Raw genomic sequence first — 57,671 nt, forward strand, 5'->3', positions numbered from 1 at the left:
CCCCGAACCTAGGCAGTGTTGCGACCGCCGCTAGAAACCACCCGTTTCGATATCGAGCACACCTTCCGGCTGTTCAAGCAGACCCTCGGCTGGACGGCCCCGAGGGTCCGCACCCCCGAGGCGGCCGATCGCTGGACCTGGTTGATCCTCGCCGCCTAYACACAGTTGCGGCTGGCTCGACCCCTGGCCGCCGACCGACGTCGACCGTGGGAGAAACCCAGCCCACCCGACCGTTTGACACCTGCACGCGTCCGCCGCGATTTCCGGCACCTGCGCACGAAGACCCCTCTGTGTCAGTCTCGGGTGAGACACCTGCCCGGTGCGGGTTGGCTACAGGGGGCGTGATCGGAGACCCTCGTGTTCATGGAGCCAGAGCCGCAGGAGCGGGCGAGCACGTCGTCACCGCGGCCTGACCCTGCGCCACGTCCGTCGCGGCGGGTGTTCAGCACGGCGTACAAGCTGCGGATCGTCACCGAGTACGAAAACGCCCCGCACGGAGAGAAAGGCGCGGTTCTGCGCAGGGAAGGGTTGTTCTCCTCACATGTGGTGGAGTGGACCCGGGCCCGTGACGCGGGCGCGTTCGGAGGAGGAGCACGTGAGGTGGCGCAGGGTCGGGAGAAGAAGCCGGTGAAGTCGGCGGAGCAGATCGAGTTGGAGAAACTGCGTCGGGAGAACGAGGGGTTGAAAGCAAAGCTCGCGACGACGGAGACCGCGCTGGATATCATGGGAAAAGCGCGCGTGCTCTTGGCTTGAGATTTAACCATCACATGATCGACTTCGACGACTTTAGCGATCTGCCGGACAGGTGGGCCCTGTTCGCGTGATCGTGTCTCCTCGCTGAGGACAACCCGGGTCACGCGAAGGTCGTAGAGGTGAGTTTGCTGCACGAGAACGCCAATGTTGAATCGTTGTCTGYATTGGCCCGTTTCCGTGATGGGTTCTACGATTGTTTGGACTCTCGGGCGGACACGCTGTTCGAACTGGCGGACGCRGTGATCTGCACGGAAGGCCCGGTGACCTCTCTGGTCGAGTTGTCGCTGGCGTCGGTGTTCCGCCGTGGCCACGGAGCCCTCTATGACGCGTTGGCGCAGGGCGCGGTCGATGAGGAGCGGCTGCGGGACCTGCTCGCTGACCAGCTCCCACCCGACAGTCCGCTGATCTTCGGTGTGGACGTCACGACCTTCCCGCGGCCGAACGCCGAATGCTCACCGGACCGGGGCCTGCACTACGCGCCGTGCCGCTGCGACGGCGACCGCAAGGTCGTGCCGGGCTGGGAGTTCCAGTGGGTGTCCGCCCTGGAATGGGGCCGCTCCTCGTGGACGCTGCCGGTCGACGCCCGCCGCCTGCCGCAGGGCTCCTGTCCGGTGACCTCGACCGCCGAGCGGGTCTGTTGCATTGGGGGATGGCAGGGCATGGTTGACCCTGTCGATCGTGTGATCAGATGACGAGGGTGAGCTCGGTGAACGCGGCTGTCAGTCGTGTGTGCGGGTCGGTGTCGATCCCGAGTTCGTAGTGACCGCGGCGGATGTTCTGGACGAATGCATGCCCTGCGCTGATCGTCTGGGCGGAGCGCAGCCGTTTCAGTCCGCGCATGGGTCGGAGTCTGGCTTTCAGGCGGCTGTGGTCGGCTTCGATCCGGTTGTTCTCCCGTGCGGCGTCGACGTGGCAGGCCCCGGGAAGCAGCTCGTCGAGGACCCGCGGGTAGACAGGGGGGGTCTGTTGCATCCAGCCGAAACAGCCGATCTTGACCGCAAATCTTCCGGCCTGAAGACCTCTCAGCCTGCCGGCAGGATGCTCGATGGCGACCGCGGAGGCCGTCAGCGGGCCTGTTCGCGAGAAGATTTGCGGTCAAGATCGGTTGCCTTCGCTGGATGCAACAGACCCTTCGAGGTGGCGGCGGAACGCACGCTCGCGGTTGGCGGCGATGGTCTCGCTGTCGCGCGCGATGTCCGGCTCGGTGCGGGCGGCTTCCTGGTAGATGGCCGGCGAGGAGGGCCAGGTCAGCGCCTCCATCGGATCCACGCCGCGCTCGAGGGTGACGACCGAGCTGCCCGTCCACGGGATCGACAGCGATACCGAACGGCGCTCTAGTTCGCCGCCGAGAGTGTGATCACGAGTCTGTCCGCTTCACGGGTCAGTGGACCGGCCAAGTCCGGGTGATCGCCGAAGTGGCGGGTCATCCTCAGCAGTTCGACGCACAGGAACAGCCGGGCCAGGGCGCCGGACCGGCACGATAGGTCCTCGGCGAACAGGTCCGACACCCGCGCGGCGACGGCCGGGACCAGCAGCGAGAACGCCCACAAGGTCGCGCCGTCGAGCCCACGCGGCCCCAGGCCCCAGCCCTCCCAGTCCAACAGCACCATGCGTGGCGCGGTCAGGTTCGCCCAGTGCACATCGGCGTGCGCCGTCGACCATTCGTCCACGGTCGGGTCCACCGCCGTACCGGCGTACTCAGAGATCCTCCTGTCGATCAGGTCCTGCCGGACCGCGACGCGGGTCGTGGTCGCACCGGCCAACGCGGTGAGCGATCCGCGCAGGGTCTCCCACCATGCGGCAGACAGGCCCTGCGGTTCCTCTCGGAGTTCCGGAGTGGAGCTGACCGCAGGTGCCTCGACGCGGGTCGTTTCGTCGGCCCGCCACACCAGGTCCCGCGTGGGGTCGGCCCAGCGCACGGACCCCAGGAGCCGCGGTTTCGGCACGCCGGTGAGGACGGAGGCGCATTCCTCCCCGGTCCAGATCCGCTCGTTGATCCGCGACACTGGGCGGAACAGGATCTTGACCCAGGTTCCCCGGCTCGTCGCGAATCCCATCGATTTTCCGCCCCACCCGAAGGCCGGATTCGCAAGGTCCAGATCCACGCGGAGCGCTGCCGTGCAGTGGTCGAGCACGTCCGGGACAGGGGTTTCCCGCAGATCGAGCACCGTCATCCCTCAAGGCTCGTCTGAGATCGAAGCATGAACTCCACCGGGTTCGGTCAGGGCACGTAGCCGGCTGGTGCGGTCGGTGCCGCGACAGGCAGCCCCCACCGGGCCGGCGACCACTCGCCGCACCTGCGACGTGTCCGTTCCTCAGGGTCATGTCTGCGATCAAGACCTGGCCTGGGGCCGGACAACTTCGATGGGAGCTGGCGCGGGTTGCCCGGCGCGTCGCGTACTTCCCAAGGATCATGGTAGGTGGGAGGGGCGGCGGCGTCCCGCCACGGCGCGAAACCGCCGCCTGTCCTCCGTCCCGACCTTTGCTCTACCTATCGAAAATCGATAGATTCCCATCGTGATTCGATGGGAAGGATGGGTCATGGGAAAGCTGACAGTGGGGGCGTTGCGCGCCGTGCTCGTGGTGGTGCTGGCCGGCGCCGTGTTCGTACAGGCAGGGATGGTGTGGGCGTTGGTCAGCGGGAGCGACCCGGAGGACGGGTCGCTCCCGCTGACCCCACTGCGCGTGATCACGATCCTGGGCATGGTGTCGGTCCAGGTCGTCCTGCTCTGTATATGGCGGCTGGTGACGATGGTGCGCCGCGGAACCGTGTTCTCCCATGCCGCCTTCCGATACGTGGACGTCGTGATCGGCGCGATCGTGGCGGCTGCCCTCGTGTGGTTCGCGGTCACGGTCCTCAATGCGCCGGGCCAGCGGGACGACCCGGGCGTCACCGTCATCATGGGCGGTGTCGGCCTTGCCATCCTGGGGGTCGCGCTCCTCGTGCTCGTGCTGCGGATGCTGCTCGCCCAGGCCGTCGCACGCGACGTCGAAGCGTCGCAGCTGCAGGCCGAGCTGGACGAGGTGATCTGATGCCGATCGCCGTCGACATCGACGTGATGCTGGCCAGGCGGAAAATGTCCGTGGGCGAGCTCGCGGACCGTGTAGGGATCACTCCCGCCAACCTGGCGGTACTCAAGAACGGCCGCGCCAAGGCGGTGCGCTTCGCGACCCTCGCCGCGCTCTGCGAGGTGCTCAACTGCCAGCCGGGCGACCTGCTGCGTTGGGAGCCCGAGGACGCCGCGGGCGGATGACGTGCCCCCGGGCAGGCGTGAAACACCTGCCACCACCGGCCCGTGACGCGGCGCGTGAGCCGCATGGACGTGGATCACCGATCACTCGCAGCACCGTCCCGACCCCGATGGGCAGATTCCGGTCGTCCTGCACCGCACCGTCCTGGTCGACGATCCCGGCCTGTGAACGTGCCCTCCCCACAGCAGAAGGGCTGTTGCATCGGCGAAGTCCGCCATCACGAAGCTGCCGATCAGTCATGATCGAATGATGCGTCGACGTCGTGTCCGTCCACCGGCTCCGATCGGCACCGCCCTGGGGACAGGCGGTGCGTCGACGAGACCTATGTGAAGGTCACCGGCCGGTGGACCTACCTGTACCGGGCCGTTGACCAGCACGGCCAGGTCATCGACGTTTTGGCCAGCACCCGCCGTGACCAGGCCGCGGCACGCCGCTTCTTCGCCCGGGCGCTGTCCCATGGCCGCCGGCCGGTCGAGGTCACCACCGACAAGGCGCCGGTCTACCCGCGGATCCTCGACGAGCTGCTCCCTGGGGCCTGCCACGTCGACGCCGCCAGGGAGAACAACCGGATCGAAACCGACCACGGCCGGTTGAAAGCCCGGCTCCGCCCGATGCGCGGACTGAAACGGCTGCGCTCCGCCCAGACCGTCAGTGCCGGACACGCCCTCGTGCAGAACATCCGCCGCGGCCACTACGAACTTGCCGTCGACACCGATCCRCACCTTCGCCTTGCTACCGCGTTCACCGAGCTCGCCCGCGCCGTCTGACCGTGGTCGCCAAGGCCCCTGGCGTGCGTCGGATCCTCCGAATGCAACAGCGCCGATCCGGAGACTCGATGTCCGATGTTCCTGGTGTCCAACGGTTCATGTAGCGTCGCCAGTAATTGCGTGCTGCCGAGTATCCAGGCCTGCCCCACCACGACCGGATAGGCCAACCTTGGCGGGGTCCAGCGCTGGGGCGAAACGGAGGTCTATTGCATGACGTCTCACAGCGCGGGCCCAGTGACACCAGCCGGGACCCGAACCTGGAGAGTTCGTCGCGTCTGGTCCTGCGCCGGCCCTGAGCTGGTCGCACTGACCCACTTGATTCTCGTTGGCCTCGCCGCGAAGGGCACTCTCTACTCGCTCGCTCACGATGACATTGACGGACTGAACTACTTCTTTCAGTTTCCGCTTGCACTTCCATGGCTTTTTCTGGGGTTTCTACTTGACCTCGATGATGTGGAGTACGCCTATTTCCTCGCATGCTGTGGAGTGTTCAATGCGTTGCTGATCTACGCCTGGCTGGTACTGGGACGTGCGCAGAGCCGGGTGGCGGGCGGAACGGGACAGCCAGCGTCTACGGATGTAGGAGCGGCTCCCGTCAGCGGTCGCCAGGGTCATCGGTTCTCCCGGCACGATCTTGTCGGTACGCTGGCCGTCTTGGTGCCACTGGCCGCAGTAGCGATCACGCTGATCTGGCGCGAAGCCAATGAGGTTGACCCCGTCGCCACCATTGCTGCCCACGAGGGTTCCGCCGGGGCTGTAGCCTTCAGTTCTGATGGCCGTCTGCTCGCCAGCGCCGGCCACGACGGCGCGGTGCGGCTGTGGGCTGTTGACCAGGAGGCGGTGCATCCCCAGCTTCTGACGTCGGTCATCGCTGATGACTTCCTGAACTCGTATGACAAGGTCGCGTTCAGCGGGGATCATCGGATCCTGGTCGCCTCGCGCTATGACGGCAAGGTGACTATCTGGAACGTGGTCGACTCCGCCACCCTGACCGAGTCCGCGACTCTTCCCAGTAATGCCGGCCTTTTTACCGGGATGGACCTCAGGTCTGACGGAAAGGTCCTCGCCAAGGCTACCAACGACCATACGGTGCAACTATGGGGTCTAGCGGACCCGGCAAACCCTGTCCGACTCGCGACGTTTGACGCCAGGCGTGGCGGTAACATCACGGCGATCACTTTCGGTAGCAATGGTCGGACTCTGGCTATTGCATCGTCTGTGGCGGTCGAGCTGTGGAACGTCGCGGATCCGAGCCGGCCGACTCTCGCTGCCGTCGTCGCCGAATCAGTTGGCGGTGTGGACGACACCGTGTTCGGCTCTGATGACGCCCTCCTCGCGGTCACTCAGTTCGGCGACCACGCCGTGACGCTATGGGATGTGTCAGATCCCAGCCGTCCGCGGCTGGCCGCGACGCTTCCGACGGACGGCAGGGCTCTGGCGGTCGCGTTCAGCCCTGATCGCAGGACTCTCGCCATCGCCATCGACAAGGCTGTTCGGCTCTGGGATATCAGCGATCTCCAAAATCCCGCGGAAGGGGCCACCTTCAGTGGTCACGACGGGTGGGTCGGCGGCCTCGCATTCAGACCGACGGGTGCCATCCTGGCGAGCACTGGCGACAACGGAAAGATCCGTCTATGGAATGAAAGCTCCTTCTCTGCCCGATAGAAGCCTCTGACTGATAGGAAGTGTGCCGCGGTCCGGTTCTCCGCGTCGCATTTCCAGATCAGAAGGTCAGTGCTTCGAGGATCTCCGCAGCGCCGGTGGTCGCGACCTTGCGGCCGAAATAGCGGTCCTGGGTGATGCTGGGTGAGGAATGGCCGAGCTGGTCTGCCGCTGCGCGGGCTGTAAGGCCGCTGAAGTCCATCGCTGTCGCGACGGACTTCCGACCAACGACGTGGGACGTCGCCGATTCCATGCCGACTTTACGGAAGGCATCCCGCAGATCGGCCTGCGTGTTCGACGGATCCCGAAGCCCACCGAGTGGCGCTGGGAAGACAGGAGCGTCGGCGGACTGATCATCGTGGCGACGTCGCAGAGTGGTGAGCATCCAGGATGGCAGGATGAGACGCCGGTAGCCGCTCTTCGTCTTGGGCTTCGGCTTGTTGATGAGGCCCTGACCAGCGATGCGGACGACTGTTGAGCGGATCTCGATCCAGCCTTCGTCGAGGTTGACGGCACCCCAGGTGAGGCCAGCGGCCTCACCGATCCGGACACCGGTGCTCATCAGGAAGTCCACGAAGTCGGGGATGTCTCTGCGGATCGCCACGTGGTCGTAGGTGAGGAAGCAGCGAATCCGCCCGACTCCGTCCCAGACCCAGCATCACGGCGACATCCGACACGTCGATCAGGTCCAGCTCACACTCACCGCTCACAGACACGGGACAGTAAGTGCGTTCCCTTGTCCGGTCTCACTCGTCTCAGCCACCAGCGGTGGCAGTAGCGAGCTTCTGTTCAAGGTGCACGGACACGACGACGGTGAGGACGACCACGGCGGGGCCGGCACGTGCGCCGTGCGTGCGGGTCGCGTACCCAGGCTCGCAGCCGACAGCCCGTTCGTTGCGTTGCTGGACCCGGCGGAGGACGACCAGTCCGGCAACCCCGGTGCGGGCGAGTCCGTCGGCACCTGATCCACCGGGCTCATGCCGAGCCCTGTCCCGGAAGCGGCCCGACACCGTCACGGTGTCGGGCCGTTCGCCGTTCGCCGTTCCCGTCCCGCCTGCCTTGTCACCATGCACGGCTGGAGCTCAYGTGCTGCCGGCATCCTCGTTCTTGTCCGCGTTCGCCTGGTGGTGCCTACCGCTGCCTGCTCCCTCGCGCGCAGATCCGTGACAGTGACGGGTGTGCGGGTCCTGAGCAGTGTCTCGGCCGGTGCCGTTGCCCGTCATGGTGGGCGCGACCGGCGCGCGAGGATGGCGCCACGTCTCCCGGACGGCTGTACCTAGGTTTGCAAGGCCCATCGTGATCGTGATGGGCCAGTTGATGTGGCCATCGACCAGCAGCGTCGCGACRCCGACGATGGGGCTGATGACGAGAGAGACCCGGAGTGCGCTGATCATTTCCTGGGTGATGCCGCGGTCTCGCTGTCGCTGCACCGATCGGTGCAGGGCACCCGCCGCCGCGTAGTTCGCCGTCCGCTCCGCCCTTTTCCGGCGGGTGTGGCGGGCGGCAGCCTTCGCGACCCACCTCGCGTATAGCTGGCGTGTCTCCTCTGATTGCAGCCCCCATTGCTCCCGGGCATCGGCGGTAGCGTCGAGCGCATCGGCCAACTCGGTTGGTAGGCCGACAGGCGCGCCCGGGGCGGTCACAGCACCATTGTCACCTATTCCGTCCTGATGCCGCTGTCCGAGGTGCTGCACCAGTTTGGCGACCCGGATCTCGCGGTCGCGGCCGCTGACCAGGCGATTCGCGCTTTCCTGCGCAACTCGGCGGCCATCAACCGGACGCCGGCTCACGTGGCCCGTCACGTTCCCGCCTTCCGGAAAGCCGTGCTCATCTCGGCCGACATTCACGCCCGGTTCGGCCGCGACGACATCGCGGCAGCCGCCCAGGCGCTCTCCGCGGTGACCACGCTGTACGGCGCGACCCCAGACCAGTAGCCCTGCTCGGACCGGTGGCGGCTGGAGGCCTGGGCGCGGACCTTCAGGGTCTCCTGGATCATTCCGTTTCTGGGGAGGTCTTCCAGGCCGATGAGGTCAGCGGCGTCGCGGATGTGGACGCCGGCTCCGTGGGCCGGAACGCCTGGGGATGAGGCGTGGGCAGCACCAGGGAGAGGCGGTGCTCGACTTCGGTCGCGCAGCGTGATCGTCGGACATGCGCGCCATCTGCGGAGCAGGCATCGTGGGCGTACATGACTGAAGGAGGCCGGCCCTTGACAGATGGCGGCATCGACAGGCAGACGGACAGGAAGCCCCCGGCGGACAGCGCGCGTGGTGTGCGGGTCCAGCCCGTCACGGAGCGGACCTTCCGCACCCTGTTGGCGCTGGTGACAGCGCTGTTCGTACTGGCGGCGGCGGGCCAGCTGGTTCTCTCCGGGCAGCTGCGGCTGGTCGTCCAGGCGACGGCTCTGTTCGTCTGCGGCGTGGCGTCGACCGTGTTCGCGGTCATCGGGATCGTGCGCACTCGTGGCGTCGACCGCAGGTGGCGATTACTGGTCGCTGCCGGCCCGCTCTCCGCGCTGCCCGGCGCGTTCGAATGGACACGGCAATACTCGTCCGGCAATCCACTGCAACTTCAGTTGACGGCGAGCGAGAGCCTGTTTCTGATCGCTCCGCTCCTCACGATCGCGGGCCTGATCTGTGTTCCCGCCCGCGCCGACGACGTGCCGACGCGAGCGCCTCCACCTCCGACCGGCGGCTGGTGGCTGCGGTACTCCCACGCGGTCATCGCCCTGGACAGCCTGATGATCGTCCTGTCGATGATCATGATCGCATGGTTCGCCGCGCTGCGGGACATCACCCACAGCGGGATCAGCGGGACGTCGTTCGTCATCGCAGTCAGCTTCACGCTCACCTCGGCGCTGCTGGTGGTGGTTCTGGTGCTGGTGGCGACCTTTCGTCAGCCCAGAAACGGCCGTGCGGTCGCCCTGCTCGGCGCCGGCCTCGTCGTGCTCGCCGCGTCCGAAACGGTGCTGGTCCAGCTCAGCCTGCCTGATCCGGTCGGATTGGAGGGCAGCGGACCGACATGGCTCGGAGCGGCCTTGGCCCCGTTGCTGGTTGCCCTCGCCATGATCGCGCCCGAGCGAGGCGGCCGGCCACTCGTGCCTCCGGCCGTCCGCCCCGCAACCAGCCGATCCATCTGGTCGGGGCGGGCGGTCCGCAACTGGCTGCACGCCTATCTGCCCTATCTGCCGCTCGGCGTCGCCGCGGCGCTCGTTCTGGCGAGTGCCCTGCGCGACGGTGCGTTGCACGGGCCGCCCCTCTACCTTGCGACCTGCCTCGTCACGCTGGTCAGCCTCCGCCAGATAGTCATCATCGCGGAGAACCGCCGGCTGGTCAGCGATGTGCAGCGTGCGCACCAGCGGCTCGAGTACCAGGCGTATCACGACGGGCTGACCGGGCTGGCCAACCGTGTCCTGTTCACCCGTGAGCTCGAGAAGGCGGTGACCGCGCACAGCCAACACCGAACACCCGTGGTCGTGCTGTTCTGCGATATCGATCACTTCAAGACCGTCAATGACACGTATGGTCATTCCGCTGGCGACGAACTCCTCCGTACGGTCGCGGCCCGCCTCCGCACCGCGATACGTCACGACGACCTCGCCGCCCGCGTCGGCGGCGACGAGTTCGCCGTCCTCCTCGCCGGCACCAGTACCGAGGCCAGTCCCCATGTTGTCGGCGAACAGTGCGCGCAACGTATCGCGGTCGGCATGCTCCGGCCCGTCACTCTCGGCGGTCGCCCTCGGCAGATCCAGATCAGTATCGGTCTGGCGATTGCCGACGGGTGGCAGCCATCCACCTCCGCCGGACAGTTACTCCATCAGGCCGATACCGGCATGTACAGCGCGAAGCGTAGGCGGGCGAAAAACCGACAAGGTGCCTCGTCCGCCGGCAGGCGGTAAGGCGGGTGCGAGTGTGTGGCGGGTCTGCGGGGTAGGTGGTACTTCAGGCCGTGCGAGTTCCCCAGCCGTGGCCCTGAGCTGGAAACGAGTACCTGTGAGCCTGCTGGCCAGCCTGCTGCGTGAGTTCGGCGACGACGACCGTGACCACATGCTTACTCTGATTCGGACCAGCATCGCCGAGGACCTGGACGCGGTCGCTGGTGGTGCTGCTCCGGCCCGGCAGGTGGATGTCGGCACCCGCAGCCGCCGGACCCGGGCGACGACCGCCCTGGCCTGATCCGCTCCCGCCACCGTGGGCATGACGACAACTGCCGGCGGTGACAGCCGTCCCTTTCGATCGAGGAAAGTTCCGTAGGAATGCTGTCAGCCCGCCGCGGAGCGCTCCCGAGGACGAAGAAGACACGTTCTTCGTCATTGTCAGGACAACGGCACGGCGCGAATCGCGAGAAGGGCGATGTCGTCTTCTCCGTTGAGTGGTGCCATCCGTCTCAGGACGCCGTCGCAGAGACGGGCGAGATCCGTGCGCGCAAGGTCCGCCAGGACTGCGCGCAGGTCGTCGAGTCCTTCGTCGAACGATGCGTCGCGGCGTTCGACGAGGCCGTCGGTGTAGAGCAGCAGGGTGGCGCCGAGCGGTAGGGGCACGGCATGGTCGTGGCGGTCGGCGTGGGTGTCGAGGCCGAGGAGGCGGTCGGTCTTCTCCGTTTCGAGGACCTCCGTGATCCCACCGGGGTGGATCATGATCGGCGGGGGGTGYCCGGCGTTGCTCCAGCRCACCGTCCGTGCACTGGTGGAGGCGTCGACCTGGGCGAGGACAGCGGTGGCGAGGGTGTCGATGCCCAGGCCCTGGGCGGCGTGTTCGAGCGTGCCGAGGATGCCGGCGAGCGGACCGGGTGCGCGGTGTTCGTCCGCGGCGCCGGTGTGGGTGAGGTCGGCGGTGTGGGTGAGGTCGGCGGTGTAGGCCAGGGTGCGCAGGAGGCCGCGTAGCTGCCCCATCTGTGCGGCCGCGGTGCTGTCGTGCCCGGTGACGTCACCGATCACGAGGACTGTCGAGCCGTCGGGGTGTTCGAACGCGTCGTACCAGTCGCCGCCGATCTGGGCGACGTCCTGCGCGGTCTGGTAGCGCACCTCGATCTGGAGGCCGGCCGGGCGTGGCGGTGGGGTCAGCAGGGCCTGTTGCAGCGCCTCCGAGAGTTCCCGTACCTGCAGCGCGGTACGGCGTTCCTGTCGGATGGCGCGGACGCGGTGCAGGGTCTGCGCGCACTGGGCTGCGAAGCCGGCGAGGAGATCGATCTCGCTTGCGGTGGGGGCGTGTTCCTCGGCCCAGGAGGCGGCGAGGCTGCCCAGGACCTGCCCCTGGACGGTGAGGGGGAGGAAGGCCCACCCCTTGCGGGCGGTGTCGGCGTAGACGGCGGTCATCACCGGGTCGAACCGTAGCCCGGACGCCACGGTGGGCAGCAGGAGCCGTTGGCCGGTGCGGGCGGTCCAGCAGGCGGGCAGCGGGCTGTCGTGGGGGGCGGTGCCGTAGGTGAGCTGGACCTGCTCGCCGAGAGCGGCGTTGACGGTGATGCGCCAGTTGCCGGTCTCGTCGGGTGAGATCACGGCGCCGCCGTCGGCGCCCAGGGTGGCCAGCCCCCGGCCGACCACCACGGCTTCCAGGGCCTCGATGGTGTCGACGGAGGTCAGAGCGAGAGCGACCTCCGCCAGGCTCGCCGCCTGCCGCGCGGCGAGGTCGCGGGCCGCTGAGGCGACGAGGAGCGCCTGGGTGGTGAATCGTTCCCGCTCGATCGCCTTGTGGCGTTCCGTCACGTCAAAGAAGTAGGCCACGACTCCGCCGGCCTCGTCGGTGTCACCCGTGACGTGGATGTCGAGCCATCGGTTCAGCGGCTCAGGGTAGAAGATCTCGATGTTCTCCGGCACCCGGTGTGCCGCGACGCGGCGGTAGACGGTCTCGAAGTCGGTGCCGACGACCGCGGGGAAGACGTCCCACAACGATCTGCCGAGCAGGTCGCCGCGGGACTGCCCGCACAGACGCTCCCCCTCGGGGTTGACTCCGCTGCAACGCCAGTCGGCGTCCCAGGCAATGAACCCCACCGGCATCGAGCGCAACAGCTGCTCGGCCCGACGTTCAAGGGGCGTCAGCCCCTGCTCCGAGCCCGACGTCACCGCCTCCGCCTTGTCTTCCACGATCTGGGATCACCGGACGTTCAACCGCAGGCTCAGAGGAAAATACCCGGGGCACGCTGGCCGCACGCTGGTCAGTCACGGTCGGGTGTCTCAGGCGGCTCGGCGGGGAGCCCGACCCATCGCCCGTCTCGGTGGACGACTGCTGTCGCGCCGTCCACGGCGTGCCTGCGTGCGGCCTGTTCGGAGTCGCACAGGACAACCACAGCGCTGTCGTGGGGGCGGTAGCCCCACCGGGTGTCAGTCATGGCGGGTATCTCCTCGATGGTGGCGCGCCGCGTGGCCTGGGTCTCCGTCGCCCGAACGTCGCTCATCGCGGGTCGGGCCTCTGGACCATCCACCCGCGGATCTGGTCGATCGGGACAAGCATCTCTCCGGTCCTGTTCTCGAGGAGTGCTCGCAGGCACGGGACCACCTGCTCGCCGATCTCGACGTTTTCGAACCGGGGTTCGCGCAGGAGATGCCAGTGTCCGTCCGGGAGCAGGGCCTCATAGATCTCTGCGGGGTCGAGGGTGCGGGAGTAGGGCGTCGAGGGTGTGGCCATCACTGGTCTCCTTGACTGGTGGGCCCGGCGGCGACCACGACGGCCGCGCACACGCCGTGGCACGCCGATCGGGTGAAGGGCCTCGGCCAGGGTGGCGGGCCGCCAAAAATGCCCGGACCCGGCAGCGAGCGGTGCCGGATGGTCCCCCGGTTTGCTTTCGATATTCCCGAAGACTATAAGTGGGCTAACACTCGACAAGGTTGAGTGTCAACCTCCGGCGCGACGGGTGCCCGGGTCACAACCCGATCATCGTGTTCGTTGTGGGCCCCGCTGGCGGCCGGCACTCCTCCACACGGCTCAAGCCTGGGAGGAATCAGCTCGTGCCCCTGCGTTATGGCTTTCTCAGCACGTATCCGCCCACCCAGTGCGGTCTCGCGACCTTCACTGCCGCTCTGATCGATGAGCTGAACAGCCCGGCGCTCGGTGCGTCCAGTGGGGTGGTACGTCTCCTGGACGCCCCCGACCGGGCCGGTGCCACGGCCGGGCCAGCAGGGCCAGCAGGGCCAGCTGGGCTGACCGGGCTGGCCGCACCGCTGGCGCGCCCACCGGGTCGATCCGGGCCGGCGGGCCGGYCGGTTCTGGTCGGGGATCTCGTCGCCGGCACGCCGGGCGGTCCGCGGGCGGCGGCACGGCTCCTGAACGGTTTTGACGTCGTCGTGGTGCAGCACGAGTACGGCGTGTACGGAGGCCCGGACGGCGACGAGGTGCTCGCGGTRCTCGACGCCCTCGACGTGCCGGTGATCGTCGTCCTGCACACCGTCCTGGTGGAGCCGACGCCGCACCAGCGGCAGGTCCTGGAGTCCGTGGTCGCGTCGGCGGACGCGGTGGTCGTGATGACCGAGACCGCGAGGGTCCGGCTCGTCGAGGGTTTCCAGGTCCATCCACGACGGGTGGTGGTCATCCCGCACGGCGCGGCGGACAACCGCCGGGCGCCGGCGGAGCACAGCGGCGGGCCGACCGTCCTCACCTGGGGCCTGATCGGGCCGGGGAAGGGCATCGAGTGGGGCATCGCCGCGATGGCGGACCTTGCCGACCTCGATCCCGCACCGCACTACGTCATCGCGGGTCAGACCCATCCGAAGGTCCTTGCCCGGGAGGGCGAGGCATACCGGGAGGGGCTGGCCACTCAGATCCGTGACCTGGGCCTGACCGACTCGGTGAGCTTCGACGACCGCTACCTGGACCCGGTGTCCCTCGCGGAGCTCGTGCGCCGGGCCGATGTCGTCCTGCTGCCGTACGACTCGGTGGACCAGGTGACCTCCGGCGTCCTCATCGAGGCGGTCGCCGCGCTGCGGCCGATCGTCGCGACCCGGTTCCCGCATGCGGTCGAGCTTCTCGGCGACGGTAGCGGACTGCTCGTGCCGCACCGGGACCCTGCGGCCATCGCCGCCGCGGTGCGTCGCATAGCGACCGACAAGGCGGTGAGCGCCGGCCTGGCCAGTGCCGCGGCCGTCCAGGCACCCGACCTGCTGTGGCCGGCGGTCGCCGGCCGCTACCGGCAGCTGGCCGCCGGACTGGTCGCCCGCACCGGGAGCCGGCCGTCGACGGCGCCCGTGCCTGTGCTGCCTGCGCCCGCCCCCGCCCCCGCGCCGATGCCGGCGGCCCGGTGAGCTCCGCGGTCTCGTTCGACCATCTGTTCCGGCTCACCGACGACATCGGACTGTTCGAGCACGCCCTCGGTTCGGTGCCACGCCGGGAGCACGGCTACTGCGTGGACGACGTCGCGCGCGGGCTGGTCGTCCTCGCCCGCGAGCCGTCGCCCGGGGTGGACCTGGTGCGGCTGTTGGAGCGCTACCTCGCCTTCGTGCTGGCCGCGCAGGGGGCGGACGGCGCCGTCCGCAACCGGCGGGACAGCGACGGGCGGTGGCGGGATGATCCCGGCCTCGGTGACTGCTGGGGCCGGGCGCTGTGGGGGCTGGGCACCGCGGCCGCCTCCGCGCCGACGCGGCGGTTGCGGGCCTCGGCGCGGGCCGGTTTCCTCGCCAGCGCGGGGGGCCGCTCGCCCTGGCCGCGGGCCATGACGTTCGCGGCGCTCGGTGCCGGGGAGGTGCTGCTCGCCCATCCGGATGACGAGCCGGCGCACGCGCTGCTCACCGCCGCCGTCGAGGCGATCGGACCGGTCGGTGCCGACCCGGGCTGGCCGTGGCCGGAGCCCACCCTGCGCTACGCCAACGGGGCCGTCCCGGAGGCGCTGATCCTCGCCGGCATGTGCCTGCCCGACAAGGCGGTGCTCGCGGACGGTCTGCGGCTGTTGGCGTGGCTGCTCCAGGTGGAGACCCGGGACGGGAACCTGTCACCGACCCCGGTCGGCGGTCGCCGGCGGGGGGGAGATCCCGGGCCCGGTTTCGACCAGCAGCCCATCGAGGCCGCGGCGATCGCGGACGCCTGCGCCCGTGCCCACGCGGCGACCGGACGGAAAAGATGGCTGGCCGGCCTCGGCCGCGCCCACGGGTGGTTCCTCGGGGACAACGACAGTTCGACGGCGTTACTCAACCCCGATACCGGCGGCTGTTACGACGGGCTCGAGGCCGGCGGCCGCAACCTCAACCAGGGCGCCGAATCGACGCTTGCGCTGCTCTCCACGAGCCAGCACGCCCGCCGCCTCCTGGCATTGATGCCTTGATCGGGAACACCCGGGCCACAGCCACCGGGTCGGCCCAGAACGACCTGGTCACGCGGCATCCGCTGGGGCTCGCCCCGAGYAGCGACCGGGTTGTCGCGAAGCTCTTCCTCCCCGGTGAGGAGGGCAGCCAGCCGCACTCCCGGGCCGCCGGCATCGTGGCCCGCGCCCTCGCCCTGCCCGAGCGGGAGGTCGACAGCCTGGTCGCCGACCTCCTCGACCGGTTCGAACCGCGCCACCAGGACTACCGGGGCATCCTCGCGCGGCACGCCGCGGTGGTGGTGCCCCGGGTGCCGGTACCCGCGGAGCTCTCCCCTGCGCGCAGTCTGCTGCTCGGCGCGTGCTTCACCGCCGAGTACGCGGTGGAGGGCGCGGCCGTCACCAACCCCTCGGCGGTGAAGCACCCCGACCAGGCCGGGCTGCCGTCCGGCGCACTGCGCCTGGCGTTGAGCCTGCGCGCCGTCGGGGAGGGCCATCTCTCCTCGATCGGCTTCGCCGCCGCGGTGATCGGCCCGGGCCCGGCGGTGCGCCTGGAGCCGCGGACCGGCCCACTGACCACCGGCGTCGCCGTACCCGTCGAGTGGGAGGCCGCCCGGCTGCGCGCCGTGCTCACCGAGCACGGGCTCGACGACGAGGTCACCCGTGCGGTCCTGCAGAGCCTGGACCCACCCCGGCCCGGCAGCGAACCCGATCCCGATCTCTCCCGTGCCTTCGCCGCGGTTCCCCCCGACCTGCTCCGACGCCCCCAGGCGCCCGGGATCCTCGCCGGGATCCGCTCGATCGCCGGAGCCTTGCGGCGGGTCGAGTTCCCGTCCGACAGCGCCCTGCCGCAACGGGTGCTGTGGCCCACCGTCAGCAGCGAGAGCAACGGCATGGAGGACGCGCGATTCGTCCGGTTCACCGCACCGGACGGGACCGTGGACTACCGGGCCACCTACACCGCCTTCGACGGCACGGACATCTCCCCGCGCCTGCTCACCAGCCCCGACCTGCGGGTCTTCACCACCGCACCGCTCGCTGGCCCGGCCGCCCGGAACAAGGGCATGGCGCTGTTCCCACGGCTGGTGGGCGGCCGTCACCTTGCGCTCTGCCGCTCCGACGGCGAGTCGACCGGACTGACGGCCTCCGACGACGGGCAGGTCTGGGAGCCGGCGCGGCCGCTTCACGGGCCGCGGGCCGCCTTCGAGCTGCTCCAGGTGGGCAACTGCGGGTCCCCGATCGAGACGGCGGCCGGCTGGCTCACGCTCACCCACGGCGTCGGGCCGATGCGGACGTACACCATCGGCGCGATCCTGCTTGATCTCGACGACCCGGGAAGGGTGGTCGCGGCCCTGCCCGAACCGCTGCTCGCCCCGATCGGGCAGGAGACCGAGGGCTATGTCCCCAATGTCGTCTACTCCTGCGGAAGCCTGGTCCACCACGGTCTGCTGTGGCTGCCGTAYGGCATCGGCGACACCCGGATCGGGATGGCCAGCGTGCCCGTCGACCGGCTCCTCGCACGCATGGTTCCCGCCGTGTGACCGGCCCCCGCGGGAGCGACGGCGACATCAGGAGGCAGGACCGGCGAGAACGGTGGCGTAGACGGCGAGATAGTCGGCCACCATGCGCGCGGTGGAGAACCTCCGCTGCGCCATGGCCCGGCAGGAAGCGCGGTCAAGAGTCGCGGCGCGGTCCACCGCGGCCGCCGCGGCCACCGGCCCGTCCACCAGGAAGCCGGTCACCCCCTCGTCGACCACCTCCGGCATCGCTCCGCGTGGGTAGGTGATGACCGGCGTGYCGCAGGCCATGGCCTCGACGACGGCCAGCCCGAACGGCTCGTCGAACGAGATCGGATGCAGCAGCGCCGTGGCCGATCCCAGGACCTCGGCCCGCCGGGCCGGTCCCACCGAGCCGAGGTAGCGGACCCGGTCTCCGTCGACGTGCGGCAGGACCTGCTCGGCGAAGTACCGTTCGTCCTGGACGATTCCGCAGATCACCAGGCGCCGCCCCGCCCGGCGGGCGATGTCGACGGCGACCGCGGTGCCCTTGTCGGGGTGGACCCGGCCGAGCACGACCAGATCGTCACCACCCGCTGCCGAGAACGGAAGACCGTCCAGGTCGACGCCGTGGTGAACGGTCGCGGYGTAGTTCAGCACGGGGCTGCGATCGGCGTCCGAGATCGACACATAGGCCGAGGCCGCCCGCGCGTAGGCCGGGACGATCCGCGGATCGGAGAAACCGTGGATCGTCGTGACCATGGGAGCCTGGAAGCTCGGCGCGAACGCGAGGGGCAGCCAGTCGAGATGGTTGTGCACGAGGTCGAACTCGCTGGAGCGTGCCAGCGCGTGGGCCACGTGGAGCGCCTCCCACACCCGACCGTCGAGGGACGGGTCCTCGGCGTACCCGTGCGGGCACACGCCGTCCAGCTCGCCACCCGTCACCGAATCCAGCGTCGCGAACAACGTCACGTCCACCCCGTGCCCGAGGAGGCCCTCCGTGATGGTGCTGGCGACCTGCTCCCAGGGGCCGTAGTGCCGGGGCGGAGTTCGCCAGGCGACCGGCGCGAGCATCGCTATCCGCACGGTGCTCCGGAGGTGCCTTCATCAGAAGGCGTGAAATCGGCACGATCGAGGAAAAGAATCAGCTGGCCTGCTGCCATGATGGCCACCCAACCCCGGCGATGAAGACCGCCGGCCGGCCATGACCGGTGACGACATCGCTCAGGCAGCGACATTCGTCAATGACCGGTCTGGCCGGACCGTACCACGGCACCGCGGGTCTGCACATCTGATCGATGCACCCCACGACGACACCCCTGATCCCGCGCAGCCGGTCGACGCAGGAGCAGGTGGACTCCACTGCCGCGGGGAGACAGGACCAGAGTTGCCGCGCGGGTGCCGGCGGGGGTGCTGGAACCGCGCCAGCAGTTCCAGCCGCCTACCGGCAACCGATCATGCCGTCGACGCTCTCCGATCAGATCCGGTGTGCCTGGATCTTCTTGAAGGCCTCGAGCACCTCTGCCGGCGGTTTCGATCCCTGCCCACCGGCGATGTCGGCTCCGTTCGCCTTGAGAATTCTTTCGTCGTTCATGCGGCCAAGGCCGCCTACCTCGCGGACTCGTTCCTGGCGGGCCAGCTGGAACTGCGCGAACGCGGCCGGGATGTCCGGCGAATCCTGGAGGCAGCGGGCTATGGCCACTGAATCCTCCAGAGCCATCGACAGCCCCTGGCCTGCGTGTGGCGAAATTGCGTGTGCCGCATCTCCGGCCAGGCAGACTCGACCAGAATGCCATAGAGGAAGATCGTCGAGTTTGAAGTTCAAGAACCTGGAAACAGGTCCGCGGGTTGCCTCGAGGATCTGACTCATCAGTGGTGCGTCGGACTGGTGAAGTTCGACCTGCTGGGCCAACCACTCCTGGTCGGAGGTAGCGGCAACCTCGGCGCGGGGTGGTTCGCCCGGCCAGGCGCGTACGTCCCACCAGAGCACGTCGCCGTCCGAGTTGCGCAGATAGCCCATACTGGTGAACTGGCCATTTGCGATGTACAGGGCCTCGGGCGCTATCTGCTCGAAACCGCCGCCGGTGGAGAATCCCGAGGAGTGCACCAGGCCTATGTAGGTGGGTGCCGGAAAATCGGGAAACAGGCTGYGCCGGACGGCGGAGTGTATGCCGTCGCATGCGATTATCAGGTCGGCGGTTACAGTGCTGCCGTCGGCGAACTCGGCTACCGCGGTTTCTGCGTCCGTCCGGACTGCCGTGACAGCCTTGCCGAACTCGACCGGGATACCCAGCTTGGCGAGGTGCACGTGCAGCAAATCATGCAGGGYCGCCCGCTCGATCAGAATCCGCGGGTCCGGTATCGTGCCGCCCTCGTTTCCCTTCTGGTCAAGGAAGGTGATTCCGCTACAATACTCTCCGCGCGCAGCTGTCTCTTCCAGAAGACCCATCTCGGCCAGTACGTRCTGCCCGTTCGGAGCAAGAGTAAAGAATCCTCCGTCGGCGCGGGGCGCTGTCTCGGCCTCGTAGACGGTCGACTCGATACCGACATTCTTCAGTGCGATGGCGATCGCAGGTCCAGCTATACCACCGCCAATTACCGCGGCCCGTCGCTCGCTCGTCCCGCCGTCTGGCACAGGGTCCTCTTCTCCGGTAGCTATTGGATTCATGCAGATAATCCAGGTTGGATTTCTGGACTTATCGCACTTCTCGCAAGTATGGAGGAGACTGAATGGTGATGGCAGACTGACGAGGAAGATGGCAGCAACAGGACAAGGGGTTGCTCGCGAGGTACCGAGGTTCGCGCAGCAGGTATCTCGGCTGTAGCGGTAGCGGTACGTTATGTACATTCCGCGGATCTACGCCAGCGATCCGGCGCGCCCTGTCACGGTAATGTCTCTCATCGAAGCCCGGGTATCGATTCCTTTGCCGAACGAGGGACGTCACATGATGTGGGGGTGTGCCGGCCGAGCGCCGACGAGGTGACGCGCTACCGGTTCATGGCCCGRCACGGCCCCCCGGGCTCCCCGACACCGGGTTCTGCCGTGCACTGAGCAGGAACTGGGCCGCGCGGCACGCTCAGGTGAGCCCGCCGTCGGCGTGCAGGTTCTGTCCGGTGATCCACCGGCTTTCCGGACGGGCCAGGAGCGCAATCCCGGCACCACCGGCGGCTACAGCCCGCGCCCCGGGACGGCTGGCCCCCCGCTGATGCTCGACGACCGCGAAGCCCTCGCCGTCGCGGTTGCCCTCCACACCGTCCAGACCTCGGGCCTTGCCGGTGCCGGCGAGACCGCCGCGTCCGCCGCGTCCGCCGCCGCGGGGCGATGCGGGGGTCCTCCAGGTACCAGCCCAACGCGGGTGTGTACCGGCGTGTCGCCGCACCTTCGAACGGATGTTCGTCTACTGTCGGCCGCAGACCCTCCGCCGCCCACAGAACCGACCCGGCTTCCGAAACCGTCGGTCCCACGGCCAAGCGTCGGCTCGTGGTCACGACCCGCCGACCTCAGTCAGCATGGAGTAACTCCAATGGTGGGACCCGACCGCGACAAGGCGTTGGAGAACGCTCTTGCGCAGATCGACAAGCAGTTCGGCAAGGGCTCGGTCATGCGGCTGGGCGACGATATCCGGCCGCMGATCCGGGTTATCCCGACCGGATCCATCGCGCTGGATGTCGCGCTCGGTATCGGGGGCCTTCCTCGTGGGCGCGTCGTCGAGATCTAYGGGCCGGAGTCGTCSGGAAAGACSACSGTYGCSCTRCACGCYGTSGCGAACGCGCAGGCGGCCGGGGGYATCGCGGCCTTCATCGACGCGGAGCACGCCCTTGATCCCGAGTACGCGGGGAAGCTGGGTGTCGACACCGACGCGCTGCTCGTCTCCCAGCCCGACACGGGTGAGCAGGCGCTGGAGATCGCCGACATGCTGATCCGCTCCGGCGCGCTCGACATCATCGTCGTCGACTCGGTCGCGGCCCTCGTACCGCGCGCCGAGATCGAGGGGGAGATGGGCGACAGCCACGTGGGCCTGCAGGCCAGACTCATGTCGCAGGCGCTGCGAAAGCTCACCGGAGCGCTCGCGAACTCCGGCACCACCGCCATCTTCATCAACCAGCTCCGCGAGAAGATCGGCGTCATGTTCGGGTCGCCGGAGACGACCACCGGTGGAAAGGCGCTGAAGTTCTACGCGTCGGTCCGGCTCGACGTACGCCGCATCGAGACGCTGAAGGACGGGACCRAGGCGGTCGGTAACCGGACCAGGGTCAAGGTGGTCAAGAACAAGATGGCCCCACCGTTCCGGACAGCTGAGTTCGACATCGTCTACGGCGGCGGTATCAGCCGTGAGGGCTCCCTGATCGACATGGGCGTCGAGCACGGCATCATCCGCAAGTCCGGTGCCTGGTACACCTGTGACGGTGACCAGCTCGGCCAGGGCAAGGAGAACGCGCGATCGTTCCTCCGCGACAACCCTGATCTGGCCAACGAGATCGAGAAGCGCATCAAGGAGAAGCTCGGCCTTTCCCCGACGCTGGACGCCGAGGCTCCGCCGCTGGTCCCCTGACGCGGGATCAACGCAGGTCGCCTACGGTGATGACCTGGCGTTCGTCGGTGAACTGGCTGTACTCGGCGACGGTGGGTCCAGGTGGCAGTTCCAGGCCGGGAGGGGCGTCGGGGGCGAACACCGTCTCCGCGGTCAGCGGTGTCCCGTCGTCGGAGACGAGAAGGTAGCCCGTGCTGGTACGGGAGCCGTCCGTGCCGGCCAGTCGGATTCCGACGGAGCGGGCTGGTCGTCCCGCCCGGTCGGTGACCGGGCCGGTGGCGAAGACGGCGGGGTCACGGGCGAACAGCTCGTACAGTGCGGCGTTCTGCTGTGGGCTGGTGCCGCCGCCTTTCAGATGGGAGTAGGCCAGCCGGGTGATGTCTGCGGGTGTGGCGGTGACGCCCTGGTTCGCCTGGTAGGAGGAGAGCAGGTGCGCGTAGAGCTGGTCGGGGTCGGTGGGGAGCAGCGCGACTTCGACGCCGGCCTCCGCGGGGGGTGCCTCGATGCGCCGGTACCCGGGTTCCTCTGGTGGTGTGGGGCCGCCGACGGCCCGCCCGGCGCGGTCCACGCCCTGGAGGGACTGTTCGATCAGGCGGGACCCGTCCGGTCGGCGCCACATCTGGATGATGCGTGTGACGATGACCGTCGTCGCGCCGGACCGGGCGACGCTGGTCTGGAGGCCGTAGGACTGCAGGCGTGTGTAGTGGACCTGTCCCGTCCCGGGCACGGTCATCTCTCGCTGCCGCTGTGCCGCGTCCAGGAGGATCCCCACGGCCGTCTCGTGGTCGCCGGTGGTCGCGGTCAGCAGCGGCGCGGGTAGCAGGGGCGCGGCGACGGCGCTTCCTCCACCACCGACCACGACGGCTGTGACCAGGAGCACCACCATGACGGTGACCGCGGCCGCCGATGCGAGCAGTGCCCGTGCTCGCGTGCTTCGCCGGCCCGGTCGGCGGCGCCTGCCATCCGGCATCTCCTGACCTGGGTGGGCGATGAGGGCCTGGATCAGCCGCTGTGCCTCTCGGCGTTCCTCCTCCGTTGCCTCCGTCCGGGGTGACGGGTTCGTTCCGGCGAGCAGAGCACGGGCGATGCGCAGGTCCTCGCCGGACAGGTCGGCGGAGTCGGGTGTCATGAGCGCCTTCCCGGGACGGAGGACGGGGCGGGAACCAGCGGGGGTGCCGCGATGAGGTCCTGGAGGTGGCGGCGGGCGCGGTGCAGACGCATCTTCGCCGCGGCCGGGGAGATCCCCAGCGTGGCGGCGAGGCCGGGCAGGTCCAGCTTCTCCCAGACAGCGAGGGTGAGGATCTCCCGGTCGCGGTCCGAGAGCTGGTCCAGAGCCCACCGGGCGTGGTCCCGGGCAACCGCCTCGTGCGCCACGACATCGGTGGCGGGTGCCGGCCCGGCGACGGATCCCGCGGCCGAGAGCCGCGCCGTGAGTCGTCGCACGCGAACGTCCGAACGGTGACGGTTGCGTACCGCGTTGCCGGCGATCGCGTACAGCCACGGCAGGGTCTCGCCGGAGTCCGTCGGCCGGTTTTCCCACGACCGCCACACCGTCAGGAAGGTCTCCGACACCACGTCCCACGCGGCAGCGTCATCCGACAGACGACGCTGCGCGAACCGCAGGACTGCCAGCTGGTGAGCTCGGAACAACGCCTCGAAGGCTTGTTCGCGGGAGCGTGGGGGCACAGGGAGCAGTCCTTCCTCGATCGTCCTCCCTTAGGTCCGGCGCGCAGCCGAAAGTTACAAGCCCCACGCCACGACCATCGGTTCTGGTGACATGACCCCCACGGCGTCTCGATCGCTGATGTCAGCGGCCTGCCTCTCCACGGCCTCTCTCGAGGCACCGGCTCCCTCATAGGCCAGGCCGCGGGCGTTCCGCCGCGGAGCTCATGCGCACCCGCCTCCCCCGGGGGCCGGTGTCGACGATCCAGCCATGATCGGACAGTGCAGAGTAGTTGCCTCCCCGACATCGTGAAATCTGTTCTCGTCGGAGTAGACATCTGGGTGCTGTCCTGGGTAGAGTTCCTGTCGTAGCCAGAGAGTCCATGGTCGCGGCAGACATGAACTGGCGCGAGGAGGACGGCGGCCAGACGGGCCGCCGAGCACCACCACAGAAGGCCGGCAAGTACCCGACCAGGCGATGAGGAGAGGAGCGGACCCCCTCAGGATCGCCCGAGCGATGGTCTCCAACTCGCTCGGCCATCCGCAGGCCCCGGATTGGAAGGTGGTTCCCGGTCACGCATAGCGATCTCCGCACCTGCCCCGCCGGGGCTGGTCAGGCGGACGCAGAGAACCCGTCGTATCTAGCCCAATAGATGATCAACCCTCGGAGCCCTGGTGTCAGATGACACCAGGGCTCTTTGGGTCTCTTTGGGTGTCCTGGCTCGGGTGTGACACTCGGGTGCCCGTCCGCGAGGGTGATCGGCGGTCCCACCCACCCGCCTGGCTGTTCGCGGCGCCCGCCGGCTGGACGGGCGCCGTCGTCGGGGGTGAGCGGGCCCCGTCGGGCCCCCGTCGGGCCCCCGTCGGGCGGTCAGGCTACCTGTATCCTCGGCCGCGCAAAATCTATCTCCGCTACAGTAGACATCCAGGCATCGCCCTGGGTAGAGTTCCTGCGGTAGCCATGAGAGTCCAYGGTCGCGGCAGATACGAACTGGCGCGAGCAGGGCGGCGGTCAGGGCAGGCCGCCGAGCATCTTCGAGAGAAGTTCGGCAGTACCCGGYAGGTGATCTATGAGGAGAGGGGAGCGGACGCCATCAGGATCGCCCGAGCGATGGTCTAGCTCGCTCGGATACCGCGCAGGCCCCGGATTGGAAGGTGGTCCCCGGTCACGCATACGCGATCCCCGCACTCCCACCGTCCTGGGTGGGTAGGCGGGTTCCAGGATCCGGCGCATTCTGGCCGGTAGATGGTGTTGAACCCTCGGGGCCCTGGTGCCGTATGGCGCCAGGGCCCCTCGATGTGTCATGAGAGGCGCGATGACCCCTGAAAGCACACGTAAGTCAACACACAGTCTCGACGACGATGACTACCCCGCCTACACCATGGGCCGCGCGGCCGAGATGATCGGCACCACGCCCGCCTTCCTGAGGGCCCTCGGCGAGGCTCGCCTGATCACGCCGTTGCGCTCGGAGGGCGGCCACCGCCGTTACTCCCGGTACCAGCTGCRTATTGCCGCCCGCGTCCGCGAACTCGTTGATCAGGGCACCGCGATCGACGCCGCCTGCCGCATCGTCATCCTCGAAGACCAGCTCGCCGAAGCCCAGCGGCTCAACCAGCAGCTACGCCAACCGGCAACTGACCCGCCGCCGCCCGCCGAGACGCCCTGACCGGCAGGCAGGCCGGCGCATCGGCCAGGACGTGGGCTCCTCCTACCGGCAGCGGCGGTGGAACATGCATGGTGGGCCGGGCTGCCACCGGCTTGGAGCAGGCACGGATCGTCGGCCAACCGCTTCGCCGTACCGGCGCCGTGGGGTCAGTCGAGTTCGACCCAGACGCGTTTGCCGTCGCCGTGTGTCTCGACGCCCCACCGGGCAGTGAGCTGGTCGACGATGTGCATCCCACGGCCCCGCTCGTCGGAATCGACGATTTCTCGGGCCACCGGCTGTACCGACGACCCGTCAGCGAGTTCCAGACGCAGCACCTCGCCGGTGACCCGGAGGGCCAGCCGCAGCTGGCCCCGTTCACCGGCGTGCTGCACAGCGTTCGTCACCAGCTCCGAAACCACCAGCACGGCATCGTCGGTCTGCCGGTCGTGCCCCCAGGCGAGAAGCAACCCCCGCAGCACCTCGCGGGCAGCCCCCGCAGCCCGCGCATCAAAGGGCAGATCCACGTTGGCTGACCAGCCCTTGTCGCGCACCGCAACCAACCCCTCACCYGTCGATCATGCTCATGGTGCGCGTCCTCTCCATCCGAAGACGCAACGAACAGGCGCCACCAGATGGTCCTGTCACGCTTCCCGAAAGCTGGATCTGTCCTCGATCCCCTGTGGGTGGTCTGCGGGGGAGCGGCAACCTTAGCCCGAGAGCCGGTGCTGTGACGGGGCGCAGTCCGGTCAGGGCTGGGCAGGAAGCGGGCCGCGCGGCATGCCGGCGTTGGCGACCAGCGCCTCAGGACCACGAGTTCCCGCGGCTCCGAAGAAATCGGCCACGGGCGTCGCAACCGGTACGCGACCGCCCGTGGCCGGTTCGGTGCTGCCAAAGGTCTTCGAGGGCGCGGTCGTGGCATGGCCCGAGGACGGGCGGCCGGACCGGCAGAGCAGCGCGGCGCCAAGGGCAAAGGGCAGCAGGGTGGTCATGAACGGTGCCGTGAGGATGTAGGCCGCGGTGGCTCCTGCCTCGCTCGCCGCGCCCAGCACGGGCACGTCGAACGCGCCGGTGACGCCGAGGGCCGCCGCTGTCGTCGTGAGGCCGACGAGCAGCGCTCCGCCGAGGACGACACGGTCGGCGGCTCGCGTCGAGATCAGCGTGGCGCGCCGCAGGCCGATCGTCAGCGCGATGACGGCGAGGTGCGTCAGCATCACGTACGTCAGCTGCAGCAGATCCAGCCAGACGAGCATGATCGCCATCGGCTCCGGATCACCGGGCAGACCCCGCAGATAGGCGTTCGCCTGCCAGGCGGTCTTCTCGACGGCGACCTGGGCCGGCGACGCCCCGGACAGGATCACTGCGGCTCTGGCCACCAGGTTCGCGAGATAGCCGGCGCTGCCGAGTCCGAGCGCGGTGAGCGCGAGTGCGGCGGGCGCCCGGCCGGGCCCGTCCCACAACCTGGCCGTGATCAGAACTGTGCTGGCGAGCAGGACTCCACCGATGACGAGCAGGACGGTGGTGTTGGCGAGCATCGCGCCTGGATGCTCCGCGGTGGGGATGCCGGTCAGCGACGCAAGGGCGAACACGAACACGGCCGACGCGATCAGAGGGGTGGCCAGGGTGGCGTCGTGGTCGGTGGCGGCCGCGGCTTTCGCCCGTCGGGTCACGAACACCGCCGCCGCGACGTAGACCGCGTCGATGACCAGGAAGATCGGGGTGGGGAACAGCGCACCACCGGCCTGCATCCCGGCCAGGGCCACACCCGCCACCCACAGCAGACCGACCCGGTAGGCGTCGATCTTCGCGGAGGTGTCCGACGGCGTGGCGGGGAGGTCCCCTTCGCGCCACGGAGGCGGATGCGGCGCCGCGGCGGACCCTGGCTTCCAGGCGGTGCTCATCACGCCTCGTCTCGCCGCTGTGCGGCCCGGGTGGCGAGGAAGACTGAGAGCACCTGCGGTCGGGCGAGGTAGATCTCGTGGTCGTCGGCGTCGGGAACCTGCACGAGAGGCAGACCGTGCTGGATGTTCAGGCACTCGGCGATCTGCTGGTGCAGCGGGTTGACGCCCGCACCGAGGGCGACGATGACCTTGTCGGCCGGTAGCTCGCCGGGAGCGAAGACGTGCTTGGTGATCAGCTGCGCATCGTCCCGCACGACGGCCTCGGCGTTCGTCGACATCCGGGCGACTTCGGGGCCGTCGAGGTCTGCCTGCCCGCCGGACAGGACCGCGAGGGTGGTCCTGAACGCACCGACCCAGTCCTGTGGGTGATCGGCGAGGTACCGCTCCCCGGCGGCGTTGATCGCGGCGTGGGTCTCGGCCCCGCCGGGCAGCACGCCGAGGGTGGCCGGCTCCCAGGCGATCACTTCGTGCACCAGGCCGGGGTGGCGGGCCGCCAGCGCCAGCGCGACGACGCCACCGGAACTGAACCCGAGCACGGTCGCCGGGCGCTCGGGAGTGGCGCCGAGCGCGCGCAGCAGGTCGGCCGCGTCGTCGGCGTGCTGGTCGGCGCCCTTCCCCGGCCAGTCGTCGCGGGTGCTCGAACCGGTGCCGCGCCGGTCGTAGGCGACGGCTTGCCAGCCGCTCGCCGCCAGCGCCGCGGCCTGCGGYGCAAGCATGTCGGCGTCCTCGGCGCCGCCGTGGATCAGAAGGATCGTCGGGCCTTCCCCGAACACGTCGTAGGCCAGTCTCATCGCCGGCTCCTTTCGTCTTACTCAAGCTATATCCAATAGTGGTTAAGGTAAGGCAATGACGTCGAGCCGACAGCCGCGCCGCCGCTACGACGCCACCGGGCGGCAGTCGCAGGCACGGGAGAACCGGGCTCGGGTGATCGCCACGGCGACCCGGCTGTTCGTCGAACAGGGGTATGCGTCGACCTCGATCGCCCAGGTCGCGGCGGCCGCGAGGGTGTCGGCGCCGACGGTGTTCGCCCACTTCGCGTCCAAGGCCAACCTGCTGAAGGTCGCTGTTGACGTCGCGATCGCGGGAGATGACGAGCAGGTGCCGTTGCACCAGCGGCCGGCGATGCTGCGCGTGCACCAGGCGACGACCGCCGATCAGGTGCTCGAGCGGTTCGCCGCGGCCGGGTCCGAGGTGGCTGCGCGGGTGAATCCGCTGTTCGAGGTCGTCCGTGCGGCGGCGGACGCCGACCCCGAGATCGCGGCGCTGGCCGAGGAGCTGGACCGGCAGCGGTTGGCCGGGACGGGGATCATCGCGGCCGCGTTCGCCGAGCGACTCGGTGTTCGGGATGACCCCCAGGCGGTCGAACGCATCCGGGACACCATCTGGACGATGTTCTCGCCGCAGGTCTATGGCCTCCTGGTCGTCCAGCGCGGCTGGTCCCCCGAGGAGTACCGCGCCTGGGTGGTGCGGGCCGCGTCCGCGGCCGCAAGCCACCCGGCGGTCTGACGGGGGAGTAGCTGGCCGCGAACGGGTCCTGGGTGGACCCACGCTCCAGATGGTGCTAATAATGCTAGCACCATGAGATGGCAGATCGATCATTCTTCGCGAGAGCTGCTGCAGCACCAGATCGCCAGGTGTGTCCGTCAGGGCGTGGCTTCGGGAGACCTGCCGGTCGGGGAGCAGCTTCCGCCGGCGGCCGAGCTGGCGGCGGCCCTGTCGGTGGACCGCAACACGGTCCTCGCCGCCTACCGGCAGCTGCGGGACGAGGGCGTGCTGGAGTTCCGCCGGGGCCGCGGTGCGCGGGTCGCGTCCGCCGTCACGAAGCCAACCCCGGTCACCGAGGCAGCTCAGGCGCTGGTGGCCGTGGCCCGCCAGCACGGGCTCGGGCGCAGCGAACTGATCCGTCTCATCGAGGACCTGACGTGACCCACCGAAAGGACGGTGTCCAGTGACGGCATCCGCGTTCCCAGGCCGGGGCCAGTACTCGATCTACACCGGACGGGCCACGAACTGGCCTCTGGTCACCCTCAGCGCCGTGCTGGCGGTGCCGCTCCTGGCCTTGGGCTGGTCGTCGGACGGGAGCAGACGCGGCCTGGTCCTGCCGTTTCTGGTGGTCATCGTCGCCGTGCTCGTGAACGTGCTGACCGGGTCGAGTGTCAGGACGACGGCGGGGCCAGGCGGGGTCTCGATCCGGTTCGGGCTGCTCGGGTGGCCGCGCTGCACCTATGGTCTCGACCAGATCGAGCGTGCCGAGGTGATCGACCTCCACTCCTGGTATGTGGTCTACGGGTTCTGGTGGACCGGTCGCCGCACCTGCTGCACAGTCCGCTCCGGGCCGACCCTGCGGTTGACCCTTCGCACCGGCCGCACGGTGACCGTCACCGTGCCCGATCCCGGTGCGGCTGTCGCCGTCATCCGCGAGGCCATGCCCGCCTGACGAGACGGGCCCGGAAGGTGCTTTGCCCGCGTGCGGTCCTGCCGTCAGTTCTGGATCCTGACGAAGTCGCCGGGCCGGTAGCGGCGATCGAAGAACACCTGGGTGGAGCCGTAGAACCGGAAGAGGCTGAAGCAGTCGCGTCATTCTGATCGCGGCCGAAGTCTCACAGTTACCTCTTCCGGGGATCCGGCCTCTGCATCGTTGACAGGCGGTCGCTGCGCACCGCTGAGTGACCGCGCGATAGGAGCTGAACACCGGCCGCCGGACGCCGGACAACACCCGCCGTATCTCGGCTGGGGGGGGCAGTGGCCTTCCCACCGCGGGATGAATCCGGGGGTGCATGATGGACTGCATGGTTGCTGACGAGCCGGCGCAGAGCGCATGGTCGCGAGTGGACACGAGCGTTCCGCACTCCGCTCGGGTCTGGAACTACTGGCTCGGCGGGAAGGACAACTTTCCTGCCGACCGGGAGCTGGGCGACAAGGTCTACGAGGTCTACCCGGACATCGTGCGGGTCGCCCGCGCGCAGCGGGAGTTCCTCGTCCGAACCATCACCTTCCTCGCCGGCGAGATGGGCATCCGCCAGTTCCTGGACATCGGCACCGGCCTGCCGACCGCCGACAACACCCATGAGGTTGCGCAGCGGATCGCCCCGGACTCCCGCATCGTCTATGTCGACAACGATCCGCTGGTGCTGGTGCATGCCCGGGCGTTGTTGACCAGCGCGCCCGGCGGCGCCACGGCCTATGTCGACGCCGACGTGCGCGACCCCGACAGGATCCTCGCGGAGGCCGCCGAGCTCCTGGACTTCTCCGAGCCGGTCGCTCTCGTCATGTTCGGCATCGTGGGGAACGTCGCCGACAACGCCGAGGCGAGTGGCATCGTGAAGCGGCTGCTCGACGCGGTGCGGCCGGGCAGTTATCTCGCGCTCAACGACGGCACGCACGGCGAGGACGTGGACAAGGCCATCGAGATCACCCAGGCGGACGGGCACCCCTACAACCTGCGTACCCCCGAGCAGGTCGCGTCCTTCTTCGACGGCCTCGAACTCGTCGAGCCGGGTGTGGTCTCGACGCCGCTCTGGCGGCCGGCCGCCGGGTCGGAGCCGCAGCCGCTGCACATCTTCGGCGGGGTCGGCCGCAAGCCGTAGCCGTCTTCGCTCGTCTTCGGCGGGTCAGGAGGTCGAGAGGCGGCCGCGTTCGTGGCCGCCTTCCGCACGACATTCCCCGCTCTGGCCGATGGCCGGTCCGGCTAGGCTTGGGTTCATGCAGGAACCCCGCTGGCTCGACGAGCGGGAGATGGCCGCGTGGCTCGGTTTCCTCGAGGCGAGCAACCGGCTCATGCGTCTTGTCGAACATCAGCTCAAGGTCGACAGCGGGCTCTCCCACGCGCAGTACGAGATCCTCGTCCGCCTCAGTGGTGCTCCCGACGGTGCGCTGCGCATGACCGAGCTGGCCGATCTCATGGTCACCTCGAAGAGCGGCCTGACCTACCAGGTAGCCCAGCTGGAGAAGGCCGGGCTGGTGGAGCGCCGCTCCTGCCCCACCGACGACCGGGGGATCCTCGCGGTCGTGACCGACGACGGCCGTCGGAAACTGGAGTCCGCCGCGCCCGGGCATGTGGCCCTGGTGCGCGACTGCCTGATCGATCTTCTCACGCCCGAGCAGCGGGACACCATCGCCGTCGCTTTGGGTAGTGTCAACGATACGCTGAGGCTCCGCGCCCGGAGCTGATGCTGGTTTCGGCGGGCGGCCGCCTGCCCCCCTGCGGGAGTCTCGAATCGGTTCGAGCTGCGCCGTGGCAGCTCCGGTGCCGCCGCCCGGGTGGTCCGATGTCGTGATCGCGTGCCGCCCGAAGGTGTCGCGGCGGACAGGAAAACCACTCTCCGTAGGTGGTTCAGATTTGAACGACCAGGTAAGGTCCCCCCAAGTCGTTCAAAATTGAACGATCTTCGGTCGGGCGCGACCTGCCGTCGGCGGACCGGAGACAGACGGACACGCGGGTCCACGACCCGCGTGGCAGAGACAGGAGAAGTGCTGGTGCCATCTCTGGCCGACACCCAGACCGTGCGAGGCCTCTCGACTGTCCCCGGATCCTCTCGTCCGGGTGCCTCGGTGGCGCCCTCGCTCGGATCCGACATCGGGCTGCTGCTGCTCCGGCTCGGTCTCGGAGTGATCATGATTGCGCACGGCAGCCAGAAGCTGTTCGGCTGGTTCGGCGGTGGCGGTCTCGACGGCACCGGCCAGTTCTTCGCCATGTCGGGCTATCCCGCGGGCAAGGGTATGGCGGTCATCGCCGGGCTCAGTGAGACCCTCGGCGGGCTCGGCCTCATCCTCGGCTTCCTCACTCCGCTGGCCGCCGCCGCGGTGATCGGCACGATGATCAATGCGGCGGCGGTGAAGTGGGATGGTGGGTTCTTCGCGCCCGGGGGCCTTGAGTACGAGCTGTTCCTCGCCGTCGCCGGTGCCGCCGTCGCCCTCATCGGGGCCGGTGGCTACGCGGCGGACCGGTTCCTGCCCGTCCTGCGCTCGCACCGGCTCGTCCACGGCGCCGGCGCGGTGGCGCTGGGAGTGGTCACAGCCCTGATCGTCCTGCTGATCCGCGGGTAGCCCACAGGCCACGATGGGTCGGTGGAGACCTAGAGGTGATGGACCGGGCCGGGGTGGTGGTCAGGGCCGGGACGGGGGTCTCGATGCTCCGGCGTGGCGAGGTACTCGACCGTGGCGTCGAGGGCAGGCTGCCCCCGCAGCAGCCACGCGTCGCCCTTCCGGGTGCGGCCGTCGGCCCCTGGCCAGCCCCGCCATCCGCGTGCCTGCCAGGCTCGGAACAGGTCGTTGATCCGTTCGCCGTGCGTGCACAGGACGCTGCCGTCCGTCTCGTCGGACGTGAGCAGGTCCAGCAGCGCCTCGGTGGAACCGTCGACGCCGAGCATCGCGCTCCGGCGCAGCGGCAGCCCGCGCGCGTCCGCCAGCGGCGCGACGGTCTGCTCGCACCGCAGGGTCGGGCTGGTCAGCACCTGCCGGACCGCGAGATCGCGGGTGACCACGGTGGCGAAGGTGGCGGCCTGACGGATCCCGCGGGCGGTGAGCGGGCGGGCGGCGTCCTCACCCGTCCAGGTCTTCTTCGGTAGCGCCAGGGCATGTCGGACGATCACCACGGTGTGGGATGTCGCCGCACCGCGACCGGTGTCGGTGTTGACACCGGTCTCGTGGCGCGTGGGTGCGCTGGTGCTGCTGCTGTCCGGCATCCTGCTCCTGTCGGGGAGGCGGCTGACTTGTTCGGTGGGCGACCGCTACAGAGGTGAGCGCGGGTCCGTGCGAGAACCCCGGCCCGCGGTGGACGACTCACCCGCGCCCTCCGACCCGCTGTCCGTGCCTGCGGACCGGCTGTCCCTGCCGGCGGACGGGCCGGGGCCGCCGTGGGCGATCACCGATCCGGCGCCGGGCCGGATCGGGACGATCTCCTCCCCGGCGGGGCCGGCAGGACCTTCGGCGAGATCGGAGCTGATGTCACCGGCCCGGGGGGCGTTGCGCAGGGCCAGCCACAGCGCTGCGAGCAGGGCCAGCAGCACGACGGTGATCAGGCTCGCGGCCAGCGGCTGGAGCGGGATCTGGGTGAGTGCGTACATGCCCGCCGCGCAGCCGGCCGCGAACGGGATGGTGACGATCCAGGCGACGATCAGCCGGGAGAACACCGTCCAGTTCACCGGCGCGGCTCCGTTCGCCGTACCCACCCCGGTGATGGCCCCGGCGACGGTGTGGGTGGTCGAGACCGGCGCCCCCACGGCCGTCGACGCGAAGATGGCCGCCGCTGCCGAGGTCTCCGCGGCGAACCCGCTCACGGGGCGTAGTTCGGTGATGCTCATGCCCATCGTGCGGACCAGCCGCCAGCCGCCGGACATCGTCCCGGCGGCGATCGCGACGTGCGCCGCCAGCACCACCCACAGCGGAATATCGATCTTGTCGCCGCCCTCGAGGTGCCCGGTCGCCACGAGGAGGGCGGCGATCACGCCCATGGTCTTCTGCGCGTCGTTGCCTCCGTGCCCGAGCGAGACCGCCGCGGAGGATGCCAGCTGTGCGAACCGGAAGCCTCGCTCGGTCCGTTCGACGTCACGGCGGGCGAGCAGCAGCCGCAGCACTGCCATCATGATCATTCCCGCCAGCAGGCCGGCGACCGGGGAGATGACCACGAACAGGAGGGTCTTCTGCACGCTGGACGCCTTGATCGCGTCGGTGCCCGCGGCCGCCAGGCCCGCACCGACCAGCCCGCCGACCAGCGCGTGCGACGACGACGTGGGTATGCCCAGATGCCAGGACAGATAGTTCCAGGTGATCGCTCCGAGCAGCGCCGCGAAGATCACCGCCAGGCTGACGAACTCCTCCTTCACCGTGGCCGCCACCGTGTTCGCGACCAGCGTGCCGAACACCGCGAAGGCGACCAGGTTGAAGAAGGCCGCCCAGGCGACAGCCCAGCGCGGGCGCAGTACCCGGGTCGCCACCACCGTCGAGATCGCGTTCGCGGCGTCGTGGAAGCCGTTCGTGTAGTCGAACAGCAGTGCGAGCGCGACGAGCCCGACCAGTGAGACGGTGGTGAGGTCCATGACGCACGGCTACCCGGTCGCGGGTCAACTACATCTGACGAGCGTCGGAACAACAGGACCTGTCCCGGCTGCCCGGCGGGGCGCGACCACGTGCAGATGAACGTTCGCGGTCGGTCAGGGAGGGGTCAGTAGGTGTCAGTAGGTCAGCAGGTCAGCACGACCTTGCCCCGACCGTGGCCGGTGCCGACATCGTGGTGGGCTGCGGCGGCCTGCTCGAGGGGGTAGGCCTGCCGAAGCTCGATCCTGAGTTTTCCCTGCCTGTACAGGGTGACCAGGTCGGACAGTCGGGCGGCGGAACGTTTGCTGCCAAGCCAGCGGACGCCGAGCTCCCGGTAGAGGTCGAAGGCCACGATGGTGCCGATGCGGTGCCGGTCCGCGACGAGCTCGACGGCGGCGCGCAGGCCGTCGGCGCCGGCGGCGTCCAGGCTCGCCGTGACTCCGTGCGGCGCCACGGCACGGACACGGTCGACCAGGCCGTCCCCGTAGGCGACGGGGATCACTCCGAGGGACCGCAGGTAGTCGTGGTTGGCGGGGCTGGCGGTGCCGATCACGGTGGCGCCGTCGAGCCGGGCGAGCTGGACGGCGACGGTGCCCACGGCGCCGGCGGCGGCGTGGACGAGGAAGGTGTCGTCCGGGCCGACCTTGAGTTCCTCGACCGCTGTGTGGGCGGTCTGCCCGGCGCCGGAAAGACCGCCGGCGATCCGCGCGGGCAGCGATGGTGGCCGGGCGACGACCTGGTCGGCGGGGACCACCAGGTACTCCGCGTAGCAGCCCAGCGTGCGGTAGCCGAGGACCTCGTCGCCGGGGGAGAGGCCGGTGACGCCGGGGCCGGGCAGGTCCACCGTCCCGGCGAACTCGTTGCCGAGGATCTGGGGATAGCTCACCTCGATGCCGGGAGGCCCCCAGCCCTGGCGGACGGCGAGGTCGGCCGGCTGCACGCCGGCGGCGCGCACCCGCACCCGGATCTCGCCGGGGCCGGGTTCGGGCCTGGGCAGCTCGATCAGCTGGAGGACATCGGGCGGGCCGGGGGCGAAGAACGCGGCTGCCTTCATGGGTCACGATCTCCTGTTCGTTGCGACCGGCCGAGTGTGCAACCTCAACCTCTGTTGAGGTCAACGGCGCCGGGTCAGGACTTCGCCGGAGACATCCTTGACCTCGACCTGGCTTTAGCTTTTAGCGTCCGGGACAGAGTTCGAGAAGAGCAGGTTCACCGACCTGCGAAACGAGGGGACATCCATGCTGGAGCAGCCCGTCAATGTGGCGGTAATCGTCGGAAGCACCAGGGTGGGGCGCTTCGCCCCGGTCGTCGCGCAGTGGTTCACCAAGCAGGCCGCCGCCCACGATGCGGTCGTCACGAGCGTCATCGACCTCGACGACGTCAGGCTGCCGGAGCGCCTGGGCACCGCCAGCGGCCCGGACGTCGACGAACTGGCGAACGTCACCCGGCAGCTCGCCGCGGCCGACGCCTTCGTCGTGATCACACCCGAGTACAACCACAGCTACCCGGCTGTCCTGAAGACCTTCATCGACTGGCATTTCAACGAATGGCAGGCGAAGCCGGTGGGGTTCGTCTCCTACGGCGGCCAGTCGGGCGGGCTCCGCGCGGTCGAGCACCTGCGCCAGGTGTTCGCCGAGCTGCACGCGGTGACCGTCCGCGACACGGTCAGCTTCCACGGTGCCTGGAACCGGTTCCACCCCGACGGCACGCCGAAGGATCCCGACGGCTGCAACGGCGCCGCCCAGAAGATGATCGCGCAGTTGGCATGGTGGGCGGTCGCGCTCGCCGAGGCCAGGGACAAGCGTCCCTACGCGGCGTGAGCGAGGCCGGCGCCTCTGTGACGTGAGCGGTGGCCTGCCGGGCGTCCCCACGGCGGCCTCGAACGGGACTCACATCTTTCTCGGATGATATGGATGCCGGACCGACGCGGCCTGTCAGCGACGGCGCCCGCCAGCGACGCGGCCCGTCGGCGACGGGCCGCGGCGGTCGGGATGATCTGCGCGGGGTCAGGCCACCGGATCGGAGGGCGCCGGGAACATGGGCGAAGTCGCCGGGAACGTGTATGGGGACGGGCGTGCGCCGCGGCTGCTCGTGGTCGACGACGAGCCGAACATCCTGGACATGCTGGGGATGGCGCTGCGCTTCCACGGCTTCGGCGTGACCCTGGCCCGCTGCGGCCGCGAGGCCACGGCGRCCGTGGCGGCGGACTGCCCGGACCTGCTGGTCCTCGACGTCATGCTCCCGGACTGCGACGGCCTCGACCTGTGCCGCCGCTGGCGCGACCAGGGCATCGACGTCCCGGTGGTGTTCCTCACCGCGCGGGACCGCCACAGTGACAAGGTCGCCGGGCTGACCTACGGCGGGGACGACTACATCACGAAGCCGTTCTCGATCGACGAGCTCGTCGCGCGGGTCCGGGCGGTGCTGCGCCGCAGCCGGCGCCCGGAGCTGGCCGGGCCCGCGACCGCGACCGCGCTGACCTTCGCCGACGTCGTCCTGGACGAGGTGGAACACCGCGTCACCCGTGCCGGCCACCCGGTCGAGCTGGCGCCGACCGAGTTCAGGCTGCTGCGCTACCTGCTGGTGAACCCGAACCGGGTGCTGTCCCGGGAGCAGATCCTCGACGCCGTGTGGAGCCAGGACTACCGCGGTGGGGCGACCGTCGTCGACCAGTACGTGAGCTACCTGCGCCGCAAGCTCGGGGCCTTCGGCCCGCCGCTGATCCACACCCACCGCGGCTTCGGCTACGCCCTGCGAACGGCTGGCCCGGCCGGGCAGGCCGGGCAGGCGGGCCTGGCTCCGGGTTGAGGGCACAGCTGGACGTCGCCGCCGGAGGGTCGCCGTGACGTTGCGGGTCCGCCTGATCGCCGGTCTGCTGGCGTTGCTGGCGGCCTGTCTGGCGATCGTGGGAACGGCGAGCGTGCTGGCCCTGCGCTCGCACCTGGTCAGCCAGACGGACACCCGGCTGCACAGCGCGCAGAGCCTGCTCGGCGCCCGGGGCCTGACCGCGCTCACCCGGCTCGCGCCTCTGCTCGGCGCCGCCGGCCTGGAGCGGGCGGTGGCCCCGACGGACTTCGTGATCGAGCTGCGCCAACCCGACGGTTCGGTGCTCGCGCTGGCCGGCGGGGACGGCCTGTTGCCCCAGGTCGACGACGTCGACGCCCGGATCGCGTCCGGCGGGCCGTTCACCCTGGAGACCTCCCGGGGGCCGTACCGGGTCGTCGTCGGCGCGCTGCCGGGCGGCCTCATAGACCTCGTCGCACTTCCGCTGGGACCGGTGCGGGACACCACGAGCCAGCTGATCCTCATCGAGGTCGTGGCCGGGTCGGCGGTGCTGGCGCTCGGTGGCGGCTGTGCCTGGTTCCTGCTCGGCCGCGGCCTGCGCCCGCTGCGGGACGTCACCCGTACGGCGGTCGCCATCGCGGACGGCGATCTCGCCCGGCGGGTGCCGCACGGCCCGGGCCGGACCGAGACCGACCGGCTCGCCACCGCGCTCAACGTCATGCTGGCGCAGATCCAGCGCGCCTTCGAGGAGCGGGCACGCTCGCAGGACCGGCTGCGGCGGTTCGTCGCCGACGCGTCCCACGAACTGCGGACCCCGCTCACGTCGGTCCGCGGGTACGTCGACCTGCTGCGGCAGGGGGTCGTCCCGCCGGCCGGCAGGGACGACGCGCTGCGGCGGGTGCAGGACGAGACCCGGCGCATGGGCACTCTCGTCGACGACCTGCTCTACCTCGCGCACCTGGATGAGGAGCGGCAGCCCGAACACCGCACCATCGACCTCGCCGCGATCGTGCGGGACGCCGCGGCCGACGCGGCGGCGGTCGAGCCGGACCGCCCGCTGGCGGTGCACGCCCCGCCGGAATGCCAGGTCCGCGGCGACTCCGACGGGCTGCGGCAGGTCGTCGGCAACTTGCTGACCAACATCCGCGTGCACACCCCGGCGGGAACACCGGGCGAGGTCAGCCTGGACGTCTCCGCCGGACGGGTACGGCTCCAGGTGCGCGACGAAGGGCCCGGGCTGGAGCCCGCGGACCTGGAACGAATCTTCGACCGCTTCTACCGCTCGTCCGCCGGCCGGGACCGCGGGCGGGGTGGCAGCGGCCTCGGGATGTCCATTGTCGCCGCGGTGGCCGCCGCCCACGGCGGCACCGCCGAGGCCACGGGCGCCCCCGGCCAGGGCCTGACCGTGCGGATCACACTGCCCGCGGGGCCATCCGGCGCCGACGGTATCGCGATCAGTTCGCCGAGCACGCCCAGCTGATCGATCCCGACAGGGAACGCCCGGCGGCGGTGGCCGCGCTGAAGTCGACAGACCCACCCGTCTGGGTGATGGTCACCGACGCGGGCGCCGCCTCGACGGCGTACCGCTCGGAGTCGGCCGCCAGTACGGAAACGGTGACCAGCGCCGGGTAGGTACCTGGTCCGCTGTAGGCGGCTACTCGAACGCTCTGCGTGACAGTTGCGCCGCCGGTGGCGCCGGTCGCGGATTCGACATAGCGACGCGCGCCGGTCTGGCAGCTGACCGGGGTGCTCACGTGGCCCGCGATGGTGACCGGGCTGGTGATGCTGATGCTGAGCGAGCCGGCGCCCCCGGTTCCCGCGCCGGCCGGCGCCGCCTCGGGCTCGGCTGCGGACGCAGCGGCTGCGGACGCGGACGACTGCGTCGAGGCGGCCGGCGAGTTCGCCCCTGCCGGCGGGGGCGGGTCGGCGGTGGTGTCCCCCACCTGCCCTCGGCAGGCCGCCGAGGCGAGGAGCAGCCCGCCGGTGAGCACCGCCGCACCGGCACGGACCCGTCGCTGCTGATGCATGACATTCTCCTGGACTGGGTGAGCCATGTGACCGGTGCGCCGGCCGGATCTCTCCGGCCGGCGGCGGCCGGCGGCGGCGCCGGCCCCGGTGCCGGTGGATACCGACCCGACCAGCGCATCAGTCATGCCTCTGAAACCCGTCTGAGGCGCGTGTGCCCCACATGTGCTCCTCACATGTTCTCCACATCCGGGCCGCATTCTCCGTACACGACCGCAGGGTGGGCTGGTCGCATGCGGAAGCAGACTCCGAACAGTGGTCCACAGGCAGCGCACTCCCCGGTCCGTGCCCGGACGGGAGACCGGTGATGGCACGGCATCGCCGTCTCGGTCGGCGGGCCCGTCTCGGGGCCGCTGGCCTGGCGAGCTGCGTCGCGCTGACGGCGCTGGCCGCGCTGAGCGCCACCGCCACGCCCGGCGGGGCAGCGGATACCGCGGCCACCAGACTGGCGGCGGCGGACACGGCGGCCGGCGGCGAGCAGCCCAACTTCGTGATGATCCTCGCCGACGACCTCGATCAGACGACCTCGCCGTACTGGGAGGCGATGCCGCGCACCGCCGCCCTGATCAGGGACACCGGGCTGACCTTCACGGACGGGTTCGCGCCGACGCCGATCTGCTGCCCGGCCCGCGGCACCATCCTGACCGGGAAGTACGGCCACAACACCGGGGTGCTCACCAACGCCGGTGACACCGGTGGATGGGCGACGTTCGCCCGCAACGGCAACGAGGAGCACACGTTCGCCCGGTATCTCGAGGACGGCGGCTACCGCACCGGTCTGGCCGGAAAGTACATGAACGGTATCGAGGACGACCCGACGCACATTCCGCCGGGCTGGTCGGAGTGGTACGGCAGCGTCGACAACAACTTCTACACCGGCTACAACTACACGCTGAACGAGAACGGCACCCTCGTGGACTATGGGGATGAAACGACCAGCTACTCCACCGACGTGGTGGCCGCGAAGTCCACCGACTTCATCCGCCGCGCGGCCGCCGACGACACCCCGTTCTTCTGGTATGYGGCCTCGACCGCCCCGCATCTGCCGCTGCCCCCGGCACCGCGGCACGCGGACAATCCCTTCGCCGGCGCCGCCGCTCCGCGCACCCCGAACTACGACGAGGCCGACGTCTCCGACAAGCCGTGGTGGCTGCAGGAAAGCGCGCAGGCCCGATCGGCCCGGGTGGCGGCGGTCAACGACCTGGACTACCAGGACAGGATGGGCTCGCTGTACGCGCTCGACGAGATGGTCGAGGGCATCGTGCGGACGCTGCGCGACACCGGCGAACTCGACAACACCTATCTGGTGTTCACCTCGGACAACGGCTACAACCTCGGCTCCCACCGGCTGACCCAGAAGATGGCCCCGTACGAGGAGTCCATGCGGATCCCGCTGGTGGTCGCGGGGCCGGGAGTGATCCCCGGCACGGACGGGCACATGGTCGCGCTCATCGACCTCGCCCCCACCTTCCTCGATCTGGCGGGAGTTCCCGTTCCCGCCGACATCGACGGCCAGTCGCTGGCTCCGCTCCTGCGCGGTGAGGCGCCGCAGTCCTGGCGCACCGACCTCCTCGGCCAGTACGCCGGTCCGGGCGTCGACGGCCAGGACGGGGTCGTCCAGGAACAGGTGGAGAACGTCACCGGTGTGTTCCTGGACCTGCCGCCGTGGAGTGGCCTTCGGACCGAAGACCACCTCTATGTCCGTTGGTACGACGCCGACCGGGCTCCCCGCGTCCACGAGCGGGAGCTCTACGACCTGACCGCCGACCCCTACCAGCTCGTCAACCTGCTGGCGACTCCGCAGGGCCGGCACGAGAACGCCGCCCTCGTCGCCCAGCTCGACGCGCGCCTCGACAGGCTGGCCACCTGCTCCGGGGCATCCTGCCGGAGCTGATCCCAGGATCAGCCGGGATCCCAGGAATCAGTCCGGGCCGATCTGGCCGGGTACGGGGGGAACGGCCGGGGGTCGGTCTGGGGCCGGCTGACCGGGCACCGGGAGGGTGCCCGGCGGCCGGCCGCGGACCGCCTCGACCAGCAGCCCGATGGCCCAGGTGACGGTGCTGGTCGCCTGGGCGGCGTCCAGCTTCCAGCCGGTGATCAGTCGTTCGAAGGTCGGCAGGTTCCAGAGCACGTCGATGGCGGCGGCGGCTTCCAGGCGCTGCTCCTGGGACCAGGAGGACGGCGCTGCCTCGGTCACGGCCCGCAGCAGCGCGGCGCGGCGGCGCTCGTCCTCGGCCACGAACGGGGGCTGCGGGTAGGCGGCCACGCCGCGCCAGACCTCGAACGTCGACAGCGACGCGAGGACACGGTCGGCCAGGGCCGGGAGGTCGTCCAGTCGAAGCTGGTCGTAGGAGAGGCCCACCTCCTCCTCCAGCCGCCCCATCACCGCGTCGTGCAGCTGCCGCTCCGTCGCGAAGTGCCGGTAGACGGTCCGTTCGCTGACGCCGGCCCGGTCCGCGACGGCGCGGAAGGTCAGGCTGCTCCAGTCCCAGGTCGGAAAGCCGTGGACCAGCGCCGACCCGGCCGCGACGATGCGTTCGCGGGTCTCGGCGGCACGCCTGCGCCGCAGCGGGCTGTCGTACCGGCGCCGGTCCGGGGAAGCGCCGTCCTCTTCGCTCTCGCCCTCGGCGCGGTCGTCATCGTCACCGCCGAACGCGCCGGAACCGTCGTCGCCGGAACCGTCGCCGCCGTCGGTGGTGTGGACGGAGGTGCCGGTGCCGGCGGTGTGCGTGATGCCGGCGGTGTCATCGTCAGGGTGTGCCGACGCGGCCATGTGGAGGCAGTCTACTGACGGGATCTCCACAGGGTGTAGACGGATGCCGGGCCCGCCCGGCACGCTCCGGGGCCGCGGACCGCGCCTGGCTTTCGTGTCAGGTGGGTTCCGCCCATAAGCACACGCCGTGCGCCTGCGCCGGGAGCCTGCGCGCGGGCCCGGCGAGCCCGACCGTGCAGCCGGGATGCGGAGAGGTTGACGTGAGTGATTTCGCGTCAGTACTGTGACACAACACAAGTTTCTGGTCTCGCAGCTGCGGATGTTCGCGTGCCGGGCGAGGGCAGCAGAGGCGCAGGTTCGCCCGCCGGTATCCCGACTCCGGGGAACGGTCCGGCGCGGGCTCCGAGACAGAAAGGTCCGACCGGTGACCGAGAAAGGTAGCCCGCAGGCCCCGCCCCTCAGGGCAGGGTTAGTGCATCGACTCYGGTGTCAAGGTGACAGCGGCGTGATGTATTCTGCCGGCTATGGTGATTCGGGTGGTGAAGCGGGCATATCACTACCGCTTCTACCCGAATCCGGAACAGGCGGAGAATCTTTCGAAGACGTTCGGCTGTGTCCGCTACGTCTACAATCGGGCACTGGCCGAACGGCACCGGGCATGGGCCCTGGAACAGCGCCGGGTCAGCCACGCCGAGACCGACAGGATGCTCACCGGGTGGAAACGCGACCCGGGCACGCTGTGGCTCGCCGAGCCGTCGAAGGGGCCGCTGCAGGCGACGTTGCGCCACCTGCAGACGGCGTACGTCAACTTCTGGCAGAAGCGGGCCGGCTACCCCTCCTTCAAGAAGAAGGGGAAGACGACCGACTCGGCGACCTACTTCCGCAACTGCTTCGCCTTCCGGGATGGCAGGCTGACGCTGGCGAAACAGTCGGCGCCGCTGGAGGTCGTCTGGTCGAGGCCGCTGCCCGAGGGGGCCGACCCGTCGCAGGTCACCGTGTCGCGGAACTCCCGCGGCCAGTACCACGTGTCGATCCTCGTCGAGGACGTGGTGTCCGACCTGCCTGCGACGGGTGCGGCGGTGGGTCTCGACATGGGTGTGTCGTCGCTGGTCACCCTGTCGAACGCAGAGAAGGCCGCGAACCCGAGGCACGAGCGCCGCGACCGGGAACGGCTCGCCCGCGCGCAGCGGGACCTGTCCCGCAGGCAGAAGGGCTCCCGCAACCGGGCCAGGGCCCGCGCAAGGGTCGCGAGGATCCATGGGCGGATCTCGGACCGTCGCCGCGACGGCCTGCACGCACTGTCCACGGCGATCATCCGCGAGAACCAGGTGGTGGTCGTCGAGGACCTGGCGGTTCGGAACATGGTCCGCAGTCACAGCCTTGCCCGTGCGATCTCGGACGCGGGGTGGCGGGATCTGCGGGCCATGCTGGAGTACAAGGCCCGCTGGTATGGGCGGACGGTCATCGCCATCGATCGGTGGTACCCGTCGTCCAGGACGTGTTCGGCGTGTGGGGCGCTGGCCGAATCGTTGCCGCTGGATATCCGGGAGTGGACGTGCCACCGGTGCGGCGCGCACCACGACCGGGATGTGAACGCGGCCAGGAACATACTCGCGGCGGGRCTCGCCGTGAAAGCCTGTGGAGACGGAGTGAGACCACTCCGCTCCTAGAGCGGGGAGGCGTCTGTCAGTGAAGCAGGAACCTGTATCGCGAGGTCCGGGAATCCCCTCTCTTCAGGGAGGGGAGGATGCCAATGACGTGTACTGGGACCCGTTCGACAAGGTCATCGACGTCGACCCGTATCCGGTCTGGCGCCGGCTGCGCGACGAGCATCCGCTGTACCGCAACGACAGGTACGACTTCTTCGCGGTCTCGCGGCACGCCGACGTCGACGCCGTCCACCTGGACCCGAAGACGTACAGCTCGGCCTACGGCACCATCCTGGAGATCATGGGTGAGGAGCCGATCCCGCCCGGCTTCCTGATCTTCTCCGACCCGCCGGTGCACAACACGCTGCGGACGCTGGTCTCCCGCGCCTTCACACCCCGGCGCATCGCCGCGCTGGAGGGGCAGGTCCGCTCGGTGTGTGCCGAGCTGCTCGACCCGCAGGTGGGCGGAGGCGGATTCGACTACATCCAGGACTTCGCCGCGGTGCTCCCGTCCATGGTGATCTCCGCGTTCATCGGTGTCGACCCCTCCGACCGGGAGGAGGTCCGCCGGATGATCGACACGACCTTCCACATCGAGGAGGGCGCCGGGATGATCAACGAGGTCTCCATGGCGGCCACCAGGCGGCTGCGGGATTTCTTCGCCGCGCAGATCGAGGACCGCCGCGCGTCCCCTCGTGACGACATGATCACCGCGCTCGTCCAGGCCGAGGTGAAGGRCGGCGACGGTAMCCRCAGCCTCACCACCTCCGAGGCGGCGACCATCACCAACGAGATGGTCAGCGCCGGCACCGAGACCGTCGCCCGGCTGCTCGGCTGGGCCTGCGTCCTGCTCGACGCCCATCCCGACCAGCGGGCCGACCTGGCCGCCGACTCCTCGCTGATCCCGAACGCCATCGAGGAGACGCTGCGGTACGAGGCGCCCTCTCCGGTGCAGGCGCGCAAGGTCATGCGGGATGTCGAGCTGTACGGGACGACCGTGCCCGCCGGCTCCCGGATCCTGATGCTGACCGCCTCGGCCGGGCGGGACGAGCGCAAGTACGACGACCCCGACCGCTACGACGTCCGCCGGAACTTCGACAGTCACGTCTCGTTCGGCCACGGCGTCCACTTCTGCCTCGGTGCCGCACTGGCCCGGCTGGAGGGGCGGATCGCGATCGAGGAGACCCTGCGCCGCTTCCCGAACTGGGGCGTCGACCACGACAACGCGGTGCGGCTGCACACCAGCACCGTGCGCGGTTACGAGAAGCTGCCGATCGCGGTCTGAGCGCCGCCCGCCGGCTGTCGGCCGGTCGACCTGACCGCGGGTGCTGTCGGGTCGACCGGCCGTCTGCGTTCGAGGGCCCGTACCGGGCCACTGCTGCGCGCGCCTGCCTGGACCACGGAACGGGTCCGCATCCTTGTCCTCCGGTACCCGGGCGGTGGCGTTCGAGGGCCGTGACGGGTGCCCTCGGTAGCTCTCCGGCTAGCCAGATCGAGCTATGGGTGCTCCCGGGACATCCTCAGTCCGGGCCGGTACCCGAGGTGCGGTGGCTACGGACTGTGCGTGGCTGCCGGTCGGCTTCCCCGCGTCGTCCGGCGGAGGAACCGAAGCGGYGGTGCCCGGCGCGCTGGAATGTCGCGCCGAAATATTCGACAGGGAACGGCAAACGCCTCCACCAATGCCACGGCGGCGRCACCCGCAGGAGAGAAGATTGCCGGGAGACGGCGGCGCGCCCAGGGCGTCGTTGATCTACCGGCAACCGGCCGGCGGCCGTACCGCCGGAGACCGGTGTCCGGATGCGTGACGAGGTTCCTCACCCGGTGTGCTCGGAACAGGAAAAGGGCTGGACCAGGACGGACCATCACCTCGAACCAGCCCTTGATTGGTTATCGGAAGTTCTTGCCGCGCCCGGGGGAGGTGCGGRAAGCTCACATCGCGCCGGATGGCGTTTGTTCAACGCGGCCGAGTCGGCGCCCCGCACCATGCGCGTTCTGCCGGTGATGTATGTCCGGCGATGTATGTCGTGAAGCACATCGGGGGATTTTGCCGTCGGCATGTCCGCCGCCCTGTCATGGCCGTTCCGTGGACCTGTGGTGCCGTGGAAACGGGTAACCATAACAGTTTTTTCGTCGTGTACAGACGTGAGAGACAGATGGGTGATGCATGCCATGACCGAGCCTGTGAACGTCACCACCGGAACCGATCTCGCTGATCAGCTGAGCCTCAGCACCGCGGCCGCGCGGAATCTCGCCACGACCACCAAATCCGTGCCGCAGATGCAGGAGATCACCTCCCGCTGGCTGCTGCGGGTACTGCCGTGGGTCCACACGGCTGGTGGTGTGTACCGCGTCAACCGGCGTCTGACCTACATCGCCGGTGACGGTCTGGTCTCCTTCACGAACACCGGATCCGACATCCGCGTCGTCCCGGCGGAGCTCACCGAGCTGCCGCTGCTGCGGGGCTTCGACGGTGGGGAGCTCACGACGCTCGCCGACAGTTTCGTCCAGCGGGAGTACTCCGCCGGGGACGTCATCGTCGAGGCCGGCAACGCCGCGGACGAGGTCATCCTCGTCGCCTACGGCAAGGTGGGCCGGTTCGGCCCCGGTGCCTACGACGAGGAGCGGTCGCTGGGCATCCTCAGCACCGGCGAGTACTTCGGCGAGCAGGCGCTGACCGAGCCGGACGCGACCTGGGACCACACGGCCCGCGCCCTCACAGGGACGACCGTGCTCGTGCTTCCCCGTCAGCGGTTCCAGGAGATCCTCGACGCGTCCGAAACGCTGCGGGCCTGGGTGGACGACTACCGGAGCCGCCCCGCACCCGCGCAGAACCGGCACGGCGAGGCGGAGATCTCGATCTCGTCCGGCCATGTCGGCGAGGAGGTCCTGCCGGGGACGTTCGTCGACTACGAGCTGGCTCCCCGGGAGTACGAGCTCAGCGTCGCGCAGACCGTGCTGAGGGTCCACAGCCGGGTCGCCGACCTGTACAACGAGCCGATCAACCAGCTGGAGCAGCAGCTGCGGCTCACCGTCGAGGCGCTGCGCGAGCGCCAGGAGCACGAGCTGGTGAACAACCGCGACTTCGGTCTGCTGCACAACGCCGACCTGCGCCAGCGCGTCCACACCCGGAGCGGCCCGCCAACCCCGGACGACCTCGACGAGCTGCTGAGCCGCCGCCGCAGCACCCATGTTCTGCTCGCGCACCCGCGGGCCATCGCCGCGTTCGGGCGGGAGTGCACCGCGCGCGGCATCTACCCGGCCACCGCACTGTTCCACGACCAGCAYGTGCCGGCCTGGCGCGGCGTTCCGCTGCTGCCGGTGAACAAGATTCCGGTCAGTGCGGCGGGGAGYACGTCGATTCTCGCGCTGCGCACCGGCGAGGAGAACCAGGGCGTGATCGGGCTGAACCACGTCGGCCTGCCCGACGARCTGGAGCCGGGACTTTCCGTGCGGTTCATGGGCATCAACGAGAAGGCGATCATCTCCTATCTCGTGACGACCTACTACTCCGCCGCCGTTCTCGTCCCGGACGCGCTCGGGGTGCTGGAGAACGTGGAGATCGGTCGCTAGGGCATGCAGCCCTTCACGCTGCCGCGTTTCTACGTACCCTATCCGGCCCGGTGCAGCCCGAATCTCGCATCGGCCCRCACCCACAGCCGGGAGTGGGCCGCCGAGATGGGAATGATCGGAGCCCCCGGCGACGGGGTGATGGTCTGGAGCGAGCGCGACTTCGACGCGCACGACTATGCCCTGCTGTGCGCCTACACCCATCCGGACGCGTCTCCCGCACGGCTTGACCTGATCACCGACTGGTACGTCTGGGTCTTCTATTTCGACGATCATTTTCTCGAACTCTTCAAGAGGACCGGCGACATGGCCGGTGCGCGCGGCTACCTCGATCGGCTTCGTGCCTTCATGCCCCTCGACGGCGCGATCGACGCAACACCGGAGAACCCGGTCGAAAGGGGCCTGGGCGATCTGTGGGTGCGAACGGTGCCGGATCGGACGGCGGCCTGGCGACACCGTTTCGTGCAGAGCACCCGCAACCTGCTGGACGAATCGTTGTGGGAACTCGCCAACATCAACGAGAACCGGGTGGCGAACCCGGTCGAGTACATCGAGATGCGGCGCAAGGTCGGCGGCGCGCCCTGGTCGGCGAACCTCGTCGAGCACGCCGCGGATGCCGAGGTGCCGGCCGGGATCGCAGGCCTGCGGCCGATGCGGGTGCTGCGTGACACGTTCGCCGACGCGATCCACCTGCGCAACGACCTGTTCTCCTACCAGCGGGAGGTCGAGTCCGAAGGCGAGCTGAGCAACGGCGTGCTGGTCACCGAGCGGTTCCTCGGCTGCCCCACGCAGACCGCAGCCGACCTCGTCAACGACCTGCTCACCTCCCGGCTGCACCAGTTCGAGCACACGGCGCTGAGCGAGGTCCCGCCGATGCTCGAGGAACGCGGGGTCGACCCGGCCGCCCGCGCAGCTGTGCTCGCCTACGTGAAGGGCCTGCAGGACTGGCAGTCAGGGGGTCACGAGTGGCACCTGCGCTCCAGCCGCTACATGAACGAGGGCGCGGCCGGAACGGTGGCCCTCCCGGCCGGGGCGGGGGTGCTCCCGGCCGGGCCGGCGGGGCTGGGGACGTCCGCCGCCCGAGTACTGGAATCGATCGTGGTGACGGCGCCGCAGCGGCTGCGCGCGTTCAGCCACGTGCCCTTCGAGGTCATCGGCAAGGTGCGCGCACCCGACCCGTACATGCCCTTCTCCGCCGGCGAGAACCGGCATCTGGCCGGCGCTCGTCGGGAGACTGTCCGCTGGTCCCGCGCCATGGGCCTGCTTGACCCGGTGCCCGGCATCTGGGACGAGCACAAGCTCCGCTCCTACGACTTCCCGCTCTGCTCCGCGGGAATCGCTCCGGCGGCGGGCCGGGACGAGCTGGATCTTTCCGCCCACTGGCTCACCTGGGGCACCTACGCCGACGACTACTACCCGGTGGTCTTCGGGCGGACGCGGGACCTCGCCGGTGCGAAGGCGTGCACCGAGCGGCTGAAGGAGTTCCTGCCGGTGGAGTTCGGGGCGGTGACCGACGCGATGCCGCCGCCGGTCATTCCGCTGGAACGGGCGCTGGCCGATCTGTGGGTGCGCACCGCGTCGCCGCTGAGCCCGCACGGGCGCCGCGTCTTCCGGGCCGCGATCGAGGTGATGATCGACAGCTGGCTCTGGGAGCTGGACAACCACGCCGCGAACCGGGTACCCGACCCGATCGACTATCTGGAGATGCGGCGCGCGACCTTCGGCTCGGACCTGACCATGAGCCTGGCCCGCCTGAGCCTCGCCCGCGTGGGCCAGGCCGGGTCGGGCCAGGCCGGGTCGGACGAGGAACCGGCCGTGCCGGCCGAGGTGTTCGCGGCGCGGCCGGTCCGAGCGCTGGAGAACTCCGCCGCGGACTACGCCGCGCTGCTCAACGACATCTTCTCCTGTCAGAAGGAGATCCAGTTCGAGGGAGAGCTCAACAACGGCGTGCTGGTGATGCGTACCTTTCTCGACTGCTCGACGGAACGTGCCGTGGCGGTTGTCAACGACCTCATGACGGCCCGTATGCACCAGTTCGAGCACATTGTCGATCGTGAGCTGCCTGCCCTGTTCGCCGCGTACGGCCTGACCGACCAGGCTAGGGACGGGCTGCTGCGGTATGTCGCCGACCTGAAGAACTGGCTGGCCGCGGTACTGCGGTGGCATCAGCGCACCCGTCGGTACGACGAGGGCGAGCTCCGGGCGCATCCGGCGGCCGGCGTCCCGCCCTTCGGCTCCCCGACCGGGCTGGGCACCTCCGCCGCCCGCCTCGCCAGCACGGCCCGCCTCGCTACCCGCGCTGGCTTCTGAGCACRCTCCTCGGACCAGCCCCTAGCCTCTCCGTTACCCAGGGACACCGACTCGACGCTGTCTGTTGACAGATTCTTTCAGTGTCGGGTCGACAGTGTGCTCCGGAGCAGTGTCACCGGGTAATGGAGGGGCGTGGCTTGGCAGTGGACGGGCGCAGGCCCGGGAACGGGAAACGGCTCTCGCGGCCGCAACCGCGACAACGGCCAAGGCGTTCGTCCGGGGCGGAGCGCGTCGGACGAACCCCCGCAGGAGGGGGGCGGCATCGTGTCGACGGCAAGGGCCGGCGGGGCGCTCCGCGGCGTGCTCGTCGGTGACCGCGGCTTCTTTCTCATGCCACCGCTGGTCGGCAGTGTGTTCCTGCTGGTGCTGCTGGTCGTTCCCGGCTCGCCGGGCTATCTGTGCCCGCCCCTCGCCGTGGCGGCCGGGCTGGGCGCGGCGACGGTGGCCGCGACCGTCGCCGTTCCCGGCGAGAACCTGCGGGTGTTCCGTGCCCTGGCTCTCGCCTCGTCGGTGACGATGACGGCTGCCATCGTGTTCGCGCTGCTCCGGGAGGGCTCCGCGGAGCTGGCGTTGACCCTGCTGTTCTGGTTTCCGTGGGTGGGCGGCCAGATCGGGCTTGTCTGGTCCCGGCTCAGCGTCGCCCTGACACACGCGGCGCTGGTGGCGGTCGTCGTGCTGGGCGCCCTCAGCGGCTACGGGCGGCTGGCCGCGTTCCCGCTCGCGAAGGCCGCCTGTGGCCTGAGCGTCCTCGCCGCCGCCTACTTCACCTACACCTTGTTCCAGCGGGGGCGCGGACGTTCCTTCACCGACCCGCTGACCGCGCTGTCGAGCCGGGCGGGGCTGATCCAGGCGGGCGATCCAGTCGTCGCCGAGATCCTGGTGACCGGGCGGCGGGCCGTGCTGATGGTCGTCGACCTCGACCACTTCAAGGAGATCAACACCGCGTTCGGCTACGAGGCGGGCGACGAGGTGCTCCGGGGGTTCGCCCGCTGGCTGCGGCTGGTGAAACCAGCCCCGCTGGTCGCCGCCCGGCTCGGCGGGGACAAGTTCGCGCTGCTGCTGCCCGGAGGGCCGATGGAGAACGGCGGGGCGTGCCCGCCGGCGACAGCAGACCCCGCACTCACCGCCTTCGGCCGCGGCATCCTCGAACAGCTCGACGGGCGGCTGCGGATCGGCGGCGTGGACGTCGAGGTGGAGGCCACCGTCGGTGTCACCGCCGCCCCGGCCAGCGGTGACCGGATCACCTCGCTGCTGTCCTGCGCCGACGCCGCGCTGGCCGACGCGAGACGCAGCGGCGAGCGGGTCGGCGTGTGGACGACGGGAATGGCCGCCGTCCAGCCCTGGGAACTCGCCCTGCACGCACAGCTGCGATCCGCGATCAACGAGGGCGAGCTGGAGCTGTTCTACCAGCCGATGCGGGAGACGGCGACCGGGCGGCTGGTCGGTGTCGAGGCGCTGATGCGCTGGCGGCACCCCGTCCGCGGGCTGCTGCCGCCAGGCTCGTTCCTCCCGATGGCCGAGCGCTCCTCGCTGATCGTCGAACTGACCTGGTGGGAGCTGGACGAGGCGTTGCGCCAGTGTGCCCGCTGGCGCGCGCAGGGCATCCGGGTGGATGTCTCCGCGAACCTGTCGCCGCGCATGCTCGTCGTGGACGAGCTCCCCGCCGTCGTCGCCGAGCGGCTGGCGGCCTACGACCTCCCGCCCGACATCCTCACCCTCGAGATCACCGAGAACGCGCTCGTCTCCCAGCCGGCGCGGGCCGCGTCGATGCTCGGCGAGCTGCGGATCTCCGGGGTGAAGCTGTCCATGGACGACTTCGGGACCGGCTACAACTCCATGGAGATCCTCAAGGCGCTGACCTTCGACGAGATCAAGATCGACAGGAGCTTCGTCGCGGACGCCCAGGGCAGCCTGCCGGACATCGCGATCGTGCGTTCGGTCGTCGACCTGGGGCACCGCCTCGGGCTGCGTGTCGTCGGCGAGGGGATCGAGGACGAGCCCAGCGAGCGGATCCTGACCGAGCTCGGCTGCGACCTCCTCCAGGGCGACGCCCTGTCGCCTCCGCTGCCGGCGCGGGACCTTGCCCCGCTGCTCGCCGCCGGACCACAGCGCGACACCCGCCACGGGTCGCCCGTCGCCGGCTACGCGCCAGCGGCCTGCCGGAGCCGGCCCGAGCGGCCGACCACGGAGCAGCCGACCGTGGCGCGGGAGGCTGCCGAGGCACGAAACAGCGCCGCGGGTACGGCGCCGCCACCCGTAGTGGAGGCAGGGACACCGACGGCGCCATGGTCAGCCGTGGCGCAGGACGACGAGCAGGCGGACGTCGAGGCCACCGGGCGGACCAAGCGGTGCTGGGCCGAGGGCGGCCTGGCCGCGCCCCTCCCCGTGGACGAGGATGCCCGGCTGGCCGCGCTGCACAGCCAGCGGCTCCTCGGCACCCCGCCGGAGATCGAGTTCGACCAGATGGCGACCCTCGCAGCCCAGATCGCCGAATGCACCTACGCCCACGTCGTACTCGTCGACGCCGACCGGGAGTGGTTCAAGTCCTGGCACGGCCTGAAGATCGATGTTCTGGCCGGCCGGGTGGGCGTGGCCTCCCACGCGGTCTCGTCGGGTGACTATCTCGAGGTCGCGGACGCCAGGAAGGACATGCGTTTCGCCCACATCGTCCAGGTCGACCCGGATGTCCCGGTGCGTTTCTTCGCCGGGGCGCCGCTGCGGACGTCCGAAGGGCACGTCCTGGGCGCGCTGTGCGTGTCTGACCGGATGCCGCGCAGGCTTGCGCCGGGCCAGCGCCGCGCGCTGCACCGCCTCGCGGACCAGACGGTGCGACTGTGCGACGCACGCCGCGAACGTCTGATGGGCGAGGAGATCACCGAGGCGCTGCGCCAGCTTGACGAATTGTGGCATCCGGAGGACCTGCCCGCCGCGGCCACTCTGATCGCGGACGTCGTGCGCTCGCTGAGCGGCGCGGACGCCGTCGGGGTGATGCTCGCGAAGCTGCCGGGCGCGACGGTGTTCGAGGCCGCCGGTTCGTCCGTGTCGCCGGGAACCGAGCCGCTGACCCAGGTGGGCGCCCGGGTGAACCCCGACGACGACGCCGCCCTGCGCGCGTTGTCCCAGCTGCGTGATCCGCTGTTCATCGCGGATCCGACCGGGACGCCGCTCATCCCGGCTGAGCGGGTCCAGAAGCTGAAGATCGGCTCCGCGCTGGTGATCCCGTTTCCCGACGAGGGCGGCCTGCTGGGTTTCGTCGCTGTCCGGTGGACGTATCCGTTGAAACGGGTGGAGCCCTCGGTCATGCGTGCGGTGACCCTGTTCACCACATCGGCGCGGTACACCCTGCACCGCCTGTGGGTGGCGCAGCGCCCCGCACAGCACGGCAAAGGGGCATGAAAAGAAACGCTGAAAAGCCCATGAAACCCGYCCGCCGGCAGGCTTCGTACGAACATGCCATGTCCGGCGGCTACCGATTCCGATGCAGTGCTGTGGGCTGCGGGTGAACATGCCGGTGCCGCTGCTCGTTTAGCGCTCCCCGAACCCCCTGGGGTAGCGTTCGCCTCGCGTCTTCACCACCTCCTGAAACATTCATGGTGAAAGGAATCACTAAATGACCCAGCAGCAGGAGCAGCAGCGTCAGCAGGTGGAGCAGCAGCTTCGTCAGAACTGGCGTCAGCTGCGCTACCGCCTCCTCGACCAGTTCGGTCAGGWCAGCACGGCGGACCTGGACGCTGCCACCGGCATCAACGACCTTGTCGCGCGGATCGCGGACAAGACGCACCACAGCGAGCGGTACGTCGAGAACCGCCTGCGCGAGCTGGTCGGCGTCGGCGGCGCCCAGGGCGGGCTCTCCGGCGAGCGTTTCGGCGGCGGTGACCAGGGCCAGCAGGGCCAGCAGAACCAGCCGTTCGGCAACCAGTAGTCAGCTCTTGCGTAGTTAGCACTTCCACCGGGCAGGCGCGGCGAGGAACACGACTCCACCCGCCGCGCCGGTCCGGTCCCRCCCGGCCCGGGCAGCACTCAGCCCGGGCCGGGCATCCTGTGCCCGTCTGATGCCGCGCTACTGCGGGCCGGCGACCGTCTCGACGCGACGYCCCGCGAGCAGCGACCGGAATTCAAGAAGATCATCGATCAGCGCCTGGTTGTCATTCGTGCGGGGAAGTCGGCGCAGCTCCTCGAGCATAGCGTCGGTTTCCGTCATGGTGGGAACACCGTCGATCGAGGCAGCTATCGTGACGATATCGGCCATGGGAACACCGCCTGTCAGAGCTCTCGGCCACGTCACCTGGTCCGTCCAGGCGCGCTGAACTTTTCCAGAATTACACTCGGCTATGTACCCGGTGTTAAGCCGGGCCACCTTCCGCGTTACGGCGACAGTTGGTCCTGATGCGCTGCGTGACTTTTCGTCCCGATGTGGTGGGCCGGTCTGCCGCGGTGGCCCGCGCCGTCTCCGTCCCGGCGATCCCGGGGTCCGGCGCTCCGGCGGTCCCAGTGATCCCGACATGGGTGTGTATGCGGTTTGCGGTGCGGGCTCGTGGTACTAGTTCGGACCTCGAACCAGTTGCTAGTGTCGAACCGTGTTGTCTGACGTCCCCGTCGACGCGGTCCGGGCTGTGGTGCGGCTGTCCCGCCTGTTCGAGCGGTCGCTGGACGGCCTGAGCCTGGCCCAGTACCGGGTGCTCGCCCAGATCGCGGCGGGCGACGAGCGGGCGTCCCGGATCGCCCGCCGGCTCGCGCTCGGCAAGCCGGCTGTGAGCGCGACCGTCGAGTCGCTGCGCCAGCGAGGCCTGCTGGTCCGGGGCGGTCTCGACGAGGACAGGCGGGTCACACCGCTGAGCCTGACCCCGCAGGGCCGGTCCGTCCTCGACGCCGCCGAGCGGGTGATGACCGAGGCGCTGGGTGAGGTTCTCGCCCACACCCCCGACGCTGATGCCGCCGGCACCGTGCTTCTGCAGCTTGGCGACGCCCTCGAGGAGATCCTGAGCGAACGCGCCCGGTGGCAGGATCGATGAGCGCCTCCACGCCCACGCCCACGCCCACGCCCGTGCCCGTGCCCGCCCAGGCCGGCTGGCTGCGTGGGTTGTGGCACTACCTGATGTGCCATCGCCGCGATCTCGTCCTGGCGCTGCTGGCGGCGCTGCTCGGCAGTGCCTGTCAGGCGGTGGTCCCGCTGATCGCGCGCCACATCGTCGACGACGTGATCGTGCGGCGGGCATCCCCGCTGTGGCCGTGGCTGCTTGTGCTGTTCCTCGCTGCGGCCGGCGCGTTCGGCTTCGCCTACGTGCGCCGGTACCGCGGCGGACGGGTGGCGCTCGGCGTGCAGTTCGACCTGCGCAACGCGATGCACGATCATCTGCAGACCCTGGACCAGGACAGCCTGTCCCGGATGCCCACCGGGCAGCTGGTGGCGAGGGCGAACTCGGACTCGGCGCTTGTGCAGGGCCTGCTCAGCCTGCTGCCGATCATGATGGGCAACGTCATCATGATGATCACCGCGCTGATCGTCATGATCGTTCTCTCGCCGCCCCTCGCGCTCATCAGCCTCGTCGTCATCCCGGTGCTGTTCGCGCTCTCCTACCGGCTGCGGTCGCGGGTCTTCCCTGCCACCTGGGACGGCCAGCAGCGTGAGGGCGCCGTCGCCCAGATCGTCGACGAGGACGTCAACGGCGTGCGGGTGGTCAAGGCGTTCGGCCAGGAGGATCGCGAGGTGGGCCGCGTCGTCGAGGCGGCCGCCGACCTCTACGGGTCCCGGATGCGGGCGGTGCGGCTGCGGGCCCGCTACCAGCCGCTGCTGGAATCCGTTCCCGCGCTGGCCCAGGTGGCGATCCTGGCCGTGGGCGGCTGGATGGCCCTGAACGGCCAGCTGACGATCGGCACCTTCCTCGCCTTCTCCACCTATGTCGGGCAGTTCGCGGCCCCGACCCGCCAGCTGGCCGGTGTGCTCACGGTCGGGCAGCAGGCCAGGGCCGGCGTCGAACGGATCTTCCAGCTGTTGCGCCTCGCCCCGGCCATCGCGGACGCTCCCGAAGCCGTGGAGCTCCCGCCGACGCGCGGCGAGATCCGCTTCGAGGGGGTGGAGTTCGCCTACCCGGACGGTCCGCCGGTGCTGCGCGGTTTCGACCTCCACATCGTCGCCGGGGAGCGGGTGGCGCTCATCGGGGCCAGCGGCAGCGGCAAGTCCACGGTGGCCGCGCTGCTGAGTCGCTTCCACGACCCCGATGCCGGCCGGGTGACGATCGACGGCCAGGACCTGCGGTCCGTCCGGCTGCGGTCGCTGCGCTCGCAGGTCGGCGTCGCCTTCGAGGAGAGCTTCCTGTTCTCCGACTCGGTGCGGGCCAACATCGCGTACGGCCGGCCCGACGCCACTGACGAGCAGGTCGAGACGGCGGCGCGGGCGGCGGCCGCGCACGAGTTCGTCCTCGCCCTGCCCCGCGGCTACGACACGATCGTCGGCGAGCGCGGCCTGTCGCTGTCCGGCGGGCAGCGTCAGCGGATCGCGCTGGCCCGGGCGCTGCTCACCGACCCCCGCATCCTCGTCCTGGACGACGCGACGAGTGCCGTGGACGCCCACACCGAGGAACACATCCACGCCGCGCTGCGGGAGCTGCTGCCCGGGCGTACCACGATCCTCATCGCCCACCGTGTCTCGACACTGCATCTGGCCGACCGGATCGTGGTGGTCGAGAACGGACAGGTCATCGATGCGGGGGCCCACGAGGAACTGACGGGACGCAGCGCCGCCTACCGGACGCTCCTGGCCGGCCTCGACTCCGATCCGGCGGACGCCCCGGCCGACCAGGCGGAATCGCTGGCTGCCCGGACCTCCGCGACCGCCGAGCGGGACCAGAGGGCCGGACCGAGCTCGGTGTCTGCCACAGCTCCAGCGACCGTACCCGCACCCGGTTCAGCGCCGCGGCGTGGGCATGGTGGCGCCGGGGTCGGCGTCCCGAGCCTCGGCGCCGGTCTCGGTGGCGGGGGCAGCTGGCGGCTGAACCTGGCGCCGACACCGGAGCTGCTGGCCCGGGTCGCCGCCCTGCCGCCGGTGCGGGACGTCGCCGACATCGACGTCGCGGCCGAAAGCCAGCCGRACCCCCAGTTCAGCCTCCTGAGGGTGCTACGCCGGTTCCRCCGCCCGCTGCTGCTCGGGCTGCTGCTGGTGATCGGCGACGCGGCGGCCAGCCTGGCCGGGYCGGTGCTGGTGAAGACGGGTGTCGACAACGGTGTCGCCCGCGGCTCCTCGGGCGTGCTGTGGGCGGCGTCCGCCGCGTTCCTGGTGGTGACGCTCGCCGACCTGCTCGACCAGATCGGCGAGACCTTCGTGACGGGCCGCGCCGCCGAACGGATCATGCTCTCGCTGCGGATCAGGATCTTCGCGCAGTTGCAGCGTCTCTCCCTGGACTACTACGAGCGCGAGATGTCCGGTCGGATCATGACCCGGATGACCACCGACATCGACCAGTTCGAGTCGCTGATCGAGAACGGGCTGCTGGCGGCACTGGTCTCGTTCGTCACGTTCGCCGGAGTCGGTGTGGCCCTGCTGACCATCAACCCGGAGCTCGGCGGTCTGACACTGCTGGTCATCGTCCCGCTGGCCGCCGCGACCGTGGTCTTCCGGCGCCGGGCCGCCGGGTACTACGACCTCTCCCGAGAACGCATCGCGATCGTCAACGCCGACTTCCAGGAGAGCCTGTCCGGCATCCGGGAGGCGCAGGCGTTCGTGCACGAGGCGGCGACCGTCGAGCACTTCCGCGGGCTGGGGCGTGACTACCTGAGCTCGCGGCTCGCGGCACAGCGGCTCGTCGCCATCTACTTCCCGTTCGTCCAGTTCCTCTCCGCGGTGGCCGACGCGATCGTGCTCGGCGTCGGGTCCGCGCTCGTCGTTCACGGCCAGCTGAGCGTTGGCGTGCTGATCGCCTTCATCCTCTATATCGACTTGTTCTTCTCGCCGATCCAGCAGCTGTCCCAGGTCTTCGACGCCTGGCAGCAGACCCGCGTGTCGGTGGCGCGCATCGCCGAGCTGATGCGGCTGCGGACCCTCACCCCACCGGCGGAGAACCCGCTGGTACCCGGGCGGCCGCGTGGCGAGCTGGTGTTGGAAGGGGTGCGCTTCGCCTACCCGGCCACGCCCACGCCGCTGCAGGCCACGCCGTCGCAACGCTCCGCCGGCGGCGGYCTCGCCACCGGCCCCGGCTCCGGCGCCCGTGCGGTCGGCCCCGCCGACCCCCGTTTCGCCCGGTTGGAGACCGCCGCCGCGACCCGGGCACCCGAGGCGCTGCGCGGGGTCGACCTGCGCATCGCCGCCGGGGAGACCGTGGCCCTCGTGGGCGAGACCGGTGCCGGCAAGTCGACGGTGATGAAGCTGATCGCCCGCTTCTACGACCCGGACGACGGCGCCGTCCGCCTCGACGGGGCCGATCTGCGGGCTCTCGACCTCGGCGCCTTCCGTAGCTGGCTCGGCTATGTGCCGCAGGAGGCGTTCCTGTTCAGCGGGGCCGTCCGGGACAACATCGCCTACGGGCGGCCCGAGGCCACCGATGCCGAGGTGGAGGCGGCTGCCCGCGCGGTCGGCGCGCACGAGTTCATCGCCGCGCTGCCCGGGGGCTACCACCACGAGGTCGCCGAGCGGGGCCGCTCGCTGTCAGCCGGGCAGCGCCAGCTCATCGCGCTCGCCCGGGCCGAGCTCGTCGATCCGGTGCTGCTC

General features: G+C 69.9%; 51 protein-coding genes and 5 pseudogenes (1 of these 56 running past the window's edge). 33 read left to right on the forward strand and 23 right to left on the reverse strand.

What is annotated here, in order from left to right; genetic code table 11:
• Positions 1-42: 42 nt before the first annotated feature.
• The 3 genes and pseudogenes from CC117_RS39280 to CC117_RS23280 form a co-directional block, all read left to right on the forward strand.
• A pseudogene (locus tag CC117_RS39280) lies at positions 43-285 on the forward strand (NF041680 family putative transposase); the annotation flags it as partial.
• A gap of 72 nt (positions 286-357) precedes the next feature.
• Entirely contained in the window at positions 358-753 is a 396-nt protein-coding gene (locus CC117_RS23275) for a hypothetical protein (protein ID WP_131803123.1), read from the forward strand.
• A 119-nt stretch (positions 754-872) separates the two neighbouring features.
• Positions 873-1,388, forward strand: a pseudogene (locus CC117_RS23280) (transposase); the annotation flags it as partial.
• 49 nt (positions 1,389-1,437) lie between these two features.
• Here the strand turns inward: CC117_RS23280 and CC117_RS23285 are convergent.
• From CC117_RS23285 to CC117_RS23290, 3 genes and pseudogenes are all read right to left on the reverse strand, one after another.
• A pseudogene (locus CC117_RS23285) lies at positions 1,438-1,776 on the reverse strand (DDE-type integrase/transposase/recombinase); the annotation flags it as partial.
• A gap of 72 nt (positions 1,777-1,848) precedes the next feature.
• Positions 1,849-2,022 (reverse strand): hypothetical protein, encoded by a 174-nt coding sequence (locus tag CC117_RS38210; protein WP_198541956.1) that lies wholly within the window; start codon positions 2,020-2,022, stop codon positions 1,849-1,851.
• A gap of 65 nt (positions 2,023-2,087) precedes the next feature.
• Positions 2,088-2,927 carry a hypothetical protein gene (locus CC117_RS23290; protein WP_084132644.1) on the reverse strand — a complete coding sequence of 280 codons (840 nt, stop codon included), beginning with the start codon at positions 2,925-2,927 and terminating at the stop codon, positions 2,088-2,090.
• 367 nt (positions 2,928-3,294) lie between these two features.
• On the opposite strand from CC117_RS23290, the gene CC117_RS23295 reads away from it, so the two are divergent.
• The 4 genes and pseudogenes from CC117_RS23295 to CC117_RS23310 all read left to right on the forward strand — a co-directional run bounded on the left by CC117_RS23295 (position 3,295) and on the right by CC117_RS23310 (position 6,437).
• A complete protein-coding gene (locus CC117_RS23295; RefSeq protein ID WP_071087624.1) occupies positions 3,295-3,786 on the forward strand; it encodes a DUF2975 domain-containing protein in 492 nt (163 codons plus the stop codon).
• Entirely contained in the window at positions 3,786-4,007 is a 222-nt protein-coding gene (locus tag CC117_RS23300) for a helix-turn-helix domain-containing protein (protein ID WP_071087626.1), read from the forward strand. The genes CC117_RS23295 and CC117_RS23300 overlap by 1 nt, the downstream gene beginning before the upstream one ends.
• Positions 4,008-4,289: 282 nt before the next feature.
• Positions 4,290-4,772, forward strand: a pseudogene (locus CC117_RS23305) (IS6 family transposase); the annotation flags it as partial.
• A 315-nt stretch (positions 4,773-5,087) separates the two neighbouring features.
• Positions 5,088-6,437, forward strand: coding sequence for a WD40 repeat domain-containing protein (locus CC117_RS23310; RefSeq protein ID WP_071087628.1), 1,350 nt, complete (start codon positions 5,088-5,090; stop codon positions 6,435-6,437).
• A gap of 58 nt (positions 6,438-6,495) precedes the next feature.
• Here the strand turns inward: CC117_RS23310 and CC117_RS36595 are convergent.
• The 3 genes and pseudogenes from CC117_RS36595 to CC117_RS23325 all read right to left on the reverse strand — a co-directional run.
• Positions 6,496-7,035 (reverse strand): annotated as a pseudogene (locus CC117_RS36595) (site-specific integrase); the annotation flags it as partial.
• 154 nt (positions 7,036-7,189) lie between these two features.
• Positions 7,190-7,507 (reverse strand): hypothetical protein, encoded by a 318-nt coding sequence (locus tag CC117_RS36605; RefSeq protein WP_071087630.1) that lies wholly within the window; start codon positions 7,505-7,507, stop codon positions 7,190-7,192.
• 9 nt (positions 7,508-7,516) lie between these two features.
• Positions 7,517-8,077 carry a YdeI/OmpD-associated family protein gene (locus CC117_RS23325; RefSeq protein ID WP_071087631.1) on the reverse strand — a complete coding sequence of 187 codons (561 nt, stop codon included), beginning with the start codon at positions 8,075-8,077 and terminating at the stop codon, positions 7,517-7,519.
• Positions 8,078-8,104: 27 nt separating this feature from the next.
• Between CC117_RS23325 and CC117_RS36610 the strand changes: the two genes are divergently transcribed.
• From CC117_RS36610 to CC117_RS23340, 3 genes are all read left to right on the forward strand, one after another.
• Complete coding sequence (locus CC117_RS36610) at positions 8,105-8,368, forward strand: hypothetical protein (RefSeq protein ID WP_071087633.1); 264 nt, start codon at positions 8,105-8,107, stop codon at positions 8,366-8,368.
• A 272-nt stretch (positions 8,369-8,640) separates the two neighbouring features.
• Positions 8,641-10,329, forward strand: coding sequence for a diguanylate cyclase (locus CC117_RS23335; RefSeq protein ID WP_131803124.1), 1,689 nt, complete (start codon positions 8,641-8,643; stop codon positions 10,327-10,329).
• A gap of 94 nt (positions 10,330-10,423) precedes the next feature.
• Positions 10,424-10,606: a hypothetical protein gene (locus CC117_RS23340; RefSeq protein ID WP_071087637.1), complete on the forward strand. Its 183-nt coding sequence runs from the start codon at positions 10,424-10,426 to the stop codon at positions 10,604-10,606.
• Between the two features lie 140 nt (positions 10,607-10,746).
• On the opposite strand, the gene CC117_RS23345 is transcribed toward CC117_RS23340, so the two are convergent.
• The 3 genes from CC117_RS23345 to CC117_RS23355 form a co-directional block, all read right to left on the reverse strand.
• Complete coding sequence (locus CC117_RS23345; protein WP_071087640.1) at positions 10,747-12,513, reverse strand: SpoIIE family protein phosphatase; 1,767 nt, start codon at positions 12,511-12,513, stop codon at positions 10,747-10,749.
• A 71-nt stretch (positions 12,514-12,584) separates the two neighbouring features.
• Positions 12,585-12,824 carry a hypothetical protein gene (locus tag CC117_RS23350; protein WP_071087642.1) on the reverse strand — a complete coding sequence of 80 codons (240 nt, stop codon included), beginning with the start codon at positions 12,822-12,824 and terminating at the stop codon, positions 12,585-12,587.
• A complete protein-coding gene (locus CC117_RS23355) occupies positions 12,821-13,054 on the reverse strand; it encodes a hypothetical protein (RefSeq protein ID WP_071087644.1) in 234 nt (77 codons plus the stop codon). The genes CC117_RS23350 and CC117_RS23355 overlap by 4 nt, the downstream gene beginning before the upstream one ends.
• 320 nt (positions 13,055-13,374) lie before the next feature.
• Between CC117_RS23355 and CC117_RS23360 the strand changes: the two genes are divergently transcribed.
• From CC117_RS23360 to CC117_RS23370, 3 genes are read left to right on the forward strand one after another with little or no spacing between them, the layout of a single operon-like run.
• A complete protein-coding gene (locus CC117_RS23360; RefSeq protein ID WP_071087646.1) occupies positions 13,375-14,664 on the forward strand; it encodes a glycosyltransferase in 1,290 nt (429 codons plus the stop codon).
• Positions 14,661-15,677, forward strand: a complete 1,017-nt coding sequence (locus tag CC117_RS23365) for a glycosyltransferase (RefSeq protein WP_071087732.1) — start codon at positions 14,661-14,663, stop codon at positions 15,675-15,677. Before CC117_RS23360 ends, CC117_RS23365 begins: the two co-directional genes overlap by 4 nt.
• Entirely contained in the window at positions 15,674-17,194 is a 1,521-nt protein-coding gene (locus CC117_RS23370) for a glycoside hydrolase family 130 protein (protein WP_071087648.1), read from the forward strand. The genes CC117_RS23365 and CC117_RS23370 overlap by 4 nt, the downstream gene beginning before the upstream one ends.
• A gap of 27 nt (positions 17,195-17,221) precedes the next feature.
• Here CC117_RS23370 and CC117_RS23375 read toward each other — a convergent pair whose 3' ends face one another.
• The 3 genes from CC117_RS23375 to CC117_RS37540 form a co-directional block, all read right to left on the reverse strand.
• Positions 17,222-18,223 carry a glycosyltransferase family 4 protein gene (locus CC117_RS23375; RefSeq protein WP_071087650.1) on the reverse strand — a complete coding sequence of 334 codons (1,002 nt, stop codon included), beginning with the start codon at positions 18,221-18,223 and terminating at the stop codon, positions 17,222-17,224.
• 403 nt (positions 18,224-18,626) lie between these two features.
• Positions 18,627-19,784, reverse strand: a complete 1,158-nt coding sequence (locus CC117_RS23380; protein WP_157905444.1) for an FAD-dependent oxidoreductase — start codon at positions 19,782-19,784, stop codon at positions 18,627-18,629.
• A 442-nt stretch (positions 19,785-20,226) separates the two neighbouring features.
• On the reverse strand, positions 20,227-20,400 hold the full coding sequence (locus tag CC117_RS37540) for a hypothetical protein (protein WP_157905445.1): 174 nt from the start codon (positions 20,398-20,400) through the stop codon (positions 20,227-20,229).
• 273 nt (positions 20,401-20,673) lie between these two features.
• Here CC117_RS37540 and recA point away from each other — a divergent pair, with 273 nt between their 5' ends.
• Positions 20,674-21,702, forward strand: a complete 1,029-nt coding sequence (gene recA, locus CC117_RS23385) for a recombinase RecA (RefSeq protein ID WP_071087654.1) — start codon at positions 20,674-20,676, stop codon at positions 21,700-21,702.
• Between the two features lie 7 nt (positions 21,703-21,709).
• Here the strand turns inward: recA and CC117_RS23390 are convergent, their stop codons facing one another.
• Together CC117_RS23390 and CC117_RS23395 are read right to left on the reverse strand one after the other, a co-directional pair.
• The gene (locus tag CC117_RS23390; RefSeq protein ID WP_071087656.1) at positions 21,710-22,810 is read right to left on the reverse strand and encodes a CU044_5270 family protein; all 1,101 of its coding nucleotides are present in this window, start codon (positions 22,808-22,810) and stop codon (positions 21,710-21,712) included.
• Complete coding sequence (locus CC117_RS23395) at positions 22,807-23,367, reverse strand: RNA polymerase sigma factor (protein ID WP_241830349.1); 561 nt, start codon at positions 23,365-23,367, stop codon at positions 22,807-22,809. The genes CC117_RS23390 and CC117_RS23395 overlap by 4 nt, the downstream gene beginning before the upstream one ends.
• A gap of 1,292 nt (positions 23,368-24,659) precedes the next feature.
• On the opposite strand from CC117_RS23395, the gene CC117_RS23400 reads away from it, so the two are divergent.
• The gene (locus tag CC117_RS23400) at positions 24,660-25,010 is read left to right on the forward strand and encodes a MerR family transcriptional regulator (protein WP_071087660.1); all 351 of its coding nucleotides are present in this window, start codon (positions 24,660-24,662) and stop codon (positions 25,008-25,010) included.
• A gap of 146 nt (positions 25,011-25,156) precedes the next feature.
• Here the strand turns inward: CC117_RS23400 and CC117_RS23405 are convergent, their stop codons facing one another.
• From CC117_RS23405 to CC117_RS23415, 3 genes are all read right to left on the reverse strand, one after another.
• Positions 25,157-25,540 carry an ATP-binding protein gene (locus tag CC117_RS23405; protein ID WP_241830350.1) on the reverse strand — a complete coding sequence of 128 codons (384 nt, stop codon included), beginning with the start codon at positions 25,538-25,540 and terminating at the stop codon, positions 25,157-25,159.
• Between the two features lie 195 nt (positions 25,541-25,735).
• Complete coding sequence (locus CC117_RS23410) at positions 25,736-26,887, reverse strand: hypothetical protein (protein WP_071087664.1); 1,152 nt, start codon at positions 26,885-26,887, stop codon at positions 25,736-25,738.
• Positions 26,887-27,678 (reverse strand): alpha/beta fold hydrolase, encoded by a 792-nt coding sequence (locus CC117_RS23415; protein WP_071087666.1) that lies wholly within the window; start codon positions 27,676-27,678, stop codon positions 26,887-26,889. Before CC117_RS23415 ends, CC117_RS23410 begins: the two co-directional genes overlap by 1 nt.
• A 55-nt stretch (positions 27,679-27,733) precedes the next feature.
• On the opposite strand from CC117_RS23415, the gene CC117_RS23420 reads away from it, so the two are divergent.
• The 6 genes from CC117_RS23420 (at position 27,734) to CC117_RS23445 (ending at position 31,933) form a co-directional block, all read left to right on the forward strand.
• On the forward strand, positions 27,734-28,393 hold the full coding sequence (locus CC117_RS23420; RefSeq protein WP_071087668.1) for a TetR/AcrR family transcriptional regulator: 660 nt from the start codon (positions 27,734-27,736) through the stop codon (positions 28,391-28,393).
• Positions 28,394-28,465: 72 nt separating this feature from the next.
• Positions 28,466-28,813, forward strand: coding sequence for a GntR family transcriptional regulator (locus CC117_RS23425; protein ID WP_071087670.1), 348 nt, complete (start codon positions 28,466-28,468; stop codon positions 28,811-28,813).
• 22 nt (positions 28,814-28,835) lie between these two features.
• The gene (locus CC117_RS23430; protein WP_071087672.1) at positions 28,836-29,324 is read left to right on the forward strand and encodes a hypothetical protein; all 489 of its coding nucleotides are present in this window, start codon (positions 28,836-28,838) and stop codon (positions 29,322-29,324) included.
• Positions 29,325-29,667: 343 nt separating this feature from the next.
• Entirely contained in the window at positions 29,668-30,474 is an 807-nt protein-coding gene (locus tag CC117_RS23435; RefSeq protein WP_241830352.1) for an SAM-dependent methyltransferase, read from the forward strand.
• A 115-nt stretch (positions 30,475-30,589) separates the two neighbouring features.
• Positions 30,590-31,057: a MarR family winged helix-turn-helix transcriptional regulator gene (locus tag CC117_RS23440; protein WP_071087674.1), complete on the forward strand. Its 468-nt coding sequence runs from the start codon at positions 30,590-30,592 to the stop codon at positions 31,055-31,057.
• A 381-nt stretch (positions 31,058-31,438) separates the two neighbouring features.
• Positions 31,439-31,933 carry a DoxX family protein gene (locus tag CC117_RS23445; RefSeq protein ID WP_071087734.1) on the forward strand — a complete coding sequence of 165 codons (495 nt, stop codon included), beginning with the start codon at positions 31,439-31,441 and terminating at the stop codon, positions 31,931-31,933.
• Between the two features lie 29 nt (positions 31,934-31,962).
• Here the strand turns inward: CC117_RS23445 and CC117_RS23450 are convergent, their stop codons facing one another.
• The 3 genes from CC117_RS23450 to CC117_RS23460 form a co-directional block, all read right to left on the reverse strand.
• A complete protein-coding gene (locus CC117_RS23450; RefSeq protein WP_071087676.1) occupies positions 31,963-32,571 on the reverse strand; it encodes a SixA phosphatase family protein in 609 nt (202 codons plus the stop codon).
• A 45-nt stretch (positions 32,572-32,616) separates the two neighbouring features.
• The gene (locus tag CC117_RS23455) at positions 32,617-33,924 is read right to left on the reverse strand and encodes an inorganic phosphate transporter (RefSeq protein ID WP_084132654.1); all 1,308 of its coding nucleotides are present in this window, start codon (positions 33,922-33,924) and stop codon (positions 32,617-32,619) included.
• Between the two features lie 143 nt (positions 33,925-34,067).
• The gene (locus CC117_RS23460) at positions 34,068-34,976 is read right to left on the reverse strand and encodes an NADP-dependent oxidoreductase (protein WP_071087678.1); all 909 of its coding nucleotides are present in this window, start codon (positions 34,974-34,976) and stop codon (positions 34,068-34,070) included.
• A gap of 184 nt (positions 34,977-35,160) precedes the next feature.
• Between CC117_RS23460 and CC117_RS23465 the strand changes: the two genes are divergently transcribed.
• From CC117_RS23465 to CC117_RS23475, 3 genes are all read left to right on the forward strand, one after another.
• Positions 35,161-35,742: an NADPH-dependent FMN reductase gene (locus CC117_RS23465; protein ID WP_071087680.1), complete on the forward strand. Its 582-nt coding sequence runs from the start codon at positions 35,161-35,163 to the stop codon at positions 35,740-35,742.
• A gap of 217 nt (positions 35,743-35,959) precedes the next feature.
• The gene (locus CC117_RS23470) at positions 35,960-36,730 is read left to right on the forward strand and encodes a response regulator transcription factor (protein WP_071087682.1); all 771 of its coding nucleotides are present in this window, start codon (positions 35,960-35,962) and stop codon (positions 36,728-36,730) included.
• A gap of 34 nt (positions 36,731-36,764) precedes the next feature.
• Positions 36,765-38,186: a sensor histidine kinase gene (locus tag CC117_RS23475; RefSeq protein ID WP_071087684.1), complete on the forward strand. Its 1,422-nt coding sequence runs from the start codon at positions 36,765-36,767 to the stop codon at positions 38,184-38,186.
• Here CC117_RS23475 and CC117_RS23480 read toward each other — a convergent pair.
• Positions 38,161-38,733 carry a hypothetical protein gene (locus tag CC117_RS23480; protein ID WP_071087736.1) on the reverse strand — a complete coding sequence of 191 codons (573 nt, stop codon included), beginning with the start codon at positions 38,731-38,733 and terminating at the stop codon, positions 38,161-38,163. The genes CC117_RS23475 and CC117_RS23480 overlap by 26 nt on opposite strands.
• A gap of 305 nt (positions 38,734-39,038) precedes the next feature.
• On the opposite strand from CC117_RS23480, the gene CC117_RS23485 reads away from it, so the two are divergent.
• Entirely contained in the window at positions 39,039-40,625 is a 1,587-nt protein-coding gene (locus CC117_RS23485) for a sulfatase family protein (RefSeq protein WP_071087686.1), read from the forward strand.
• Positions 40,626-40,652: 27 nt separating this feature from the next.
• On the opposite strand, the gene CC117_RS23490 is transcribed toward CC117_RS23485, so the two are convergent.
• Positions 40,653-41,504, reverse strand: coding sequence for a TetR/AcrR family transcriptional regulator (locus CC117_RS23490; RefSeq protein WP_071087688.1), 852 nt, complete (start codon positions 41,502-41,504; stop codon positions 40,653-40,655).
• Positions 41,505-41,968: 464 nt separating this feature from the next.
• Here CC117_RS23490 and CC117_RS23495 point away from each other — a divergent pair, with 464 nt between their 5' ends.
• The 6 genes from CC117_RS23495 (at position 41,969) to CC117_RS23520 (ending at position 52,892) form a co-directional block, all read left to right on the forward strand.
• Positions 41,969-43,114 (forward strand): RNA-guided endonuclease InsQ/TnpB family protein, encoded by a 1,146-nt coding sequence (locus CC117_RS23495; protein WP_071087690.1) that lies wholly within the window; start codon positions 41,969-41,971, stop codon positions 43,112-43,114.
• A gap of 88 nt (positions 43,115-43,202) precedes the next feature.
• Positions 43,203-44,378, forward strand: coding sequence for a cytochrome P450 (locus CC117_RS23500; protein ID WP_071087692.1), 1,176 nt, complete (start codon positions 43,203-43,205; stop codon positions 44,376-44,378).
• Between the two features lie 884 nt (positions 44,379-45,262).
• Entirely contained in the window at positions 45,263-46,663 is a 1,401-nt protein-coding gene (locus tag CC117_RS23505) for a family 2B encapsulin nanocompartment shell protein (RefSeq protein WP_071087694.1), read from the forward strand.
• 3 nt (positions 46,664-46,666) lie between these two features.
• Complete coding sequence (locus tag CC117_RS23510; RefSeq protein ID WP_071087696.1) at positions 46,667-48,970, forward strand: terpene synthase family protein; 2,304 nt, start codon at positions 46,667-46,669, stop codon at positions 48,968-48,970.
• Positions 48,971-49,234: 264 nt separating this feature from the next.
• A complete protein-coding gene (locus CC117_RS23515; protein WP_071087698.1) occupies positions 49,235-52,366 on the forward strand; it encodes an EAL domain-containing protein in 3,132 nt (1,043 codons plus the stop codon).
• A 214-nt stretch (positions 52,367-52,580) separates the two neighbouring features.
• On the forward strand, positions 52,581-52,892 hold the full coding sequence (locus CC117_RS23520) for a hypothetical protein (RefSeq protein ID WP_071087700.1): 312 nt from the start codon (positions 52,581-52,583) through the stop codon (positions 52,890-52,892).
• Positions 52,893-53,030: 138 nt separating this feature from the next.
• Here the strand turns inward: CC117_RS23520 and CC117_RS23525 are convergent, their stop codons facing one another.
• A complete protein-coding gene (locus CC117_RS23525) occupies positions 53,031-53,219 on the reverse strand; it encodes a hypothetical protein (RefSeq protein ID WP_071087702.1) in 189 nt (62 codons plus the stop codon).
• 328 nt (positions 53,220-53,547) lie between these two features.
• Between CC117_RS23525 and CC117_RS23530 the strand changes: the two genes are divergently transcribed.
• Together CC117_RS23530 and CC117_RS23535 are read left to right on the forward strand one after the other, a co-directional pair.
• Positions 53,548-53,982 (forward strand): MarR family winged helix-turn-helix transcriptional regulator, encoded by a 435-nt coding sequence (locus tag CC117_RS23530; RefSeq protein WP_241830354.1) that lies wholly within the window; start codon positions 53,548-53,550, stop codon positions 53,980-53,982.
• A protein-coding gene (locus CC117_RS23535; RefSeq protein WP_071087707.1) for an ABC transporter ATP-binding protein crosses the window boundary here: on the forward strand, positions 53,979-57,671 show its 5' portion. The gene runs 258 nt beyond the window's last position; only the first 3,693 of its 3,951 coding nucleotides appear in the window; the start codon lies at positions 53,979-53,981; its stop codon lies beyond the right edge, outside the window. The genes CC117_RS23530 and CC117_RS23535 overlap by 4 nt, the downstream gene beginning before the upstream one ends.

It is taken from the genome of Parafrankia colletiae (assembly GCF_001854655.1).
Classification (GTDB): domain Bacteria; phylum Actinomycetota; class Actinomycetes; order Frankiales; family Frankiaceae; genus Parafrankia; species Parafrankia colletiae.

What these genes read in the sequence shown, in the direction of transcription:
- CC117_RS36610 (WP_071087633.1), top strand. Translation starts at nt 8,105, where the DNA reads ATGCCGCTGTCCGAGGTGCTGCACCAGTTTGGCGACCCGGATCTCGCG.
- CC117_RS23390 (WP_071087656.1), bottom strand. Translation starts at nt 22,810, where the DNA reads ATGACACCCGACTCCGCCGACCTGTCCGGCGAGGACCTGCGCATCGCC.
- CC117_RS23450 (WP_071087676.1), bottom strand. Translation starts at nt 32,571, where the DNA reads ATGCCGGACAGCAGCAGCACCAGCGCACCCACGCGCCACGAGACCGGT.
- CC117_RS23425 (WP_071087670.1), top strand. Translation starts at nt 28,466, where the DNA reads ATGAGATGGCAGATCGATCATTCTTCGCGAGAGCTGCTGCAGCACCAG.
- CC117_RS23290 (WP_084132644.1), bottom strand. Translation starts at nt 2,927, where the DNA reads ATGACGGTGCTCGATCTGCGGGAAACCCCTGTCCCGGACGTGCTCGAC.
- CC117_RS23355 (WP_071087644.1), bottom strand. Translation starts at nt 13,054, where the DNA reads ATGGCCACACCCTCGACGCCCTACTCCCGCACCCTCGACCCCGCAGAG.
- CC117_RS23435 (WP_241830352.1), top strand. Translation starts at nt 29,668, where the DNA reads ATGGACTGCATGGTTGCTGACGAGCCGGCGCAGAGCGCATGGTCGCGA.
- CC117_RS23350 (WP_071087642.1), bottom strand. Translation starts at nt 12,824, where the DNA reads ATGAGCGACGTTCGGGCGACGGAGACCCAGGCCACGCGGCGCGCCACC.
- CC117_RS23460 (WP_071087678.1), bottom strand. Translation starts at nt 34,976, where the DNA reads ATGAAGGCAGCCGCGTTCTTCGCCCCCGGCCCGCCCGATGTCCTCCAG.
- CC117_RS23480 (WP_071087736.1), bottom strand. Translation starts at nt 38,733, where the DNA reads ATGCATCAGCAGCGACGGGTCCGTGCCGGTGCGGCGGTGCTCACCGGC.
- CC117_RS23455 (WP_084132654.1), bottom strand. Translation starts at nt 33,924, where the DNA reads ATGGACCTCACCACCGTCTCACTGGTCGGGCTCGTCGCGCTCGCACTG.
- CC117_RS23410 (WP_071087664.1), bottom strand. Translation starts at nt 26,887, where the DNA reads ATGAGCACCGCCTGGAAGCCAGGGTCCGCCGCGGCGCCGCATCCGCCT.
- CC117_RS23300 (WP_071087626.1), top strand. Translation starts at nt 3,786, where the DNA reads ATGCCGATCGCCGTCGACATCGACGTGATGCTGGCCAGGCGGAAAATG.
- CC117_RS23440 (WP_071087674.1), top strand. Translation starts at nt 30,590, where the DNA reads ATGCAGGAACCCCGCTGGCTCGACGAGCGGGAGATGGCCGCGTGGCTC.
- CC117_RS23420 (WP_071087668.1), top strand. Translation starts at nt 27,734, where the DNA reads ATGACGTCGAGCCGACAGCCGCGCCGCCGCTACGACGCCACCGGGCGG.
- CC117_RS23465 (WP_071087680.1), top strand. Translation starts at nt 35,161, where the DNA reads ATGCTGGAGCAGCCCGTCAATGTGGCGGTAATCGTCGGAAGCACCAGG.
- CC117_RS23295 (WP_071087624.1), top strand. Translation starts at nt 3,295, where the DNA reads ATGGGAAAGCTGACAGTGGGGGCGTTGCGCGCCGTGCTCGTGGTGGTG.
- CC117_RS23490 (WP_071087688.1), bottom strand. Translation starts at nt 41,504, where the DNA reads ATGGCCGCGTCGGCACACCCTGACGATGACACCGCCGGCATCACGCAC.